Origin of the sequence: Gordonibacter sp. RACS_AR49, assembly GCF_030418435.1 — a bacterium.
Classification (GTDB): domain Bacteria; phylum Actinomycetota; class Coriobacteriia; order Coriobacteriales; family Eggerthellaceae; genus Gordonibacter; species Gordonibacter urolithinfaciens.
In genome coordinates this window covers 111,630-169,300 of sequence record NZ_JAIUDM010000006.1, presented here as the reverse complement: position 1 = coordinate 169,300, position 57,671 = coordinate 111,630, and the positions used below count along the sequence as shown (strand labels likewise).

General features: G+C 67.3%; 47 protein-coding genes and 1 pseudogene (2 of these 48 cut by a window edge). 35 read left to right on the top strand and 13 right to left on the bottom strand.

The window, feature by feature from the left end:
- From LB310_RS11220 to LB310_RS11210, 3 genes and pseudogenes are all read left to right on the top strand, one after another.
- Window positions 1-96: pseudogene (locus tag LB310_RS11220) on the top strand (hypothetical protein); its annotated part reaches 224 nt to the left of the window's first position; the annotation flags it as partial.
- A 100-nt stretch (window positions 97-196) separates the two neighbouring features.
- A complete protein-coding gene (gene arsS, locus LB310_RS11215) occupies window positions 197-2,209 on the top strand; it encodes an arsenosugar biosynthesis radical SAM (seleno)protein ArsS (RefSeq protein WP_301155075.1) in 2,013 nt (670 codons plus the stop codon).
- Window positions 2,210-2,422: 213 nt separating this feature from the next.
- Complete coding sequence (locus tag LB310_RS11210) at window positions 2,423-3,937, top strand: hypothetical protein (protein ID WP_278805823.1); 1,515 nt, start codon at window positions 2,423-2,425, stop codon at window positions 3,935-3,937.
- A gap of 84 nt (window positions 3,938-4,021) precedes the next feature.
- On the opposite strand, the gene asnB is transcribed toward LB310_RS11210, so the two are convergent.
- On the bottom strand, window positions 4,022-6,004 hold the full coding sequence (asnB, locus tag LB310_RS11205; protein WP_278805822.1) for an asparagine synthase (glutamine-hydrolyzing): 1,983 nt from the start codon (window positions 6,002-6,004) through the stop codon (window positions 4,022-4,024).
- Window positions 6,005-6,295: 291 nt separating this feature from the next.
- Window positions 6,296-8,119 carry an amidohydrolase family protein gene (locus LB310_RS11200; protein ID WP_278805821.1) on the bottom strand — a complete coding sequence of 608 codons (1,824 nt, stop codon included), beginning with the start codon at window positions 8,117-8,119 and terminating at the stop codon, window positions 6,296-6,298.
- 343 nt (window positions 8,120-8,462) lie between these two features.
- On the opposite strand from LB310_RS11200, the gene LB310_RS11195 reads away from it, so the two are divergent.
- The 4 genes from LB310_RS11195 (at window position 8,463) to LB310_RS11180 (ending at window position 12,480) form a co-directional block, all read left to right on the top strand.
- Window positions 8,463-9,845 (top strand): sodium-dependent transporter, encoded by a 1,383-nt coding sequence (locus LB310_RS11195; RefSeq protein WP_278805820.1) that lies wholly within the window; start codon window positions 8,463-8,465, stop codon window positions 9,843-9,845.
- 251 nt (window positions 9,846-10,096) lie between these two features.
- Window positions 10,097-10,447 carry a hypothetical protein gene (locus LB310_RS11190; protein WP_278805819.1) on the top strand — a complete coding sequence of 117 codons (351 nt, stop codon included), beginning with the start codon at window positions 10,097-10,099 and terminating at the stop codon, window positions 10,445-10,447.
- Between the two features lie 6 nt (window positions 10,448-10,453).
- Window positions 10,454-11,488 carry a hypothetical protein gene (locus LB310_RS11185; protein WP_278805818.1) on the top strand — a complete coding sequence of 345 codons (1,035 nt, stop codon included), beginning with the start codon at window positions 10,454-10,456 and terminating at the stop codon, window positions 11,486-11,488.
- A complete protein-coding gene (locus tag LB310_RS11180) occupies window positions 11,485-12,480 on the top strand; it encodes a peptidase U32 family protein (RefSeq protein WP_278805817.1) in 996 nt (331 codons plus the stop codon). The genes LB310_RS11185 and LB310_RS11180 overlap by 4 nt, the downstream gene beginning before the upstream one ends.
- An 84-nt stretch (window positions 12,481-12,564) precedes the next feature.
- Here LB310_RS11180 and LB310_RS11175 read toward each other — a convergent pair whose 3' ends face one another.
- Complete coding sequence (locus LB310_RS11175) at window positions 12,565-12,879, bottom strand: helix-turn-helix domain-containing protein (protein WP_278805816.1); 315 nt, start codon at window positions 12,877-12,879, stop codon at window positions 12,565-12,567.
- A 180-nt stretch (window positions 12,880-13,059) separates the two neighbouring features.
- On the opposite strand from LB310_RS11175, the gene ychF reads away from it, so the two are divergent.
- Window positions 13,060-14,124: a redox-regulated ATPase YchF gene (gene ychF / locus LB310_RS11170; RefSeq protein ID WP_087192300.1), complete on the top strand. Its 1,065-nt coding sequence runs from the start codon at window positions 13,060-13,062 to the stop codon at window positions 14,122-14,124.
- Window positions 14,125-14,193: 69 nt separating this feature from the next.
- Here ychF and LB310_RS11165 read toward each other — a convergent pair whose 3' ends face one another.
- A complete protein-coding gene (locus LB310_RS11165) occupies window positions 14,194-16,029 on the bottom strand; it encodes an oleate hydratase (RefSeq protein WP_301155074.1) in 1,836 nt (611 codons plus the stop codon).
- A 204-nt stretch (window positions 16,030-16,233) separates the two neighbouring features.
- Between LB310_RS11165 and LB310_RS11160 the strand changes: the two genes are divergently transcribed.
- Window positions 16,234-16,725, top strand: coding sequence for a hypothetical protein (locus LB310_RS11160; RefSeq protein WP_278805814.1), 492 nt, complete (start codon window positions 16,234-16,236; stop codon window positions 16,723-16,725).
- A 119-nt stretch (window positions 16,726-16,844) separates the two neighbouring features.
- Here LB310_RS11160 and LB310_RS11155 read toward each other — a convergent pair whose 3' ends face one another.
- On the bottom strand, window positions 16,845-17,771 hold the full coding sequence (locus LB310_RS11155) for an alpha/beta fold hydrolase (protein WP_278805813.1): 927 nt from the start codon (window positions 17,769-17,771) through the stop codon (window positions 16,845-16,847).
- 272 nt (window positions 17,772-18,043) lie between these two features.
- On the opposite strand from LB310_RS11155, the gene LB310_RS11150 reads away from it, so the two are divergent.
- From LB310_RS11150 to LB310_RS11125, 6 genes are all read left to right on the top strand, one after another.
- Window positions 18,044-19,165 carry an aldo/keto reductase gene (locus LB310_RS11150; protein WP_157005667.1) on the top strand — a complete coding sequence of 374 codons (1,122 nt, stop codon included), beginning with the start codon at window positions 18,044-18,046 and terminating at the stop codon, window positions 19,163-19,165.
- Window positions 19,166-19,725: 560 nt separating this feature from the next.
- The gene (locus LB310_RS11145; RefSeq protein ID WP_301155073.1) at window positions 19,726-20,589 is read left to right on the top strand and encodes an ExsB family transcriptional regulator; all 864 of its coding nucleotides are present in this window, start codon (window positions 19,726-19,728) and stop codon (window positions 20,587-20,589) included.
- Window positions 20,589-21,371 (top strand): nickel pincer cofactor biosynthesis protein LarB, encoded by a 783-nt coding sequence (larB, locus tag LB310_RS11140; protein WP_278806437.1) that lies wholly within the window; start codon window positions 20,589-20,591, stop codon window positions 21,369-21,371. The genes LB310_RS11145 and larB overlap by 1 nt, the downstream gene beginning before the upstream one ends.
- Window positions 21,372-21,376: 5 nt before the next feature.
- Entirely contained in the window at window positions 21,377-21,931 is a 555-nt protein-coding gene (gene larC, locus LB310_RS11135) for a nickel insertion protein (RefSeq protein WP_301155072.1), read from the top strand.
- A complete protein-coding gene (locus LB310_RS11130; RefSeq protein WP_301155071.1) occupies window positions 21,924-22,619 on the top strand; it encodes a GNAT family N-acetyltransferase in 696 nt (231 codons plus the stop codon). The genes larC and LB310_RS11130 overlap by 8 nt, the downstream gene beginning before the upstream one ends.
- A 69-nt stretch (window positions 22,620-22,688) precedes the next feature.
- On the top strand, window positions 22,689-23,999 hold the full coding sequence (locus LB310_RS11125) for an amidohydrolase family protein (protein WP_301155070.1): 1,311 nt from the start codon (window positions 22,689-22,691) through the stop codon (window positions 23,997-23,999).
- On the opposite strand, the gene LB310_RS11120 is transcribed toward LB310_RS11125, so the two are convergent.
- From LB310_RS11120 to LB310_RS11110, 3 genes are all read right to left on the bottom strand, one after another.
- A complete protein-coding gene (locus tag LB310_RS11120) occupies window positions 23,996-25,807 on the bottom strand; it encodes a VWA domain-containing protein (RefSeq protein WP_301155069.1) in 1,812 nt (603 codons plus the stop codon). The genes LB310_RS11125 and LB310_RS11120 overlap by 4 nt on opposite strands.
- A gap of 155 nt (window positions 25,808-25,962) precedes the next feature.
- Window positions 25,963-26,850 (bottom strand): hypothetical protein, encoded by an 888-nt coding sequence (locus tag LB310_RS11115; RefSeq protein WP_301155068.1) that lies wholly within the window; start codon window positions 26,848-26,850, stop codon window positions 25,963-25,965.
- Entirely contained in the window at window positions 26,837-27,346 is a 510-nt protein-coding gene (locus tag LB310_RS11110) for an RNA polymerase sigma factor (RefSeq protein WP_301155067.1), read from the bottom strand. The genes LB310_RS11115 and LB310_RS11110 overlap by 14 nt, the downstream gene beginning before the upstream one ends.
- Window positions 27,347-27,994: 648 nt before the next feature.
- On the opposite strand from LB310_RS11110, the gene LB310_RS11105 reads away from it, so the two are divergent.
- Window positions 27,995-29,974, top strand: a complete 1,980-nt coding sequence (locus tag LB310_RS11105) for a RecQ family ATP-dependent DNA helicase (RefSeq protein ID WP_301155066.1) — start codon at window positions 27,995-27,997, stop codon at window positions 29,972-29,974.
- 56 nt (window positions 29,975-30,030) lie between these two features.
- On the opposite strand, the gene LB310_RS11100 is transcribed toward LB310_RS11105, so the two are convergent.
- From LB310_RS11100 to LB310_RS11085, 4 genes are all read right to left on the bottom strand, one after another.
- Window positions 30,031-31,095 carry a DUF4097 family beta strand repeat-containing protein gene (locus LB310_RS11100; RefSeq protein WP_278806443.1) on the bottom strand — a complete coding sequence of 355 codons (1,065 nt, stop codon included), beginning with the start codon at window positions 31,093-31,095 and terminating at the stop codon, window positions 30,031-30,033.
- Window positions 31,079-31,918: a DUF1700 domain-containing protein gene (locus tag LB310_RS11095; protein WP_278806445.1), complete on the bottom strand. Its 840-nt coding sequence runs from the start codon at window positions 31,916-31,918 to the stop codon at window positions 31,079-31,081. Before LB310_RS11095 ends, LB310_RS11100 begins: the two co-directional genes overlap by 17 nt.
- Window positions 31,915-32,229, bottom strand: a complete 315-nt coding sequence (locus LB310_RS11090; RefSeq protein ID WP_087191045.1) for a PadR family transcriptional regulator — start codon at window positions 32,227-32,229, stop codon at window positions 31,915-31,917. Before LB310_RS11090 ends, LB310_RS11095 begins: the two co-directional genes overlap by 4 nt.
- A gap of 322 nt (window positions 32,230-32,551) precedes the next feature.
- Window positions 32,552-34,093, bottom strand: coding sequence for an MFS transporter (locus tag LB310_RS11085; RefSeq protein ID WP_301155065.1), 1,542 nt, complete (start codon window positions 34,091-34,093; stop codon window positions 32,552-32,554).
- 289 nt (window positions 34,094-34,382) lie between these two features.
- On the opposite strand from LB310_RS11085, the gene gatC reads away from it, so the two are divergent.
- The 5 genes from gatC (at window position 34,383) to LB310_RS11060 (ending at window position 39,932) form a co-directional block, all read left to right on the top strand.
- A complete protein-coding gene (gene gatC, locus LB310_RS11080) occupies window positions 34,383-34,694 on the top strand; it encodes an Asp-tRNA(Asn)/Glu-tRNA(Gln) amidotransferase subunit GatC (protein ID WP_041239741.1) in 312 nt (103 codons plus the stop codon).
- Window positions 34,694-36,199, top strand: coding sequence for an Asp-tRNA(Asn)/Glu-tRNA(Gln) amidotransferase subunit GatA (gene gatA / locus LB310_RS11075; protein ID WP_157005756.1), 1,506 nt, complete (start codon window positions 34,694-34,696; stop codon window positions 36,197-36,199). The genes gatC and gatA overlap by 1 nt, the downstream gene beginning before the upstream one ends.
- Window positions 36,200-36,201: 2 nt before the next feature.
- A complete protein-coding gene (gene gatB, locus LB310_RS11070; protein WP_278806453.1) occupies window positions 36,202-37,779 on the top strand; it encodes an Asp-tRNA(Asn)/Glu-tRNA(Gln) amidotransferase subunit GatB in 1,578 nt (525 codons plus the stop codon).
- A 167-nt stretch (window positions 37,780-37,946) separates the two neighbouring features.
- Window positions 37,947-39,461 carry a sodium:alanine symporter family protein gene (locus LB310_RS11065; RefSeq protein ID WP_227115501.1) on the top strand — a complete coding sequence of 505 codons (1,515 nt, stop codon included), beginning with the start codon at window positions 37,947-37,949 and terminating at the stop codon, window positions 39,459-39,461.
- 186 nt (window positions 39,462-39,647) lie between these two features.
- A complete protein-coding gene (locus tag LB310_RS11060) occupies window positions 39,648-39,932 on the top strand; it encodes a holotricin-3 (protein WP_278806456.1) in 285 nt (94 codons plus the stop codon).
- Window positions 39,933-40,072: 140 nt separating this feature from the next.
- Here LB310_RS11060 and LB310_RS11055 read toward each other — a convergent pair whose 3' ends face one another.
- Window positions 40,073-43,528, bottom strand: coding sequence for a hypothetical protein (locus tag LB310_RS11055; RefSeq protein ID WP_278806457.1), 3,456 nt, complete (start codon window positions 43,526-43,528; stop codon window positions 40,073-40,075).
- A 290-nt stretch (window positions 43,529-43,818) separates the two neighbouring features.
- Here LB310_RS11055 and LB310_RS11050 point away from each other — a divergent pair, with 290 nt between their 5' ends.
- From LB310_RS11050 to LB310_RS10985, 14 genes are all read left to right on the top strand, one after another.
- The gene (locus LB310_RS11050) at window positions 43,819-44,736 is read left to right on the top strand and encodes a DUF2797 domain-containing protein (RefSeq protein WP_096228134.1); all 918 of its coding nucleotides are present in this window, start codon (window positions 43,819-43,821) and stop codon (window positions 44,734-44,736) included.
- Between the two features lie 339 nt (window positions 44,737-45,075).
- Window positions 45,076-46,821, top strand: a complete 1,746-nt coding sequence (gene hisZ / locus LB310_RS11045; RefSeq protein WP_278806460.1) for an ATP phosphoribosyltransferase regulatory subunit — start codon at window positions 45,076-45,078, stop codon at window positions 46,819-46,821.
- An 11-nt stretch (window positions 46,822-46,832) separates the two neighbouring features.
- On the top strand, window positions 46,833-48,203 hold the full coding sequence (gene hisD, locus LB310_RS11040) for a histidinol dehydrogenase (protein ID WP_278806461.1): 1,371 nt from the start codon (window positions 46,833-46,835) through the stop codon (window positions 48,201-48,203).
- Complete coding sequence (gene hisC, locus LB310_RS11035) at window positions 48,196-49,287, top strand: histidinol-phosphate transaminase (RefSeq protein WP_087191061.1); 1,092 nt, start codon at window positions 48,196-48,198, stop codon at window positions 49,285-49,287. The genes hisD and hisC overlap by 8 nt, the downstream gene beginning before the upstream one ends.
- A gap of 35 nt (window positions 49,288-49,322) precedes the next feature.
- Window positions 49,323-49,916, top strand: a complete 594-nt coding sequence (gene hisB / locus LB310_RS11030; RefSeq protein WP_278806464.1) for an imidazoleglycerol-phosphate dehydratase HisB — start codon at window positions 49,323-49,325, stop codon at window positions 49,914-49,916.
- Window positions 49,913-50,713: an imidazole glycerol phosphate synthase subunit HisH gene (gene hisH / locus LB310_RS11025; protein ID WP_278806467.1), complete on the top strand. Its 801-nt coding sequence runs from the start codon at window positions 49,913-49,915 to the stop codon at window positions 50,711-50,713. The genes hisB and hisH overlap by 4 nt, the downstream gene beginning before the upstream one ends.
- Window positions 50,714-50,718: 5 nt before the next feature.
- The gene (gene hisA / locus LB310_RS11020) at window positions 50,719-51,507 is read left to right on the top strand and encodes a 1-(5-phosphoribosyl)-5-[(5-phosphoribosylamino)methylideneamino]imidazole-4-carboxamide isomerase (protein ID WP_278806470.1); all 789 of its coding nucleotides are present in this window, start codon (window positions 50,719-50,721) and stop codon (window positions 51,505-51,507) included.
- Complete coding sequence (hisF, locus tag LB310_RS11015; RefSeq protein ID WP_278806473.1) at window positions 51,501-52,265, top strand: imidazole glycerol phosphate synthase subunit HisF; 765 nt, start codon at window positions 51,501-51,503, stop codon at window positions 52,263-52,265. Before hisA ends, hisF begins: the two co-directional genes overlap by 7 nt.
- Window positions 52,266-52,407: 142 nt before the next feature.
- Window positions 52,408-53,403, top strand: coding sequence for a YhcG family protein (locus LB310_RS11010; RefSeq protein ID WP_278806476.1), 996 nt, complete (start codon window positions 52,408-52,410; stop codon window positions 53,401-53,403).
- Window positions 53,404-53,456: 53 nt separating this feature from the next.
- A complete protein-coding gene (gene hisI, locus LB310_RS11005; RefSeq protein ID WP_087191031.1) occupies window positions 53,457-53,774 on the top strand; it encodes a phosphoribosyl-AMP cyclohydrolase in 318 nt (105 codons plus the stop codon).
- A 252-nt stretch (window positions 53,775-54,026) separates the two neighbouring features.
- Window positions 54,027-54,689, top strand: a complete 663-nt coding sequence (gene fsa / locus LB310_RS11000) for a fructose-6-phosphate aldolase (protein ID WP_087191030.1) — start codon at window positions 54,027-54,029, stop codon at window positions 54,687-54,689.
- Complete coding sequence (gene rho, locus LB310_RS10995; RefSeq protein WP_123673622.1) at window positions 54,686-56,383, top strand: transcription termination factor Rho; 1,698 nt, start codon at window positions 54,686-54,688, stop codon at window positions 56,381-56,383. The genes fsa and rho overlap by 4 nt, the downstream gene beginning before the upstream one ends.
- Window positions 56,384-56,398: 15 nt before the next feature.
- The gene (gene sppA / locus LB310_RS10990) at window positions 56,399-57,469 is read left to right on the top strand and encodes a signal peptide peptidase SppA (RefSeq protein WP_227115506.1); all 1,071 of its coding nucleotides are present in this window, start codon (window positions 56,399-56,401) and stop codon (window positions 57,467-57,469) included.
- Window positions 57,450-57,671: the start of a methionine--tRNA ligase gene (locus LB310_RS10985; RefSeq protein ID WP_227115507.1), read on the top strand. 1,833 nt of this gene lie beyond the right edge of the window; 222 of the gene's 2,055 nt are visible here — the first part of the coding sequence; the start codon lies at window positions 57,450-57,452; the stop codon falls past the right edge of the window. Before sppA ends, LB310_RS10985 begins: the two co-directional genes overlap by 20 nt.

The following is a 57,671-nucleotide window of genomic DNA, read 5'->3' as shown; positions in this document are numbered from 1 at the left end:
TTCCGGAACCTGTACGAAAGCCGTGACGGCAGCTTGTGCGTGTTCGAGGACGAGCACGGCCATCTGGTGGCGGTGGACGCCTCGAAGCTTGCCTAGCGGAGCGCCTCCCTCTTTCGCCAACTTATTGCTGGCATTACGCGATTATTGGATATAATCCTATATTAACGAGAACCGCAGCGAGAAAGGATGCGCATCCATGTCGTCATGCTCCGTGCCCGGCCAGGTGCGCCGGGTGTTCAAGGACGCGGGCCGGGTCTGCCCGGTCGACTACCGCCTGGCCTCCGACGCCTTCGCCGGCGATCCCGAGGTTGCGTGCGACGTGCTGTACGTGGTGGGCGGCCTGTACGGCAACCCGTTTGCGCTCGATGCGGTGGACCGCCTGGTGGCAGCCGAGCAGGGCGACGTGCGCGTCGTGCTGAACGGCGACATGCACTGGTTCGACAAGACGGCCGAGAACTTCGCCGCCTTGGAGCGGCGGGCATCGCGCTACCTGCCGCTCGTGGGCAACGTGGAGGCCGAGCTGCGCCGCCAGGTGGACGTGGGCGTGGGGTGCGGATGCGCCTACCCGGACTGCACGGGCGACGACGCGGTGAGCCGCTCGAACCGCATCCACCGAAAGCTGTCCGAGGCCGTGGACGCCCATCCCGAGCTCAAGGAGCTGCTGGCGGGCCGGCCCGCCACGTGCACGGTGGGCGTGGCGGGCCGCAAAGTGGCCGTCACGCACGGCGACGAGCAGCTGATCGGCGGCTGGGCCTGCTCGCGCGAGTCGCTGCAGGACGTGCTACGGCAAGACGAGCTCGACCGGTGGATGGCCGCCAACGACGTGGACGTGCTGGCCTGCACGCACACGTGCGCGCCCGCGGCGCTCTCGCTTGCGCGCGGGCTCGTGGTGAACAACGGGGCGGCCGGCCTGCCGAACTTCTTCGGCCAGCACTTCGGGCTGGCTGTGCGCGTGGCGGCCGCTCCGCACCCGGATGCGCTGTTCGGCGCCGAGCGCGACGGCCTCTATGTGGAGGCCGTGCCGCTGCGCTATGACCACGACGCCTACCTGGCCTGGTTCGACGAGCTGTGGCCGGCGGCCAGCCCGGCCGCCGTTTCGTACCGCGGCCGCATTGTCGACGGCGCGGACGACCGGTTGGATGACGCGTTGCTTGGCGGCTTCAGCCGCGGCCCCTCCGCCCGCACCGACGCCCCGCCGCTTCGGGCGCATGCGACGAAGGGCGACGTGGAGCTGGCGCTGGCCGGGCTCGTGTACTTCGAGGACGTCGTGGACGACGCCTCCTGCCTGCGCACGGCGGGCGAGCCGTCCACGATCCAGGTCAACGTCACGGCCCGCTGCAACCTGGCCTGCGCCCACTGCCACGTGGAGTCGGGCCCGCACCGTACCCAGGCCATGGACCGCGCCGTGCTCGAGGCCGTGCTGGCCGTGGCCGCGCGCCCCGGAATCGACACGGTTGACGTGACGGGCGGCGCGCCCGAGATGCACCCCGACTTCGCCTGGTTCGTCGAACGCGCAGCAAGCATGGCGCACGTCATGGTGCGCACAAACCTCGTCATCCTGCGCGACCCGGCGTACCGGCCGCTCATGGACCTCTACGCCCGGCTGGGCGTAGAGGTGGTGGACTCGCTGCCCAACGTACACGACGCGCAGGCCGAGCAGCAGCGTGGCGGCGGCACGTTCGACCCGAGCATCGAGGTGCTGCGCGAGCTGAACGGCCGCGGCTACGGTCGCGATGGCCGGCACGTTCTGGACCTGGTGTTCAACCCCCAGTGGCCCGTTCTGCCGCCCGACCAGGCCGAGCTGGAGGCCGTCTACCGCCGTCGGCTGGCCGCGCTGGGCGTGTCGTTCGACCACCTGTTCGCCGTCGCGAACAACCCCATCGGGCGCTACGGTGCGCATCTCATCGACGCCGGCGCGTTCGACGGCTACCTGAACCTGCTCATGGACAGCTTCAACCAACAGGCGTGCGACGGGATGATGTGCCGCCGCCAGCTGTCCGTGGGCTGGGACGGGCGCGTGTACGACTGCGACTTCAACCAGGCGCTCGGTCTGCCTGTCCGCCGCGAGGACGGCGGTGACCGCACGGTCTTCGACTACGCGGCCGACCCTGCGCTGCCCCTCGCGCGTCCCATCCGCTTCCGCAACCACTGTTATACCTGCACGGCCGGCAGCGGCTCGAGCTGCGGCGGCACCATCGTGCAGGAATAGCCCCGACGTCGCAGGGCTGCCCGGTCCGCCTGCCGCCTCGTGGCCTGCACGCCGCGCCGGCCCCGGGTCCCTTCCGGGGATGCGCGCAGCGTCTCCGCTCGATCAGCACGCCGCGCCCCCGCACGATCATCTTTTTAGTTGACATGCCATATTAGTAGATATAATCTATTACTGGCATCAATCAAGTTAATCAGAACGTGAGGGGACGACCGCATGGATTCGACAACCGGGATCTTCTTCTGGGGGTTTCTCATCGTGTACGGCATCGTGATGTTCCTGCTCTCGCCGAAGACCGTCTCGCTGGGCGGGTTCTTCAAGGGCGAGGACAAGCTGGGCCGCGCCGCCAATCCGTGGATGATCACCGCCTCCATCTTCATCGCGTGGATCTTTGCGAAGTCGGTCACGAACGCCGCCAACATGGGTGCGAACTTCGGCATCGTGGGCGGCATCGGCTACGCCATGTACTGGCTGTGCATCCCGCTGACCGGCTGGGCACTGTACCGCCTGCGCCGCAAGTTCAAGGCCACGGGCATGATCAGCTTCCTCACCGAGCACTATGGCATCGCCGCTGCATTCTGCTTCTCGGCTGCTATTTTGGTGCGCCTGTTCAACGAGGTGTGGTCGAACACGTCGGTCGTGGGCGCGTACTACGGCGCGTCCGGCTCGGCGCCGTTCATCATCGCGGCACTGCTGTTCACGGCCATCACCGTGGGCTACTGCTGCTGGGGCGGCATGCGCGGGTCCATCATCACCGACGTGGCGCAGGCCATTCTCTTCGCCGTGCTGCTCGTGGCCGTGCTCGCGTGGGTGGTTCCGCAGCACAGCCTGGCCGACTTCGCGACGTCCGGCACCTGGACGCTCGGCGGCGGCGTGGACTTCATCATCGGCGCGGGCCTGCAGTGCCTTTCGTACGGCTTCCATGACGCCGTGCTCACCGACCGCGGCTTCATCTGCGAGGAGAAGAAGATGCTCAAGAGCTTCACCGTGGCCGGCCTTCTGGGCTTCGTGGCCATCGTGCTGTTCTCGCTCATCGGCGTGCACGCCTACCTCGACGGCATGAGCATCGCCGGCTCCAGCGCGCCGGTCGTGGTGGCGCAGAGTTTGGGCATCATGGCGTTCTTCATGATGGCTGTTATCATGATAGCCACGGCCGGCTCCACGCTGGACTCCACGTTCAGCTCTCTGGCGAAGCTCACGGCACGCGACCTGCCGGGCATCCTGGGGCATACGCCCAAGATGAACCCGCGCATCATCGGCATTATCTTCATGATTGTCTTCGGCATCGTGGGCAACCTGCCCATGATCATGGGCGCCGACATCATCACGGCCACCACCATCTCGGGCACCATGATCATGGGCCTCGGCCCTATCTTCCTGCTGCACGGCGTGGTGAAGCCGACGAAGGTTGGCTTCCAGCTGGCGTTCTGGGTTGGCATGGTGCTGGGCATCGTGGACACGGTGGCGCCAGCTGCGCTTGGGTTCATGGATATCGGCGGCGGCTCGTACGCGAACTTCCTCGGTGTGAACCTCTGGGGTGCCGTGGCGTGCTGGGCAGCGTACCTCATCCCCGGCCTCGTGGCACAAGCCGCCGAGAAACGAGCCGGCATCGAGCCCACCTGGAAGGGTCTGTCGCGGGAAGACCTCGCCCGCCTCGACGCGGACGCGAAGCGCCGCGAACAACAGGGCCTCGACCTCGACCCCGAGGACTTGGCGACTACGGGAGCGTAAACTTCCCTCATCCTCGGTTTTCACTCGTAGGGGCGGCCTAGTGGCCGCCCCTACGAGTCTTCCGTTCCGCCTCTCGTTTTTTGTTTACGCCGCCGGCTTCTCCGGCGCTTTCTGGTCCACGAAGTAGATCTTGTACCACATGAGGAACATGTAGACGATCCATATCTTACGGGAGCGGTCGGCGCCGGCCTTGTGTTCGTCCAGCACGCGCACCAGCTCGTCGGTGTTGAAGAACTTGCTTGCGATGTCGCCGGTGAACCACTCCTTGATCTCGTTGTAGTAGCGATCCTGGCGCAGCCAGTTCACCATGGGCACGGGAAAGCCCAGCTTCTCCTTCTGCGCCCAGTCCTTGGGGATGGCGCGCTCGGCGGCCTCGCGCAGCGTGAGCTTCGTCTGCTCGCCGTTCGCCTTGAGGCGGGTGGGGATGGTGGCCGACACGTCGAACACCTGCTTGTCGAGGAACGGCACGCGGCTCTCCAGCGAATGGGCCATCGACATCTTGTCGGTCTTGAGCAGGATGTCGCCCACGAGCCAGAAGAACAGGTCGACGTACTGCATGCGCGTGGTGTCGTCGAGGCCCGCGACCTCGGCGTATGCCGGCGCGATGAGCTCCTGCGGGGACGGCACGCGCGCCCCGGCGTCGGTGCGCTTGCCCGCGCGCAGACGCTCGCGCTCGGCGGGCGAGAATGCCACGCCGTTGGCGTTGGTGTAGTACCAGTCCTCCGGCGTCTCGCTCGCGCGCTCAAGGTAGTTCGCGCCGCGCACGCCGAGCGCGCGGGCCGCCTTCGACGCGCCTTTGAGCAGGCCCTTCGGTGCCCACGACAGCTTCTGGTTGGCGAACGGCGTCTGGTAGATGCGGTAGCCGCCGAAGAACTCGTCGGCGCCCTCGCCGGAGAGCACGGCCTTCACCTGCTCGGCGGCGATCTGGTCGACGAAGTAGAGAGCCACGGCGCTCGGGTCGGCGGACGGCTCGTCCATGTGCCACTGCACGCGGGGCAGGCTCGCCCAGTACTCCTCCTCGCCGATGTGCTTGGAGCTGTTCTCGATGTGCAGCTCGTCGGCCAGCTCACGCGCCCAGGATATCTCGTCGCGCTCGCCCTCGTACTCGGCGAAGCCCACGGTGAACGTCTTGATGGCGGGGTTCTCCTTGGCCAGGCACGCGGCCATGTAGCTGGAATCGATGCCGCTCGAAAGGAACGATCCCACCTCCACGTCGGCCACATTGTGGTAGCGCACGCTCTCGCGCATGGCGGCGTCGATGGCCTCCACGGTGTCCTCGCGACTGCGGCCCTCGTCGAAGTTGTACTCCGGCCGCCAGTAGCGGCGCATCTCGGTCGTGCCGTCCGCGCGCACGGTCATGCAGTGGGCGGGAGGCAGCTTGAAGATGCCCTTGAAGAAGGTCTCGTCAAGGGCCGAGAACTGGAAGCACAGATACTGCTCGAGCGCTTCCTCGTTGAGTTCGCGCTGGTAGGCGGGGTGCTCGAGGATGCACTTGATCTCCGAGGCGAAAATGAGCTGCGGGCCAGAAGCTCCCTGCTGCACCGTGTAGTAGAACGGCTTGATGCCGAAGAAGTCGCGCGCGCAGAAGAGCTCGCGGGACTTCCGGTTCCAGATGGCGAACGCGAACATGCCGCGCAGCCGGTCGAGCACCGCCTCGCCCCAGGCCAGGTAGCCCGTGAGCAGCACCTCGGTGTCGGAGCTCGTCTGGAACGCCCAGCCCTCGGCCTCGAGCTCCGCGCGCAGGTCGCGGTAGTTGTAGATCTCGCCGTTGAACACGATGGCGAAGTCGCCCTTGGCGGCCGCCGCCTCGGGGCTCGCGCAGGGCGTGCCGTCCGGCATGAGCGCGGGGGAGGTGACGGCGGAATCGTGCTCGCCGGTGGCGCGCACCATGGGCTGGTTGCCGCCCTCGAGGTCGATGAGCGAGAGCCTCCGGTGCCCCAGCGCTATGCCGTTGTCAAGGTACTGCCCCTCGCCGTCGGGCCCGCGGTGGGCCATCACGTCGCACATGGCCTTCAGGGTGGGCAGATCGGCCTCGGTGGCCCCGGTGAATCCGCAGATTCCGCACATGGTAGATGGTACTCCTCGCGTCGTGATCGTTGTTTTCCGCGCCCTCGGAGGTCTGCGGAAATGCGTAGATATCTACGCAAAAACCAGCACGTAGATATCTACGTTAGCTTCGCCCATGATAGAGGAAAACCCACCGGCGCCCAAGCGTCTCAACCAAGACCGCAGATTTGGTTTTGCGGCGTGCGGCGAAAAACGAGGCGCTGCGATGCGCGGGTCGCAGCGCCTCGTGCGAGGAAGGCTGGCGGGGTATCCCGCCCTATCTGCCGCTCCCGTTTCGTCCAGCTCTTCCGTTTACGACTGCTGCTTGGCGGCCTCTTCGGCGTCGAATACCTTCTCGCCGCGCAGGTACGTGGCGAGCACCTTCGTGTTCTTGATGTCGAGCGGTTTCGCCTCGAGGACGTTCTGATCCACCACGATGAAGTCGGCCGCCTTGCCCTCCTCGAGGCTGCCCGTCTCGCCGTCGAGGGACAGCGCCCAGGCGGCGTCGGCGGTGAAGCTGCGGATCATCCGCTTGATGTCCACGCGCTCCTCGGGCCACAGCAGGTAGGCGGGGTCGTCCATGTCGGTGATGTCGGGCACGTCGTAGGGCTTGCCGTCCACGAGGTTGCGCGTCACGCCGAACTGCATCGCATAGAAGGGGTTGGGGTTCGAGGTCACCGGGAAGTCGGAGGCGGAGACGAGCGTCACGCCCGCGTCTGCGAACGACTTCATCGGGTACATCTTCTCGGCCCGCTCGCCGAGCGCGGGGCTTTCCTTCGACTCCCAGTACTGCGGCTCCTTGAAGTGCCAGTAGGGGTCGGCCACGGCCGTCACCTCCAGCTCGGCGAAGCGCGGGACGTCGTCCTCCTTCACGAGCTGCAGGTGGGTGATGGCGTTGCGCTCGTCGTCGTCCGGCACGGTCTGCTCGGCGTACTCGATGGCGTCGAGCCCCATCGTCACGGCCTCGTCGCCGATGGCGTGGATATGCGCGAGCATCCCCGCGCGGTTGATGGCCGCGGCGGCCTGGTTGAGGGGGTCCTGCTCCCAGCCGGTCTCGCCGTAGTTGGACGGGTTGTTCGCGTAGGGCTCGGATAGCAGGGCCGACTCGTTGTCCATCACGCCGTCGACGAATATCTTGCCGGCGATCACTTTGAGCGCGTCGCTGTCGTACTTCTTCTTCAGCTCCTCGAGCTTGGCCAGATCCTCGTCGGTCTGCCAGCTGGTGACGATGCCCGCGCCGCGCACGCGCATGGTGAGCCCGTCGCGGTCCGCGAGCGCCTGGTAGCCCTCGTAGGGCACGGGAAAGAAACCGTTGCCGGGCGGCGTAAAGATGGACGTGTAGCCCAACGCGTTGAGGCCCTGCAGAAACGTCGCCAGCCCATCGGCCACGTTCTCCTGATTGACGGGGTATTTTGAGGTCATCGACATGGCGGAGTCGGCCAGCGTGCCCCATAGGCTGCCGTCCTCGTTCTTGTAGATCTCGCCGCCGGGCGTGGAGGGCGTGTCGGGCGTGATGCCGAGGAGCTCGAACGCCTTCGAGTTCAGCCACGCGCCGTGTCCGTCGAACGAGTACACGAGCAGCGGCTTGTCGGGGCTGATCTCGTCGAGGCGCTCCTTCTTGGGCCCGCGCTCCAGCTCTTCGCCGGGGTAGAGGCTGGCCATGTAGCCGAAGCCGAGGTACGTGTCCTTCTCGGGGTGAGCGTCGACGTATTCCTTGATGGCGGCCAGCTCGTCGTCGGCGGTGGGGAGGCCGATGAGGCTGAAGTCGAAGAAGTCGGGCGACCCCGAATGGATGTGGCCCTCGATGAGGCCCGGCAGCACGAATCTGCCCTGGAGGTCCACCACGCTCTGGGCGGTGTCCTTGTAACGCTGCCCGTCGGACGACGAGCCGACGAAGGCGATCTTCCCATCGCGGACGGCCAGCGCTTCGGCCATGCGGTCCTGGCCGTCGACCGTGTAGATGACGGCGTTCTCGTAATAGGCGTTCACGGGCTCGTCCGCGTTCGACGCGGCGTTCGGCGCGGAGGCGTCCGTGCCCGCGCTCGAGCAGCCGAACAGGCCGAGCCCGGCCGTGGCGGCGAGCACGGCGCTTCCCGCCAGGAACGTGCGGCGGGACAGGCAAACAGGATGGTTCATGGGTGGGATCCTCTCGTTTCGACGGCAGAGCGAGCTCCATAATGCAGCGCAGAGCATCGCGATCGGCTCGCGACCAACAACCGCCAACGAACGGTGCCCGGCGCGCATCCCGCCCGTAACGACGCGCGACCGGACGCGCTGCGGGTCGGGCTGCGCGACCCTGGTCGCCCATGAGCGCGCTTCTGCGAAAACGTGGTCGCCAAGCGGGGTTTTCCCGCTATAATGATGCATTTGGATCGCGCCGCAGAGGGTGGATGTTCGGCGGCGCCCGTATCCGGCCTCCCGCGGACGCGTCCGCGCCGGGGGTTCCCTTGCATTGATCGATCGACAACGGAGGTTATCGATGTCTTCTACCGGCACGCCCGCGCGCTCGTCTTGGTCGGGCAAATGGGCGTTCATCCTGGCCGCCGCGGCTTCCGCCGTGGGGCTGGGGAACATGTGGCGCTTTCCCTACCTCGCCGCCAAGTACGGTGGCGGCACGTTCCTGCTCACGTACCTGGTGCTCGTGTTCACGTTCGGCGTGTCGCTGCTGCTGCTGGAGACGGCGCTTGGGCGCACGACCGGGCAGTCGGCCATCGGCGCGTTCAAGCAGTTCGGCAAGAAGTACGCGTTCATCGGCATTCTGGCCTCGGCCGTGCCGTTTATCATCACGCCGTACTACTGCATCATCGGCGGCTGGGTGACGAAGTACGCGGCGGCCTACCTCATCAACGGGCCGGAGGCGCTGGCCGACGGCGGGAACTTCTTCTCGGGCTTCATCACCAGCAACACGGAGAGCTTCCTGTGGATGCTGCTGTTCATGGCCATCGTGTTCATCGTGGTATCGCTGGGTGTGAAAGGCGGCATCGAGAAGGCGAACCTCATCATGATGCCGGCGCTCATCGTCATGGCGGTGGCCATTGCGGCCTACACGCTCATGCAGCCGGGGGCGGCCGAGGGGGCGCTGTACTACCTGGTGCCCGACTTCAGCAAGTTCTCGCCGGAGTTAGTCATCGGCGCGCTTGGGCAGATGTTCTATAGCCTGTCGTTGGCCATGGGCATCATGATCACGTACGGTTCGTATCTGGACCGTAAGTCCAGCCTTACGCAGAGCGTCACGCGCATCGGTTTCTTCGACGTGGGCGTGTCGTTTCTTGCGGGCCTCATGATCGTACCTGCTGCGTTTGTGGCTATGGGCTCGGGCGACGCCGTCGCGGGTGCGGCAGGGCCGTCTCTCATGTTCATCACGCTGCCGGGAGTGTTCGCCGGCATGGGTGATGCGGCCGTGGTTGTGGGCTTCGTGTTCTTCTTGCTGGTATTGTTCGCGGCGCTGACCAGCGCCATCTCGCTTACCGAGACGTGCGTGTCCATCATCCAAGACGGTGCGGGCTGGTCGCGCAAGAAGGCGCTCGGCACGGTGATCGGCGTGGTTGTGGTGGCGGGTATCTTCGTGAACTTGGGCTACAACGGCCTGTCGTTCATCGAGCCACTGGGCGCTGGCACGACACTTTTGGACTTCTTCGACTTCTTCTCGAACTCGGTGCTCATGCCCATCGTGGCGCTGCTCACGTGCGTGTTCATCGGCTGGATCGTGAAGCCGGGGCTCATCGTGAAGGAAGTGAAGCTTTCAAGTTCGTTCAAAGCCGAGAAGGTGTGGACGGTTATGATCAAGTTCGTGGCGCCGGTGCTGGTGGTGGTGATCCTCGTGGCTTACGTGGCCGCGCAGTTCGGACTGTTCAGCATGTAGCCTGTTCGGTAACCATACGAGCGCTTCGCGGGGCGCCCTCGGCAACGGGGGTGCCTCGTTCTTTTTCGGGGTGCTTACGGGGCGGGTACGGGCGGGAAAGGGACGCCCGGCGCGGCGCCTTTCGCGCGAGGTGCGCGCTACCATGTTGGGAACGCGGCGCCACCGGCCCATCCTCCGCCGGGAGGCGTCGCGACGGCGGTCCGTGGGGCCGCCTTTTTCAGCCGCGCATTCTACGACGAAAGGGGTCTGCCATGATGGAAGACACGATCGACGAGTTGAAGGGCCAGCCGCGCGACGAGGGCTACGGCAAGGGCGAGAGCTACGGGCACGGCGAGGGCGGCCGCGAGGGCGAGGGCTACGGCGCGGGCGAGAACGGCCGCGAGGGCCGCCGCCGCGGCGAGGGCTATGGCGAGGGATACGGCTCCGGCGAAGGCGGGCATGCCGGCGAGCGCTACGCCGAAGGCTCCGGCAAGGCCGACGAGCAGTACGGCAAGGGCGAGGGGTATGGCGAAGGCTCCGAGAAGGGCGAGCGGTACGCCTCGGGCGAGCGCTACGGCGAAGGCGAGCGGTACGGCCAGGGCGTCGCCGAGAACGAGCAGTAGCCGGCAATGCAATCGATACCCGCGTGCAGCGTGGCCGACGTGGCCGCGGCGGCCCGTGCGCACGGCATGACGCTTTCCACGATGGTGGAGCGTACCATGCAGGCGGCGGGCCGCCGCTCGGTGAGGCGGCTCTACATCGGCTCGAACTTCTGCAGCCAGTACTTCCTGCGCCAGCCCGACCAGGTGTGGCGCGAGGCGTTCTCGCTTTGCCGCCGCGAGGGCATACCGGCCACGCTCGTGGTGCCGGTGTTCTCCCAGAAGGACCTGGCCGAGGCGCGCCGCCGCATCGACGAGCTGGTGGGAGCGAACCGCGGCGTCGTCGACGAGATAACGGTGAACGACGTGGGCATGGTGGCGTACTGCCTCGACCGGTACGGGCTGCCGCTGAACGCGGGGCGCCTGTTCTCTAAGGAGCCGCGCGACCCGCGCTACGCGGAGCTCTTCGAGGAGAAGCATGCGGTGGGCGTTCCCGCGCTCGTCACCGAGCTGTTCCGCCAAGGCGAGCTGCAGGGGCTCGAGCTCGACCCCACGCATGCGGCGCTCGACCTGTCCGAGCTGCGCGGCTACATGCCGCATCTCGAGGTGGGCGTGCACATGCCCTACTGTTATATGTCCACGGGCTCGATTTGCGAGCTGGCCGGCATCGGCCGCCCCGTGCGCGAGAAGTTCCGACCGAATGCGCCATGCAAGCTCGAATGTGCGCGTTGCGCCATCGGCTACGGGCTGCCGTACGGCGTGCGGCTGCTGAAGTTCGGCCGCGCCGTGTACTTCCCGAACCACGGCTGCACCGTGTGCGAGGGAGAGGACTTCCGCATGATCGTGTCGCCGTTCGACGTGCTGGTGCCGCGCCGCGATGCGAGGGTTGAGCACGGCCCTGGGGTAGTGCGCTTCCAAGCGAAGGAAGGGCAGGGATGCGAGCGCGCGGCCGCCGCCGAGGTCCCGGCGGCGGAACTCGGTCCGGGCCAAGGTCCGGCCGCTGTGCCCGATCGGGGCGGGACGACGGCCCGCGTGTCCCTCGCGGCGGCCGGGAGCGCGCGATGAACCCGCTCGTGCCGGTGAACGACCGGGCATACCTTGGGCGCTACGCCGAGGCGGGGGGCGAGGAGTTCTACGTGGGCTTTCACGATGCAGCCTGGCACGAGCGCTTCGGTGACGTGGCGGACCTCAACCGTATGACGGGCTTCCAGCACCAGGCGAACCCCTACGGCTTCGACGAGGTGCTCGATATCGTGGACGAGGTGCGTGTCCTGGGCAAGAAGCTCTACGTCACGTTCAACGCGAACGTCTACACCAAAGAGCAGCTGGACTTCCTGTACGGCTACTTCGAGAGGCTGCACGCGGCCGGCGCGGCGGGCGTCATCGTGTCGGTGCCGGAGGCTGTGGAGCCGGCGGCCGACAGTGGCCTGGCGGTGGTGGCGTCCACCATGTGCGGCGTGTACAACGCCGACATCGCGCGCTTCTACCGCGAGCTTGGCTGCACGCGCGTCATCGTGCCGCGCGACATGGGACTGGCCGAGATCGAGGCGCTGGCGGAAGCCGTGCCCGATGTGGAGCTGGAGGTATTCCTCATGCGAAACGGCTGCATCTTCGCAGACGGCTACTGCCTGGGCCGTCACTTCCAGAACCGCAACGCGCTCTGCTGGGATGTGCGCCACGCCGACCGGGAGTTCTACACCGTGGGGCGCGGCAGAAGCCTGTCGGGCGCTGCACGCGAGAACAACGAGGCCTACGGGCGGTTCCACCGCACTGCCTGCGGCCTGTGTGCCATATACCGTTTGGAGCGTGCCGGCGTGGCCGCGGCGAAAATCGTCGGTCGCTCGGACGACTCGGCCTGCATCCTGCGCGACATCGAGGCCGTCGTGCGCAACGTGGAGATCGCGCGCGCGTGCGTCGACGAACAGGAGTACCTTGCGCGTATGGATGTGCCGTCCGAGCGCGCCGCCGCCTGCACGGACGGGCTGTCGTGCTACTACCCGGAGGTGAGGTTTCCCCGCACGGTCGCGCCGCGTGTCCCTCGGCGCGCGGCGGGGTAGGGCCGGCGGTGCCGATCCTCGCGCTTCCAACGCGGGCGTGCGGGGCCGCTTGCGCCGGCAGGCGCACCGATGTGAGCTTCTTCGTCAGCGTGCGTTTTGCCGTGGATGGGCGCACGCTGCCTGCCTTGCCCTTTTGAAACAGAGCGCCTCCTCGTAGGCTTCGGCCAAAAGGTCGCCAGGGTTCAGGTCGAGCGCCTCCGCTATCCTCATCGCCATGGTGACGGAGGTGGCGCTCTTGCCGCATTCGATACGGCAGAGGTGCGTGTGGCTCATCCCCACCATGAGGGCGAACTTCCTGATCGAGAGTCGCTCGCTCATCCTGTGCCGCGACACGACTAGGCCGAGCGCCTGTTTGAAGGCCACCGTGTCTCCCAGATAGCTGCTCGTTTCGATTGCCATGGAGAACAGTATAAACCTCGGGCCGTTATCCGGACCGCATTCTTGCCGTATATGCGGGATTATGCGAGGACGGGCTGCGCGGTGCCTGTTTTGAGTGATGGTGCGCGGTGTGCTCGTGCGGAGACGGGCGTTTTGCTATCATGGGACGATACGTTTGCATCGATCGTCAAAGGAAGTTCCATGTCGCTTTCCATCGGTATCGTCGGCCTGCCGAACGTCGGCAAGTCCACGCTGTTCACGGCCCTCACCAACAAGGGCGGCCTCGCGGCCAACTACCCGTTCGCCACCATCGAGCCCAACGTGGGGATCGTGCCGGTGCCCGACGTGCGGTTGGACGCGCTGGCCGAGATCGACCACCCGGCGCGCATCGTGCCGGCCACGGTGGAGTTCGTGGACATTGCGGGCCTGGTGGCGGGCGCGAGCCAGGGCGAGGGCCTGGGCAACCAGTTCCTCGCGAACATCCGCGAGACGGATGCCATCTGCGAGGTCGTGCGTTTCTTCGGCGACCCGGACGTCGTGCATGTGGCGGGCAAGGTGGATCCGCTTTCCGACGTGGACACCATCAAGACCGAGCTCATCCTGGCCGACATGGCCACGCTGGAGAAGGCGCTGCCGCGTCTTGAGAAGGAGGCCAAGCGCGACAAGGCCGGCGCTGCCAAGGTGGCCGCCGCGCAGAAGGTGTTCGAGGGCTTGAACGAGGGGCATCGCGCCCGCACGCTCGACCTCACCGACGACGAGCGCGCCGCGCTGCACGATCTGCACCTGCTTACCATGAAGCCGATGCTCTACATCGCCAACGTCGACGAGGACCAACTGGATGCCGACCTGCCCGAGATCGACGGCTGCGCGCCGGTGCCCATCTCCGCCAAGGTGGAGGCCGACCTGGCCGAGTTGGACCCGGCCGAGGCGCGCGAGTACCTGGAAGCCATGGGCCTCGAGGAGAGCGGCTTGGCCCGCCTCGTGCGCGAGGCGTACAAGCTGCTGGGGCTGCAGAGCTACTTCACCAGCGGCGAGACCGAGACGCGCGCCTGGACCATCCCCATCGGCGCGAAGGCCCCGCAGGCTGCCGGCGTCATCCACACCGACTTCGAGCGCGGCTTCATCAAGGCCGAGACGGCCGCCTTCGAGGACTACGTGGGGCTGGGCGGAGAGAAAGGCTGCCGCGATGCCGGCAAGCTGCGCCAGGAGGGCAAGGAGTACGTGGTGCAGGACGGCGACGTCATGCACTTCAAGTTCAACGTGTAGCGCGCCTTTCGGCGTCCTGCTTGGCTGCATGCCCCCTTCGAGCAGGGGGCATGCAGCTTTTCGGAGCATTTAGTGCATGCCGGGGTACACGGCTCCGGTGGCGGGCGCGGGCGCGTCGGCGTCGTCGGACGGGATCACGCCGAACTCGGCCAGCAGCCCGTAGAGGTCGGTGCCCTTGAGCTTCTCGATCCCCTCGTGCAGGGCGAGCTTCTCGAGGGGGTTCATGTCCATGTCGGTCACGGGTTTGCCGTCCCTGATGAGCGTGGTGGCGTTCAGCAGGTCGCGGATGTCGAACGCGCTGCCCCACACCTCGGGCACGCCGCGGTCGACGTTGCACAGCGTGTAGACGGCCTCCATGCCGGTGCGCATGGAGTACTCGGTGGTGAAGATGGTGTCGCGCGGCGTTTCGGCGAACTGCCCGATGAACGCGAAGTTCACCGCGCCTTCGGGCACGACGTCGGGACGGTCGCCGGCGGCGCGCGGCATGAAGAACGCCGTGACGTAGGGCATCATGCACGGAACCGTGTTGGCGCTGTTCTCGGCGAGATCCTCGATCTGCGATTCGGGAACGCCCAGGTGGTACAGCCATTCCATGCAGATCTCCTTGCCGGTGCATTCGCGCAGGGTCTTTTTCACGTAGTTGCCGGGCACGTCGGTGAACAGGCCGTACAACCAGCCGCACAGCTCGTTGCCGGGCTGGGCGCGGAACTGGGGCTGCCGGTTGAACGTCCAGCTCAAAAGCCAATTCGAGTCTTTGGCGGTCACGATGCCGCCGGTCACGACGCCGCCTGAGAACGGATCGCGGCGGCAGATCCTCTCGATGTAGGGGACGATCTTCTCGTCGAGGGTTGTGACGGTAGCGCTCATCCAATTGGACTTCTCCGGATCGCCGATGAACTTTTCAGGGCGTCCGAACGACGGGTCCTGTCGGGCGATGCGCCGCCACAGGTCGAATCCGGTTCCCTGTTCGAGCGCGGTGTTGAACTGCGCCGGCTCGTCTTGCGATCCGAAGGACGAGTTGGCGACGCAGCTGCCGTTGGTGATGAACAGGAGGTCGTTCTCGGAGAGGTGGAAGGCCTTGGGCGCGCCCTCGCATATCGTCTGCACCTCGGTGGCCACTTTGCGCTCCTCGGTGTTGGAGAACGTGACGTCGACGACCTCGGTGTTCAAGTGGAACTGCACGCCTTGGCCCTTCAGGTAGTTCACCGTGGGCAAGATGAGGGATTCGAACTGGTTGTACTGGGTGAAGCGCAGCGCGCTGAAGTCGGGCAAGCCGCCGACGTGGTGCACGAAACGCTGGATGTAGCGCTTCATCTCGAGCGCGCTGTGCCAGTTCTCGAACCCGAACATGGTGCGCCAGTACAGCCAAAAGTTGGAATCGAGCACGTCGTCGGAGAAGTAGTCGGTGATGGCCTTGTCGTCGAGCTGCTCCTCGGGCGTGAAGAACAGGTTCATGATCTCCATGCACGCCTTGTCGGACAAGCCGAACTTGTTGTCGAGGCCGGCGTCTTCGCCTTGGTTGACCGTCGCGCGGCACAGGGAGTAGTTGGGATCGCGCTTGTTCAGCTGGTAGTAGTAATCGAGGATGCTCATGTTCTCGTCCTCGATGGAGGGGATGGATCGGAACAGGTCCCACATCACTTCGAAGTGGTTGTCCATCTCGCGTCCGCCGCGCATGGTGAACCCGATCTGAGGATACTCCCATCCGTCGCAGGCGCCGCCCGGTACGGCGTCGCGCTCGAATATATGCACGCGCGAGCCGTCCATCTGGGCGTCTCGTATCAGATAGCATGCGGCCGTCAAGCCCGCCAATCCGGTACCGACGATGTAGGCCGATTTATCCTCGATGCCTTCCGGTTTTGCCGGGCGGGCGAACGCTTCGTAGTTTCCGCTGGAATAGTACACGGGCTCTCCAATCTCTCGACGTGATGGTACGGCCCCATTGTGATGCGGGGCGCCTGCGGGCGAGTGGGCCGTACCGAGCTGATGACGTGCCGTTGGGGGGAGGTCATGAGGGGGCGTTGCCTCGAATGGGCGACGCTCGCACCGGTTGTTTGGGTATACTTTGATCGTGTACGGGCGGGCTGGACGAGATGGGAGGGCGTGCGTATGGACGAGTTCGTCAAGGCGCTGGTGAGCGACGGCAGGAGCCCGGAGCTGCCGGAGGAGCACGACTGGTTTGGGAAGCTTGTCGGTTCTTGGAGGTTGGACTACCTCGATCGCAACCTGTCCTCTTCGGTCGAAGGGGAGTGGATCTTCGAGCGGGTGCTCGAGGGCATGGGTATCCAGGATGTGATCATCCTGCCTGCGCGCGACGTGCAGACGGAGACGCCGCACCCCCTCACCGAGTACGGCACCTCGCTGCGCGTCTACAATCCGGGCACGCATGCATGGGACGTCGCCTACGGCTATGCGGGCAAGATGTTCCGGCTCGAGGCGCGGCGTGAAGATGACATGATCGTTCTCACGAACCTCGATGACGAGCGGCATAAATGGGTGTTCGTCTCCATCGAGGACGACCGCTTCCATTGGCAGAACGTCAACGTGCAAGACGACGGCAGCTGGCACGTGAACGCCGACATCTACGCCGAGCGCGTCTAGGGGGCGTGACAGGGGGACGGGGATAATGTCACGCTCCGCGACGCGCCACGACCGAGAGAAGCGAGAGGGGGCGTGACATTATCCCCGTCCCCCTGTCACGCCCCCGTTCGCCAAGTCGCCTACAGGTGCATCATCAGCCAGCTGATGAGGTCTTCCTCGACCTCGAACTTGAGGTCGTCGTAGTTGTGGATCTCGTGGCGGTAGCCGGTGTAGAGCTTCGTCGTCACCTCGTGGCCCGTGTCGGCGAGCCAGTTCGCGCATTGGTAGACGCCCTCGCCGTAGTTGCCCACGGGGTCCTGGTCGCCGGCGATGCAGAGGACGGGCAGGCCGGCGGGCACCTTCTTGGCCCACTCGGCGCCCTCGATGACCAGCATCATGTCGATGAAGTCGCGCAGGCTCACGTTGTGCGTGGGGTGCGTGAACGCGTCGAAGGGGTCCTCCGCGTGGTCCTTTTGCACGTAGGGGTCGTGGCAGATCCACTCGTTGCCCAGCGAGGCGCCTTCCTCGCAGCGCCCGAACATCCAGCCCATCAGCTCGCCCACGAAGGCCGGGTCGCTCTCGTGGCCCTTGCCGGCGGCGATAGCCTCGTCCAGCTTCGTGCGCACTTCATGCGTGTTCTTGAAGATGCCGGTAGTGCCGCAGTAGACGGCGCCGGCCAGCTCGTCGCCGTACTTCGCGCTGAAGTCGCGCGCGATCATCGAGCCCATGGAGTGGCCGAACAGGAAGTAGGGCAGGTCGGGGTACTTCTCGCACACGAGGTCCTTGAACCGCTTCTCGTCCTCCATCATGGTGTGCGGCCCCGCGTCGCCCCAGTCGCCCCAGGTGCCGTTCGCGATGGCGGTGGCGCCGTGACCTACGTGGTCGTCGGCCGCCACGATGAAGCCGGCGTCCATGAGCGCCACGATCAGGTGGAAGTAGCGGCGGGAATGCTCGCCGAAGCCGTGGACCAGCTGCACGATGCCCTCGGGCTCGCAGGCGGGGACGTAGATCCACCCCGTCACCTGGTCTCGGTCGTTCGACGATGGAAAGCTGATCTCGTGCAGCATGGCGGTTCCCTTCTCTCGCGTTCATGGAACGGTGCGCGTGGAGCGGCGGCCGCGGGTCGGCGACCTGCGTGCCGGCGTTTGCGAGCGGCCTTTCTGCCGGGCTCGCGTGGCAGACGTCAACGGGCACCCGCACCCATTATCGCAGACAGGAGCCTTCAGGACTCCGTGTTTTTCGCAACGCGCCTTGCGGCGGCACGCCGTTTTGCGATAATGGGCAGACGCGCCGGATCCAAGGCGCGACGAGGACGGCGTCGTGAGAAAGCGGGGGATCGATGGACGAGATCGGGAAGCTGGGCTTCGGGTTCATGCGGTTGCCGGAGGTGGAAGGCGCGGGCGGCTCCAAGGAGATAGACCTCGACACGCTAGCCGGCATGGTGGACACGTTCATGGACGGGGGCTTCACGTACTTCGACACGGCGCGCGGCTACCATGGCGGCCGCTCGGAGGCGGCGCTCAAGGCCGCGGTGGTCGACCGCTACCCGCGCGAGTCGTTCCAGGTGGCCACGAAGCTGCCGGCATGGATGGCGGAGGATGCATCTTCCGCGCGCGCGATGTTCGACACGTCGCTCGAACAGACGGGCGCGGGATACTTCGATTTCTTCCTGCTGCACAACCTGGGCGAGGACCGCACGCATCTGTTCGACGACTGGGGGCTTTGGGACTACCTGGCCGAGAAGAAGCGCGAAGGGCTCGTCCGCAACCTGGGCTTCTCCATCCACGACAAGGCCGACGCCCTGGAGGCGGTGCTCGACGCGCACCCCGAGGTCGATTTCGTGCAGCTGCAGGTGAACTACGCGGACTGGGAGAGCGAGACCGTGGAGTCGCGCAAGTGCTACGAGGCGGCACGCGCCCGCAACCTTCCCGTCGTTGTGATGGAGCCGGTGAAGGGCGGATCGCTGGTGAAGCTGCCTGACAATGCAGCCGCCGTGCTGCGCAACGCCGCGCCCGACGAGCCGCTCGCCGCCTGGGCGCTGCGCTTCGCCGCGTCGCTGCCCGGCGTGCTCACCGTGCTCTCGGGCATGTCCACGCCCGGGCAGGTGGAGGAGAACGTGCGCACCATGCGCGCCTTCCGCCCCGTCGGCGCCGAGGAGCGCGCGGCGCTCGACCATGTGCGCGCCATCCTGGACGGCATCCCCACGGTGCCGTGCACCGACTGCCGCTACTGCCTGAAGTCGTGCCCGCAAGGCGTGCGCATCCCCGCCGCGCTCGCGTCGCTCAACATCTTGGCGCTGTACGGCGACGAGTACCGCGCGCAGGAGAACTACGACTGGAACGCCTCGGCGGGCCCGGCGTCCTCGTGCATCGCGTGCGGCGTGTGCGAGGGCGTGTGCCCCCAGCGCATTGGCATCGTGCGCGAGCTTGCGAGGGCGGCGGGCCTGTTCGAGAAGAGGTGAGGCGCGTCGTGCCGGTTGGCTTCCCGTGCCGTCGGGGAGGTCGGGCACTGGCCCTGGCCAGCCGCAAAGGGCGTCGAATGCGTCTGGCTGTGGTGGGGTGCCGCGCGGCGCTGGTTTGAGGGGGATGGCCGGCCGCAGTCAGCGGGAGAGGACGGGCGCCTGCCATAGCCGACCGGAAGGGGGGCGGGCGTCGGATGCGTCTGTCGAAGGCCTGGCACTGGCCGCGGCCGGCTGGAAAAGGATGGGCGTCGGTCGCAGCCAGCGGGAGGAGGCTGTCGTGAAAATCGGCCTCTGCTGTCAAAAACGAGGCGGTATGGCAATCTTGGGACGCGTTTTTGCGTTCGGAAAACAGGCGGTGCGGATGAAATACCAGGTCGTTGGCGATCACCTCCCCCGCCACTTGTTGGTGCGATTGCCAAACCGCCTCGTTTTTGGCACGATGGGGCGGATGGCGTTACCGTGCGTCTTGCCGCGAGGCCATGCGGGACCGATATCCTGCTTGACTTGGAGCGTGCTCCAAATTGTATGGTGGATGGCATCTAATGGGAAGGAATGCATCGATGTTCGAACAGGATGAGGCCCCGCTCGTCGGGCCCGGCCAAAAGGCAGGCGCGGAAGCGCTCGACGCCTTCTTCGCGCGCACGCCGCGCCTGGCCGTGGCGTTCTCGGGCGGGTGCGACTCGTCGTACCTGGTGGCAGCGGCGCGCCAAGCCGGCGTGGATGTGCGCGCCTACCTCGTGCGCACGGCGTTCCAGCTGCCCTGCGAGATTGCCGACGCCGAGCGCCTGGTTTCCGAGTTGGGCTTGGAGCTGGTCATCATCGACGCCGACGTGCTGGCCGAGGACGCCATCTGCGCGAATCCTTCCGATCGCTGCTACCGGTGCAAGCGCTTCATCTTCTCCACGATATTGGAGCGCCTTGAGGAGGACGGCTTCGCCGGCACGCCCCTGGCCGACGGCACGAACGCGACGGACGACCCCGCGCGCCGCCCGGGCTTCCGCGCGCTGGCCGAGCTGGACGTGGTGTCGCCGCTGCGCCGCGCGGGCTTGGGCAAGGACGACGTGCGGTCGGCCTCGCGGGGGCTCGGGCTGTTCACGGCGGGCAAGCCCAGCTTCTCGTGCTTGGCCGTGCACGTGCCGGAAGGGGAGCGCATCACGGCGGCGTCGCTCAAGGCGGCGGCGCGCTCGCCCGAGGTGGTCTCGCGGCTCGTGACGCGCAACGCGGCCATCGGGGTTGACCTGGACACCGTGTACTCCGCCGACGGCGTGGTCGCCCATCTGGTGGAGGATGCGGAAGGCGGTCGAGGTACTGAAGGCGCAGCTGCGGTCGGAGGGCCCGTCGACGAGGAGGCGTCGAACGTCCTTGCGAGCGCCCTCCGTGGGACAGGAGCTTTCGGTGGGATGGAAAAGGAAGGAGCGCGCTGATGGAGGAACGCGAGATGCGCGCGTTGTTGGCGGCGGTGGCGGACGGGTCGGTCGACCCGGACGAGGCGGCGCTGCGCCTGAAGACGGCCCCGTTCACGGACCTGGGCTACGCGAAGGTGGACCACCAGCGCGGCGTGCGGCAGGGCGTGGCCGAGGTCGTGTACGGGGCGGGCAAGACGCCCGCTCAGATGGCGGGCATCGTGGCGAGTATGCGTGCGGCGGGGCAGGAGCGCGTGCTGGTCACGCGGCTCGCACCCGAGGCGGCCGACGAGCTGCGGGCGCTCTTGCAGGCGTCCGACCCGTTGGCGGCCGAAGCGTTCGCCTACCACGAGCTGCCGCGCCTCGGCCTGGTGGGCGGCCTGCCCGAGCCCGATGGCAACGGGCCTATCGTGATCGCGGCGGCCGGCACGAGCGACCTGCCCGTGGCCGAGGAGGCCGCGCTCACGGCCGAAGTGCTGGGCAACGTCGTCGTGCGCCTGTACGACGTAGGTGTGGCCGGCATCCACCGGCTGCTGGCGCATGCGGACGACATCGCGTCGGCGCAGGTGGTGGTGGCCGTGGCCGGCATGGAGGGGGCGCTCGCGTCCGTGGTGGGCGGCCTGGCGTCGTGCCCGGTCATCGCCGTGCCCACGTCCGTGGGCTACGGCGCCTCGTTCGGCGGCGTGGCCGCGCTTCTGGCCATGCTGAACTCGTGCGCCTCCGGCGTGTCCGTGGTGAACATCGACAACGGCTTCGGCGCCGGCTACCAGGCGTCGTCCATCAACCACCTGAAAGCGAAGTGAATGCCATGACCGTCCTTCATCTCGACCTTACCCATGACGCCACGCGCCGCTCCCTGCTCGCCGACCTGCGCGCACGGCTCGATGCCGCCGCGCGCGCCGCGCTCGATGCCGCCGTGGAAGCGGCGGGCGTGCCCGAGCGGCATCATCACGACTTGCCCGACGTGCTGGCCACGATCGACGGCCTGCAGGCGAGCAGCCGCGTGAAGGACGACATGCGAGCCGTGTACCGCATCCTGGCCCAAGCCGAGGCCTCGGTGCACGGGTGCGCGGTGGACGAGACGCACTTCCACGAGGTGGGCAACGGCGAGGCCGTGCGCAACGTGTGCGCCGTGTGCCTGGCCGTGGAGGCGCTCGCACCCGACCGCATCGCGGCCACGCCCGTGCAGGTGGGCAGCGGCACGGTGACGTGCGCCCATGGCGAGCTGCCCATTCCCGCACCGGCCACGGCCGCTATCCTGGATTCGGGCATCCCCGTGTGCGCCGAACGCCTGGACGGTGAACGCTGCACCCCAACGAGTGCCGCCCTCATCAAGCATTTCGTGGACGAGTTCGATGCCTGAGGACGACGCTTTGATGCCTTCCGAACCTATTGATACGCCCGTTCGGGCCGCAGGGGCCGAGATGCGGGCAGCAAGGAGCCCGTGCGCCAAGACGCGGGGCGTTGACGGGCGGGGCGGCAAGGTCATCCTCGAAACCGAGCGCCTCGTGCTGCGCGAGATGACGCCCGGCGACTTCGCTGCGCTCTGCCGCACGTTGCAGGATGCAGAGGCCATGTATGCCTATGAGGGCGTCTTCTCGGATACCGAGGTGCGAGAGTGGCTCGACCGCCAGCTGTCGCGCTATAGAAGCGACGGCTTCGGTTTGTGGGCGGTCGAGTTGAGCGGGACGGGCGAACTCATCGGCCAGTGTGGGCTGACTTGGCAGGAATTCGACGGCGGGCGGGTCATGGAGGTGGGCTATCTCTTCGAGCGTGCGTTCTGGCACCATGGCTATGCCACCGAGGCGGCTCGCGTCTGCCGCGATTACGCGTTCGACGTGCTGGGGGCCGAGGAAGTGTTCTCGATCATCCGCGACACGAATGCGGCTTCGTTGGCGGTCGCTCGCCGCAACGGCATGAAGCAGCGAGGCTCCCTCGTCAAGCACTATCGCGGTGTGCGCATGCCCCACCTCGTGTTCTCGGCGACACGTGTCGCGCGAGATGGGGTCCAACCCGCTGACGGCGAGCGCAGGACGCGCGACTGCGGCTAGGGGCGTATACTGGGTGTGGCGGAACGACGGGAGAACAGCGCGAAAGGCGCTGCGGAAGGCGGGATGGAAATGGCGTACGTTCTCACGCATGCGACGGTGCTCGACGGCACGGAGCAGATGGAGCCCCAGCCCAACATGACGGTGGTGGTGGACGACGGCGGGCGCATCGACCGCGTGGGGCCGGCCGCTTCCACGGTAGGGCCGCTCGGCGCGCGCGAGATCGACCTCGGTGGCGCGTACCTCATGCCGGGCCTGATCAACGCGCATGTGCACCTGTGCGGCTCGGGCAAGCCCATGAGCGCGGGAGGTGCGGGGGACCTCATCGACAAGGTGGTGGGGAACCCCCTTGGCATGTGGGCGCTCCGCCGCATGATACGCGGCCATGCCCAGGCGCAGCTGGCCAGCGGCGTGACCACCGTGCGCAGCGTGGGCGACCCCGGCTTCGCCGACGTGGACGTGCGCGACGCCGTGAACGCGGGGAAGTATCCCGGCCCGCGCCTGCTCACGTCCGGCGTGGGCGTCACGGTGCCGGGCGGGCACGGGGCGGGGCTGTTCGCGCACAGCGCGAAGACGCCCGAGGAGGCGCGCGAGATCGTGCGCGCGTGCTTCGCCCGCAAGTGCGACCTGGTGAAGCTGTTCATCACGGGCGGCGTGTTCGACGCCGAGGTGGAGGGCGAGCCGGGCGTGCTGCGCATGTCGCCCGAAGTGGCGCGCGCCGCCGTGGACGAGGCGCACAAGCTGGGCATGCCGGCGGCCGCGCACATCGAGAGCGCCGAGGGCGTGCGCGTGGGCCTGGAGGCCGGCGTGGACACCATCGAGCACGGCGCGGAGCTGGACGACGAGCTGATCGCGCTCTTCAAAAAGAACGGCGTGGGCCGCGCCTCGTCGCTCACCTGCACCGTCTCGCCGGCGCTGCCCTTCGTGGAGCTGGCACCCGAGAAGACGAAGTCCACCGAGGTGCAGAAGGTGAACGGCCGCATCGTGTACGAGGGCATCGTGCGCGCCGCGCAGCAGGCGCTCGCGGCCGGCATCCCCGTGGGCCTGGGCACCGACTCGTCGTGCCCCTACATCACGCACTACGACCTATGGCGCGAGGTGGTGTACTTCGAGCGCCTCGTGGGGGCGTCGCGCCAGATGGCGCTGCACACGGCCACGCTCGGCAACGCGCGCATCCTGGGGCTGGGAGAGGAGACGGGATCGGTCGAGGAGGGCAAGGCCGCCGACCTCATCGTAACCAAGGCGAACCCGCTTGAGAACCTGGAGGCCCTGCGCGACGTGTCGATGGTGATGGTTCGCGGCAAGCTCGACGAGCACCCCCGCGTGAAGCGCATCCCCGAGCTGGACGCCGAGCTCGACGGGTTCCTGCCGAAGGCCTGCTAGCGATTGAGCCGGCCTCCGTCTGCGTACGAGGAGGCCGCGGGTTCGCGCGAACGGAGGGCGAGCGTTTCCAGCAGGCGGGCGAACTCGGCGCACTCCTCGCTGCCGGCGGCATCCACCAGGTCGCGGGCCGATTGGAGCGTCGCCGTGCCCGCGTGGGGCGAATGGCGCAGCACCATGGCGCACTCGGCGACGGCGGCGGCCAGGCGCCAGTCGCTGCTCGGCTCGTCGGTCTGGTCGGCGCGCCCGACGACGCGCGCCTGGCTTTGCGTGACGTCCTCGCCGGCGGGGCGGTAGCGCACGGAGCAGGTGAGCCACTCGCTGCCGTCGGTGCAGATGGCAAGGCCGCCGCCCCCGTCGCCGCCCGACGCGCCCTCCTCGGCGTCTCCCGCCCCTGCGGCGTCGCCGTCCGAGCGGCCGTACTTCAGATGCGGGACGGCCACCTCGAACGGCGAATCGACCGGCACCACCTCGTAGGCCACGGTGAACGCGTGCCCCGCGCCCACCTCGCCGGCGTCCGCCGCATCGTCCAGGAAGTCCTCGTCGGCCAGCGCACGGTTCTCGTAGCCGATAAGCCGGTAGCCTTTGACCTGGACGGGGTTGAATTCCACCTGCAGCTTCACGTCGTCGGCCAGCGGGGTGAAGTTCGCCAGCAGGTTGCGGCCCAGCACGCGCCGGGCCTCTTCGGCGCAGTCGATGTAGTGGTAGGAGCCGTCGCCGTGGTCGGCCAGCACCTCCATCTTGGCGTCCTGGTAGTTGCCCGTGCCGAACCCGAGCACCGACAGGTACACGCCTTGTCCGCGGCGCTCGTCCACGAAGTCGTGCAGCTCGTCCTCCGAGGTCATGCCCACATTCAAGTCGCCGTCGGAGGCCATGACGATGCGGTTCGCGCCGCCTTCGACGAAGTTCCGCTCGGCCACGTCGTAGGCTGTGCGCAGGCCGGCCTCGCCGTTCGTGGAACCCTCGGCCCGCAGGCTGCCCACTGCGCGCAGGATGCGCTGCCGGTCGGCGCCGCTCGCGCCTTCCAGCACCACGCGCTCCTCGCCGCTGTACGTGACCAGGGACACGCGGTCGTTCTCGCCCAGGCCTTGCACGAGCGTGGCGAACGCCTCCTGTAGAAGCGGAAGCTTGTCGGGGTCGGCCATTGAGCCGGACACGTCGACGAGGAACACGAGGTTCGAGCCGGTCTCGGGAGCAGGCTCGGCCGGAGCGGTGGCGAAACCCATGACCAGGAGCTTCGTGTCGGGGTTCCATGGGCAGTCGGCCATCTCGGCAGAGATGCCGAACAGGTCGTCGCCCTCGGGCGGTGCGTAGCGGTAATCGAAGTAGTTCAGCAGCTCCTCGGTGCGCACGGCGCCTGGGGGGATGTCGGCGGGCCACGCCCCGTCGCGCACCATGCGGCGCAGGTTGGCGTAGGAGGCCGTGTCCACATCGGCGGAGAACGTGGAGAGCGGCCGTGCGGCCGTGGACACGAAGCCGGTCTCCTCCACGCGTGCGTACCCCTCGCCGGCATAGGGGTCTGCAGGCAGGTTGCCGTCGGGCCCGGGAGGGCAGCCGGCGGATGCGCCTCCCGCGTTCGTGCCGGCCGCGCCCGGGGCTTCCGATGCGGATCCGTCCCGGGCTGCACCGACGGCGTGGAGCTCTTCGCCTGGCGCCGCATGGAGGCTGGCCGGGAGCGTGCACCACCACCAGGCGCCTGCCGCCAGCACCGCCGCAAGCGCGAAGGCTCCTGCGGCGAGCAGGCGGGCATGCGGGTGGCGCGGGGCGGGGGAGCGGTGCTCGTTCGCGCGGGCGGGCATAGAGGCATTCATGGGCATTCCTTCTCTCGCTTGCTGCCCTTAACACGATCGAGGATGCCGGTTTGTCGGGGAGATTCCGCGCGATGGGCCGCACCGCTCGGAGGGGCGTGGCGCGGACCGTCGCGCATGCGTCCGCTGCGTGCGGTTCCCGTGTGCGGAATCCCGCGCTACGCGGCTTCGTCGGCCCAGTAGCAGGCGGCGTCGCCCGGATAGCGCACGGCGTAGGGATGCGCGTCGCTCGCCGAGGCGAAAACCGTGCAGGCTACATCATGGCCGCCGGTACCGTCGGAGGCGGTCGCCTGCTCGATCTCGGCGCCCACCAGGGCCGGGTCGGCGACGAGCGGGTGTCCCGCGTCGTCGACCGCAATGCGCAGGGCCTGACCGGAGGCGAGCGTGACGAACGGGTAGCGCGCGTCGGCATCGCTGCCGCCGCTGGAGGAGCCCTCGCTGGCCGAACCGTCGGAGGACGGCGCATCCGCAGAGCCGCCGTACGGGGGCGCGCCCGCGGAACCGTCGTTTCGGCCCGCCTCGGGTGCGCCGTCCTTGGCGCCGCCGGACGGCGAGCCGAGGTCCTCGGAAGCCATGCCGTCCGAGATGCTGGCAAGCTCCCCTGACGACGAGGCGGCCCCGCTGTCCGCTGTCTGCAGGCTGCCGTTCAGCTGCGCGGCGACCAGCCCGTGATAGGCGAAAGCGCCCACACCGGCCAGCAGCACCAGGCACGCCGCCGGAAGCAGCATCTTTTTTGCACGCTGGCGCCGGGTGCTGCGCCCCGTGCCGGTCTGCGCAACCGGGTCGCGCCCCTTCGGGCCGGTTGCGGCCGTATGCTCGCCGCAGGTTGCGAGCAGGGCGGCGAGCATGCGCTCCTCGGCTGCAACGGACGGGCCCATGCGGTCGAAGGCGCGTGCGATCGCCGCGTCGAGCCCCGGCTCGCAGAAGGGGGGGTCCGCCGCCTGGCGCGCATCGAGCGCGTTGGGAGCGATAGGCGGCGCGAAGGCCTGCTCGTTCTCGAGGGGGTCGTCGACGGCGAATAAGTCCTTGCGGTCACGGTCGTTCACGGCGCTCACCTCCCAACATGGTCTTAAGCAGCGCGCGGGCCTCGCTCAGGTGGCTGCGCACCGTCGAGGCGGGCGTGCCGGTGATGAGCGCGATGTCGGCGGTGCGGTACCCTTCGTAGTAGTACAGGTACACGCACGTCTTGTACTTCGGGGGAAGGGCGAGCACCGCCTCGAGCGTCTCGTCGCCATCGGCGCCCGTCCGGTCGTCGGGCACGTCGTCCGGCAGCTCGGCTGCGCATCGCCGCGCCGCGCTTCTTAGCATGTCGCGGCAGTGGTTCTGGGCGCACACGATGAGCCACGCCTTCTCGTGCTCGGCATCGTTGAAACGCCGCGGCTTGCAAAGCAACTTCGCGAACACGGTCTGCACCGCATCCTCCGCATCGGCCGCGTTGCCGAGATAGGCGTAGCACAGGCGGTAGACCGTCTTCGCATGGCGGCGGAACACCGCGGCTATGTCGTCGTTCTTCGGCAGGTTCTCCCTTTCTGCCCCTAACACGATCGCAGGGGCGGAAATGTCGGGAAACCGGCATACTTTTTTGTGCGCGATTGCCTTGTTCCCCGCTACGGACAGTGTAGCGGATGCGTAGGTGATGGAGGGAAGCGGCTCGGGCCGTGTCAGGTCCCACTCGCCAACCGTCGAAATGCCGTTCGAATCTTGCGCGGCAACCGTCGGGACCTTGCAGGGATCAAGCAGATTGCCGGCTCAAATTCTAAACGAGATACCACCTGTTCAAACAGCAAAAATTGAAGACGCTTCACCATGTGAAACCAGTGCGGAACGTGCTAGAATGCCTCGCGTCAGCGGTGTCCGCTTCCAGCGGGTGACTCCTTAGAGATAAGGAGGATCCCCATGGATAGTTTCAACCTGATCGCAGGACTTTGTTCCATCTTGTCATTTCTTCTGGCAGCCTACGACTGGTCGCAGCGAAAACGGAAAGCGAGGGGCAGGGCGAAACAAGCATCAAAAAGGCGGTCGAGCTAGCACTCTGACCGCCTAACCTAGTCCCGCGTCACCCGCCCGGACTCACAACCCCGCGCATTATACACACCGCAGCGTCCGGTGCAAGCCCGATTTTCGGGGGCGTTGCGGTATCATGATGGCGAGACGAGCGAGGGCGCAAATGCCCAGAGAGGGAAGGGCCCGATGGTTGAGGCGGCGGCCGCGAAGGCGGCATTGCGGGAGCATTTCGGCTACGAGGAGTTCCGTCCGGGGCAGCAGGGCGTGGTGGAGGCCATCCTTGCCGGCCGCGACGCGCTGGCGGTCATGCCCACGGGCGCCGGCAAGTCGGTGTGCTACCAGGTGCCCGGCATCGTGATGGAGGGCCTCGCGCTCGTGGTGAGCCCGCTCGTGTCGCTTATGGGCGACCAGGTGCGCGCGCTCCTCGACGCGGGCGTGCGCGGCGCCTACCTCAACTCCACGCTCACGCCCGGCCAGCAGGCCACCGTGCTGCGCCGCGCGCTGGCGGGCGCGTACCAGATCATGTACGTGGCCCCGGAGCGGCTGGCCGACCCGCGCTTCCTCGAGTTCGCGCGCGAGGCCGCCATCCCGCTCGTCGCCGTGGACGAGGCACACTGCGTGTCGCAGTGGGGCCAGGACTTCCGCCCGTCGTACCTGGCCATCGGCGACTTCATAGAGCAGCTGCCCGCGCGCCCCGTCGTGGCGGCGTTCACGGCCACGGCCACCGAGCGCGTGCGGCGCGACATCGTGCGCCTTCTGGATCTGCGCGACCCTTACGGGGTGGTCACCGGGTTCGACCGCCCGAACCTCTACTTCGGCGTGGAGCGCTTGGAGCCCAAGCGCAAGCTCGCCTGGATTGGAAGCTACGCGCTCGCGCATCCGGGCGACTCGGGGATCGTGTACTGCTCCACCCGCAAGGACACCGACAAGGTGCATGCCGCGCTCGTCGCCGCAGGCGTGCGCGCGACGCGCTATCACGCGGGCATGCCAGCGGCGGAGCGCGCCGAGAGCCAGCGCGCGTTCATCGCCGACGACGCGCCGGTCATGGTGGCCACGAACGCCTTCGGCATGGGCATCGACAAGTCCAACGTGCGCTACGTGATCCACCACAACATGCCCGGCAGCATCGAGGCGTACTACCAGGAGGCCGGCCGCGCCGGGCGCGACGGCGAGCCGTCCACGTGCATGCTCCTATGGAGCGACGGCGACGTGTCCACCTGCCGGTTCTTCATCGAGCAGGAGTCGGGCAACGAGGAGCTCTCGCCGGAGGAGGCCGACGCCGTGCGCGCCTCGCGCCGCCGCCTGCTCGAGGCCATGGTGGGCTACTGCCACACCACGGGCTGCCTGCGCCGCTACATCCTGAACTACTTCGGCGAAGACGCCGCCCCTGCGGCACCCGGCCAAGCCCCCAGCGTGCGCGAGGCGTACATCGCGTTCGGCGAGGCCGCGCCGGACGACGGCACCGCGCCGACCGGCGGCGCTTCCGCGTCCGTCGCCGGGTGCAACAACTGCTCCAATTGCGAGGGAACGTTCGACGCCGTGGACGTGACCGACCTGGCGCGCGCCGTCATGCGCTGCGTGCAGGAGCTGCGCGGGCGCTTCGGCAAGGGGCTCGTGGTGGACGTGCTGCGCGGCTCGAAGAGCGCGAAGGTGCTCGATATGCACTTGGACGAGTCGGCCAGCTACCACACGGTGGATGCCTCTGCCGCGCAGGTCAAGGAGGTCGTCGAGCTTTTGGCCGCCGGCGGCTACCTTGCGATTACCGAAGGCACCTACCCTACGGTGGGACTTGGCCCGCGTGCCCGCGAGGCGGCGGAGGACGGGTTCTCCCTCTCCATGAAGAAGGTCGTGCGCAAGGCCGAACGCATGCGGGGCGTCGAAGCGGGCGCCGGCCGTGCGTTCGGCGCCTCGGGCACGGTGGCCGCGTCGGGCGAGGCCGACCCGGAGCTGTTCGAGCGCCTGCGCACGCTGCGCAAGCGCCTGGCGGACGAGGCCGGAGTGCCGCCCTACATCGTGTTCTCGGACGCCACCCTGCGGGACATGTGCGCGAAGCGCCCCGCCACCGAGGACGCGTTCCTGGACGTCTCCGGCGTGGGCGCCACGAAGCTCGCCCGCTACGGCGAGGCGTTCCTCGCCGAGCTCGCCGCCTATGAAAGTGCAGGATAGCCCGCCCGGACGCCTTCGCGCCGGGCGGGCTGACGGCCACCGTCCTACGGGCCCTCCTACAGGGCAGCAGGAGCTGCCGGTGCTGCCGGTGCTGCCGGTGCGGCAGGTGCCCCGGGTGCCGACGGGCTGCTGCCGTCTGACGGGACGCCGTCGTTGCCGCGCCTTGCGGAATCGGGAGCCGCTTCCGCGTTGAAGTCGAGGTCGATGCTGCCGCTCGTGGTGCGTACGACGATGCGCTTGCCGACGCCGATCATGCCGCTGGGGGCGTCCACGCGGCCGCTCGTAGAGGAGACCGCGATGTCGTAGTCGGTCGCAGGGTTCGCGAACATGACGTCCACCCTGCCGCTTGTCGTCTCTATCATGGTCTCGTTCGCGTCCAGCCCGGCTCCGCCGATGCTTCCGCTTGATCCGCGGATATCCAGCGTGGTCGCGCGTACATCGCTCAAGTCCTGGCGCCCGCTCGCGGTGCCCGTCTCCACCGTGGCGGCCTCGACGTCGCCCAGGGAGAGCGAGCCGCTCGACGTGCGGGCCGAGAAGCCCTCGGCATCCACGCCCACCACGCCGATGCTGCCGCTCGACGTTTTCAGGCTCATGGTGCCGGCGCTCGTGCGCAGCACCGTCAGGCTGCCGCTGCTCGCCGTGAGCGACACGGCTTCCAGGCCGTCGAGGTCCGCCACGTCGATGCTTCCGCTGCCCGTCTCCACGGTGAGGGAGCCCGTATAGCTGCGCGGCACCTTCACCACGGTGGCATGGTCCTGGAACTCCACCTTCATGATCATGAGGCCCGTGAGCGACGTGCCGTGGCCGGTTATCTCCAGTACGCCCCCTTCGTCGACGACGTCCACGGTCTTCTCGCTGCTGGTCCAGCACGTCACCTCGAAGGCGTCGCCGTCGGTCTGCTCGAAGCGCACGTCCCCGCCGGCGTCCCTCACCACGATGGCGGTGTGGGGCGCCTCTGCCTCGGGTTCCAGGATCCTCGTGTCCGACACCCAGTCGCGCGTGGTGTTGGACAGGTTCTCGAAGCGGAAGTCCGCCGCGGCGAACGCCCCGAGGGCGAGCGCCGACCCGCCAACCAGTAAAACGGTGGCGACGATCAGGACTGCTTTACGCGCGGTGGTCATGGCTCTGCGCTCCTTCCGGGGCCGGGTTCCCCGCCGCAGGCGCGTTCGGCGCGGTCGGGAAGGGGATGGTGCCCTGCGCGGTGGCAGGGGGGTACGCGTCGGGGCAGGGGGACGCGGCATAGGCGGCGCCGGGATAGGGCGCCCCGTACGGCGGGGCGGGCGGGGCGCCGGCGGCAACCGGTACGGCCGGCGAGCCCGGTGCGGGAGCGTACGGCAGCGCCGCCTGGCCGGACCCACGCACCTTCTTCACGAACAGCCCCTTGATCCAACGGGCGAACGAGTGGGTGAGCTGCACGAGCCCCTTGCTGGCGGCAAGGACGCCGAACAGGGCGAACAGCCCCGTCCCCGCGGCGGCCAGCCCGCAGCCCAGAAGCCAGGCGGCCGTGAGCGGGTAGCCGGTGGCAAGGCACCACACCAAACCCACGATGCCGATGGGGCCGCACAGCAGCAGCGTGGCGACGGTCGCCCACAGCGCCACGACGACCATCCAGATGGACAGGTACACCATCAAGGCCGCCATGACCAGTGCCAACGCCACGGGCACCCAGATGGGCGAGAACACCACGAGCAGCACCACGTTGAGCGTGCGGCTGCCGGTGTTCGCCTTCGCGATGGCCTTCGGGATGACCGGCGTCTCGGCGATGATCTGGGCGGCGATGGCCCCCACCGGCCCGAGCGCCGCCACGGCGTCGGCCTCGCTCATGCCGTCCTCCATGCGGTCGTCGATCATCTCCAGGTAGAAGGCGATCGACTGCTCCACCTCGTATGACGGCAGCTTGCCGAGCGCGCGCCGCAGCGCGTCGGAGAACTCGGTCTTGTTCATTTTCTGGCACCTCGTTTCACGTAATCGTAGATGGAGACGACGTCGTCCCGCTCGCGCAGGAACTCGTCGATATGGCGCACGCCTGCCTCGGTGATGCGGTAGTACTTGCGCAACCGCCCGCTGTGCTCGACGGAGTACGTGGTGAGCAGCCCCGCTGCTTCCAATCGTTTGAGCAGGGGGTAGAGCGTCGATTCGGTCAGGTTCAGGATCGCGGGCACGTCCTTGACGATCTGGTAGCCGTACGAATCCTGCCGGTTGATCGAGGCGAGCACGCAGACTTCGAGGAACCCTCGCTTCATCTGTGCGTCCATTGCATACCTCCTTTCGCCCGATACTATATAACGCATAGTATCGGGCGTCAACGGGTATTTGAAAAAACGAGCGACGAAACAATCACCGCAGTGAACAACCGCAGTGAACAACCGCAGTGAACAACCGCAGTGAACAACCGCAGTGAACAATCGCAGGGAACAAACGAACGAATGCTTCACGTGAAACATTCGTTCGTTTCACCGAGTAGGGTAGTTCGCGGTGCGCGCGGTCTTAAATCTTCCGCGCATCAAAAATTGAGCGATGAAAAAAGACCGATGCGCGAGCAGCGAGCGAATAAAAATTACCTTGTAACTAATTAAATTAGTCCTGTGCGAGCGCTTCCGGTTCTTTCTCCTTTGCCGATTCGGGAAATCTCCGTGATTCGGCTACCGCCTCCTCGCCATCCTCCTTGGTTTCCCGCTCCCGTATGAACAGCGCTACGGTGGCAAGCACCAGCAGCGCCAACAGGCCGGAGAAGCCCAGCGCCAGGTGGTAGCCAAGTTCTGGGGCGGCGGCGGGGGAGCACTGCTTGATGAGCAGCACCATAACGGCGGTGGCGAGTGCGGCGGCTATCTGGCGCGACATGATCATGGACGCGCTGCCGTCGGTGGTGATGCCCTCTCGGCGCAGCTCGCCCAGGCCCCAGGCCGTGGTGGTGGGGATGAGCGTGGTCAGCCCCACGCAGCGCAGCGTTTGGAGCAGCGCCGCTATCCAGAGAGGTGCCGAAGCGGGCACGAGCGCGAGAGGCACCGCGCCCGCCACGAGGAATGCCGCGCCGAAGAGCCCCACGCGCCGCGGCCCGAACCAGTCGGACGCCACGCCTGCCAGCGGCTCGAACACGAGCGCCGCCAGCGCGCCGGGCAAAAGCACGAGCCCGGCCTCAAGCGTGGTGTGCCCGCCCGCCTCGATAACGAACAGCGGGATGATGAGCGTCATCCCCAAAAAGCACCCGTACAAAAACAGCTGCGTGACGAAGCTCACGCGGTACGTGCGGTACGCGAAGATACCCAGGTTCATGAGCGGGTGCGCCACGCGGCGCTGCCGCTGAATGAACAGCACCAAGCACACGGCGCCCACCGCCGCGGGCACCCAAACGAAGGGGCTCGCGGGCTCGTAGTTCGCCGCGTCGGTGAACCCCGCCAGCAACCCTCCGAAGCCCGCCGCCGCCAGCACGAGCGAGCGCACCTCCAAGCGCGCGGCCGGCTGCCGGGCCTCGCGCCCGCGCACGATGGCAAACGTGGCCACCAGCAGCAGCGCGGACGCGGCCGACAGCACCAGAAACAGAAAGCGCCAGCCCACCGCCCCGATGAGCATGCCGCCCACCGTGGGTCCGATATTGGGCGCGAACCCCAGCGCGATGCCGGCAATGCCCATGGCCGTGCCGTGGCGGTTCTCGGGAAAGCGCGTCATGGCGATGGTCTGCACGAGCGGCATGAGAATGCCCGTAGCCACCGCCTCCAGCACACGCCCCACGATGAGCATAGGGAAATTCAGCGCGAGGAAATCGCACAGCGACCCCGCCAGATAGAGCGAGAACGCACCCAACAAGAGCGTACGCACGGAAAACTTTCGCTGCAAGTAGGACGCGAGTGGCACGGCCACCCCCATAGAGAAGATGTAGGCCGTGGTGAGCCACTGACCCCACCCGATATCAGTTCCCAGATCGGCCAGCACCTCGGCGGCCATGGTGTTGAGCGCCGTCTGCGTGAGGCTGCCGAGCGACGTTCCCACGCATACGATGGCGAACAGCAGGTAGGTGGTGCGCGGTATCTTACCGGGCAAGGACATGCTGCTGGGCGTGGGAGCCCCGGCGGCGGGCGTGGGCGGCGCAGCTGGTGCGGCGGGCGAGGGGTTTACGGACACGATGCGGTCTCCTACGCTGCGCGCCTGGCTGCGGCGCGCGCTCGAACGCCCCCCAGTTTACCACGATTAGAAACTTAAGTTACCTTGCATAGATGATGAGCGCGCACGTCGGGAATCAGCGGCTTGCCGTGCCGGTGCAGCGACGCCGGTGTTTCCTTGCGTCGCCGCACCCGCAGCGAGCCTTCCTTTGCTATCATGGGCGACGTTATGTTTTCACCTGTTCCACCTTCGGTTCCACCGGTGCCTGCCGCGGGCCGATGCGTGAAAACGAGAAGGGAAGAGCCACCCCATGACCCAACATGTAACCGAACATGATGTGCGCGACATCGCGGAGTACACGCGCATCGGCCTCACGGACGAGGAGGTGTCGCAGATGACGGTCGACCTGAACGCCATCATCGACAGCCTCGCGCCCATCACCGAGTACGACCTGGAGGGCGTGGAGCCCACGTTCCACCCCATCGGCAGCCTGTCGAACGTCATGCGCGACGATGTGGAGGCGCCCTCCTTCACGCAGGAGGAGGCGCTCGAGAACGCGCCCAAGCAGCAGGACGGCTGCTTCCTCATCCCGTCCATTCTGGGAGAAGGGGGCGATCGCTGATGGGCGCCGCATCCGCTTCCGCGTTCGGCGCGATGGGCGCCCGCGAGATCCGCGCGGGACTCGCCGCCAAGGACTTCAGCGCCCGCGAGGTCGCCGAAGGCTCGCTCGCGCGCATCGAAGCTGCGAACAAAGATCTCAACGCCTTCCTCGAGACCACCGGGCAGCTGGCGCTCGATGCCGCCGCGCGCATCGACGCGGCCGTGGCCGCCGGCACGCTGGACGAGCTCGGTCCGCTGGCCGGCGCGCCCGTGGCGTTCAAGGACAATATGAACCTGGCGGGCACCCATACCACGTGCTCGTCGAAGATGTTGGAGAACTACGTGTCTCCCTTCACGGCTACGTGCGTGGAGCGCGCCATAGCAGCCGGGGGCATCCCGCTCGGCAAGCTCAACATGGACGAGTTCGCGTTCGGCTCCTCCACGGAGACGAGCGCCTTCGGCCCCACGAAGAACCCGTGGGACGTCACGTGCGTGCCCGGCGGCTCGTCGGGCGGCAGCGCGGCGGCCGTGGCCGCGGGCCTGGCCACGGTCACGCTCGGCTCGGACACGGGCGGCTCCATCCGCCAGCCCGGCAGCTTCTGCGGCACGGTGGCCGTGAAGCCCACGTACGGCGTGGTGTCGCGTTTTGGCGTGGTGGCCTTCGGCAGCTCGCTCGACCAGGTGGGCCCGTTCGCGCGCTCGGTGGAGGACGCGGCGCTCGCCATGAACGCCATCGCCGGACGCGACGTGCGCGACTGCACGAGCCAGGACGTCGGCACCGACTTCACGGCGAACCTCGCCGAGGGCGTGCGCGGCATGCGCATCGGCGTGGTGCCCGCCTTCATGGAAGCCAAGGGCCTCACGCCCGAGGTCAAGGCCAAGGTGGAGGAGGCGGCGGAGCACTTGCGCGCCCTGGGCGCAGAGCTCGTGGAGGTGGAGCTGCCCAACGCCCAGGCCGCCATGAGCGCCTACTACGTGCTGGGCCCCTGCGAGGCTTTCAGCAACCTGGCCCGCTTCGACTCCGTGCGCTACGGCTACTGCGATCCGGGCCATAAGGATCTGGGCAGCCAGTACGAGGCCAGCCGCGCCATCGGCTTCGGCCCCGAGACGCGCCGCCGCGTCATGCTGGGCAGCTATCTGCTGTCCGCCGGCGTGTACGACACGTACTACTACCCGGCCCAGCAGGTGCGCACGCTCATCACGCAGGATTACGCGCGCGCCTACGAGCAGGTGGACTGCATCCTGGCGCCCGTGTCGCCGCGCACGTCGTTCAAGTTCGGCGAGGTGAGCGATCCCACGGACATGTACCTGTCCGACATGTTCACCATCTCCATCAACATCGCGGGCAACGGCGGCATGAGCCTGCCGGCGGGCCTGGGAGCGGACACGCACCTGCCGGTGGGCGTGCAGCTGATCTCGCCGGCGTTCAAGGACGAGAACATGTTCCGCGCGGCCGCGGCGCTCGAGACGGTGTACGGCCCCGCCCCCGTGGCGCCCGCCTACGCCGATGGAAAGGCAGGTGAGTAGCCATGCGGAAGCTCGAAGAGGTGCTGCAGGATTGGGAGGCCGTCATCGGCCTCGAGATCCACGCCGAGCTGACCACGCTCGACACCAAGATGTTCTGCGGCTGCAAACTGGAGTTCGGTGCCGAGCCGAACACGCACACGTGCCCCGTGTGCCTGGGCATGCCCGGCGCGCTTCCCGTGCCGAACCGCGCGGCCATCGAGTCCATCGTGCTGGCGGGCCTGGCCACGAACTGCGACATCGAGAAGCACTCGATGTTCTACCGCAAAACGTACATGTACCCCGACATGTCGAAGAACTACCAGACCACGCAGGGCCCCGTGGCGTTCTGCATGCGCGGCCACCTCGACCTCGACGTGGACGGCGCGGCCGCGAAGGAGCGCATCGACCTGGACGGGCTCGCCGTGGGCGAGAGCCGCGGCAACGTGACACGCACGGCGGACGGCTACACCGCCCACGTGGGCATCACGCGCATCCACATGGAGGAGGACGCGGGCAAGATGGTGCACGTCGGCGGCGGCGAGGGCCGCATCGCCGGGGCCACGCACTCGCTGGTCGACTACAACCGCGCCGGCACGCCGCTCACCGAGCTGGTCACCGAGCCCGATCTGCGCACGCCCGAGGAGGCGCGCCTGTTCATGCAGAAGCTGCGCCAGATCTACCTGGCGCTGGGCATCTCCGACTGCTCGATGGAGGAGGGCAGCATGCGCTGCGACGGCAACGTGTCGCTGCGCCGCCGCGGCGCCAAGGAGTTCGGCGTGAAGACCGAGCTCAAGAACATGAACAGCTTCAAGAACCTCCACGACGGCCTGGCCTACGAGATCTGCCGCCAGGCGGAAGTGCTCGAGGAGGGCGGCCAGATCTTCCAGGAGACGCGGCACTGGGACCCCTCCAAGAAGCGCACCATCGTGATGCGCGTGAAGGAGACGGCCGACGACTACCGCCTGTTCCCGGACCCGGACCTCGCGCCCTACGACCTGACCGACGAGTGGATCGACTCGGTGCGCGCCAAGCTCCCCGAGCTGCCCGACCAGAAGGCGGCCCGCTTCGAGGATGCGTTCGGGCTCTCTGCGTACGACGCGCGCCACCTCGTGGAGCATCGCGAGACGGCCGACTTCTTCGAGGCGTGCATGGAGCTTGCCGGCGATGACGCGGCCAAGCTGGCCAAGCCGGTGGCGAACCTCGTGATCAACGACGTCACCGCCTATCTGAACGCCGCAGACGGCGTGAAGCTCGCCGACACGGCGCTCTCGCCCGCGCGCGCGGTGGCGCTCGTGAAGCTTGTGGCTGCCGACGCCATCTCGTCCAAGCAGGGCAAGGAGGTGTTCGCCGCCATCCTCGAGGAGGACAAGGACCCGGAGGCCATCGTGGCCGAGCGCGGCATGGAGCAGGTGTCGGACACCGGCGCCATCGAGGCCGTCGTGGACGCGGTGCTGGCCGCGAACCCCGACAAGGTGGCCCAGTACCAAGGCGGCAAGACCGGCCTCATCGGCTTTTTCGTGGGCCAGTGCATGAAGGAGATGCGCGGCCAGGGCAATCCGAAGGTCATCAACGAGCTGCTCGTGCGTCAGCTTAACAGCTGACGCACGCGCTCGACGCTGCGAGGCGCCGAGGTACCCCGCCTTAGCGGGATCCCGAAGACTCGCGTACCAAAGTACGCTTCGCCATCGCGATCCCGCGAATACGGGTTACCTCGGCGCCTCTCGCTGATGTTACGAACGACCTGTGGGTCGAGGGGAAGGGGATTCCAATGGACTTCAACGAATGGCTCGTCGGGTTCACCGGGGAGTTGAGCGGGTTTTTGTACACGTACATCCTGCTGTTGCTGCTCGTGGTGGTGGGCGTGTACTTCACCATCCGCACGAAGGCAGTGCAGCTGCGCTATCTCAAGGACATGTTCTCGCAGCTGACCGAGAAGAAGCACGTTCAGGGCGAGCGGTCCATCTCGTCGTTCCAGGCGCTCATGGTGTCCACGGCCTCGCGCGTGGGCACGGGCAACATCGCCGGCGTGGCCACGGCCATTGCAACCGGCGGTCCGGGTGCCGTGTTCTGGATGGGGCTCATGGCCATCATCGGCGCGGCGTCGGCGTTCGTGGAGTCCACGCTCGCGCAGATCTGGAAGGTGCGCGGCAAGGAGGGCGAGTTCCGCGGCGGTCCGGCCTATTACATCGAGCAGGCGCTCGGGAAGCGCTGGCTGGGCGTTTTGTTCGCCGTGCTGCTCATCCTGTGCTTCGCGTTCGGGTTCAACGGGCTGCAGGCCTTCAACGCCACGTCGTCGCTCGAGTACTACATCCCCGACTACGCAACGAACGGCACGGCCATCGCCTGCGGTATCGTGCTGGCGGTGATGACGGCGTTCGTCATCTTCGGCGGGGCGAAGCGCATCAGCGTCATCACCTCCATCATCGTGCCCATCATGGCCGTCGGCTACATCGGCATCGCGGTATGGACCACCATCGCCAATATCGGCGAGCTGCCGAAGGTGTTCGGCATGGTGCTTGCCTCGGCGTTCGACTTCCAGGCGATCTTCGGCGGCTTCGCGGGCTCCGTCGTGATGCTGGGCATCAAGCGCGGCCTGTACTCCAACGAGGCCGGCATGGGCTCCGCGCCGAACGCGGCCGCCACGGCGAGCGTGTCGCACCCCTGCAAGCAGGGCCTCGTGCAGAGCCTGTCCGTGTACATCGACACGTTGCTCATCTGCACGTGCTCGGCCATGATGGTGCTCGTGTTCTACGTGCAGGACCCCGAGGCCGCCGCCGCGCTCAACGGCATGCCGCTCGTGCAGATGGCGGTGAACAACTCGGTGGGAGAGGTCGGCATCCACTTCATCACGTTCGCCATCTTCGCCTTCGCGTTCTCCAGCCTCATCGGCAACTACTTCTACGCCGAGAACAACCTGCGCTTCATCAAGGGCAACAGCAGGGCGCTCTTGTTCGTGTTCCGGATCGTGTGCCTGGGTGTCATCTTCTACGGCGCGGTGAACAGCTTCGACCTTGCGTGGAACCTCGCCGACATCTTCATGGGCTTCATGGCCATGGTGAACCTTGTGGCCATCCTGCTTCTGGGGAAGTGGGCGCTCAAGGTGCTCGACGACTACACGGCGCAGCGCAAGGCCGGCAAGGACCCGGTGTTCGTGGCTGACCGCATCCCCGGGCTGCCGAAGACCGAGTGCTGGCACACCGAGACGGTGGAGGATTTCGGCAAGCCCCCGGTGCAGGAGTACCTCGACGAGCAGATAGAGGTGGAGTACGCGGGGCTGAACTGACGGCGGCGCGCGTGTCCGGCACCGGTTGCGTTCAGCGGCGGACGCGGGCGGCGGCAGGCGCGCAAGCGGCGACCTAGCGTTCCGGTAACGGAACGCCAACGCCCGGCGCTCGATGCGCCGACGTGGTAGGATGGCAGGAAACGCGGAAGAGCGCCGGGCGGTGTGCGCTCGAGGGAAGGGGACGGCATGGCAGACGAGAACCGACGCGCGGGCGACTGGCAGCGCAAGGACCTGCGGCAGAACGCGAACGACCTGGTGGAGGACCCCAACCCGAAGAAGTGGCACCAGCAGACGTTCTGGATCGTGTTCTTCCTGCTCGTCTTCTGGCCGGTGGGCATCGTGCTGGCGTGGCGGAGCGGTTGGCACTTGGTGGCCAAGGTGCTCGCAAGCGTGTACGTGGTCGTGGCCGTGTACTTCTCCTATAACATGTTCCTCACCGTGCAGGCGATGCAGGCTGCCGGCATGGCGTAGCGCCGCATTCGCTCCGCATGCAGGCGGGCTCAAGGATTTGTTCGCTGGGGTTCGCTCGCTGCTCTGGCTAAAGCGAGCTTTGCGTGAGCGAAGGCGGGATCCGGCGTGCCGGATCCCGCCTTTCTGGGTTTCGGCGCGTCCTAGACCATCCCCCTTCTCTCGTACTTCGTCTCCGAGGTGCACCAGGGCCAGACGTCATGGAGGTAGCCCCAGCCATAGCCCACCCAGTACACGCTTTCATGCCGTGCGGCTGTTACGCCGCGCAGTACCCGGGATGCTTTGATGTCGTACACGTCTACCGAAACGGTGCGCACGTGGCGAACGGCTAGCTGGTCGCTCACCTTGTTGTAGCTCGCATCGCTTACCACCACATGGGCGGGCGGCGCTTCCTTGCTCTTCCACTGCACGAGCGGTTTCGGACGCCCCTTGGGGGAGTCGCCGGTATGGGTGTTTTCGGTGCGGACCGCTAGCATGGTGAAGCCTAGCGCGCGCAGTTCGCTGAAGATGTTGCTTGCGTCGCTCATGTCCAGCCCGTAGTCGTGAAGGGGCTTTTGGCTGTACTTGATCTTTCGAACCTGGGACAGGTTCGCTTCCATCTGCTGCCATTGAGCCAGATTGAGCTCGCCGGTGAACGAGTACATCAGAACATCGTCGCGCTCCACGCTCTTCCCGAACGAGGCGTTTCCGAAGTATGCATCGTCGTACATGCGGCCAGAAAGCGGGCCGGTGTGGTTGTCGAGCGAATACACATGCTCGTTGATCAAGCAGCGTATTTTTTTGTTCGCAAGCGGCTCGGTGGCTTGGCGCAGCGGGGACTTCTGGAACTTTTCCTTATAGGTCATAGAGTCTTGGTCCCATACGCGCTCCCGTTGCCCAACAAGCTTCTTCAGCACCTGATCGGCCTGTTTCCTGAGGTCTTCTTTGGCGAGCGTGGCGTTGAGCTTCTCGGCGTCGGTGCCGGTGCCCTCGATTGTCGAAAGGTAGGCCATGGACGACAGGTAGCCGTACAGGTACGAGGTGATCATGCAGCCCAGGTACACGTCTTTGATCTCGAAGGTTTCCGGATCCCAGTTGTAGTACGTTTCGATCCAGTTATAGTAGTCGCTCACCACGTCTTTGGTGCCGGTTCCCGTGATCATGCTGCCCAGGTTCACCGTATCGGCGTACACGGTGGTGTTGAGCAGCCCGTTTTTGGCGTCGATGGCCTGCTTGAAGCTCGTCAGCGTCTTCTGGTTCTCTTCCGTCAACTCTTCGAACGTCGCCGCATCAAAGCCGCCGTTCGCCAGCTCTTCCTCTGTCATGGTGCCGATGGTGGCCGTGTACAGGGTTCCGTAGCTGTTCAGGTGGTCCATGAGCCACTTCACCTGGTACCAGTCCGACTCGAAGCCGCCGCGCTTGTCGATGGCGCGCAGCTGGATAGCCAGGTTGTCAACGCTGGTTTCCATGCGCGTGAGCTGGCCCTTCATCTGATTCAGCTCGTCAAGCACGTCCTTGATGTCGTATTGGGGGCCGGTTTCCAGCAGCGCGGCGATGATACCCAGGATCTGCGAGATGCCCTGGCCGATGTTGGATGGGTCGGACGAGCAGAAGTAGCTGATAGCCGAAACCAGCTTCTCCAGCACCTCGAACACCGTTTTCGCGGTGCGCATGTCATCCTCTTGGCTGTAAAGCGCCGTTCCGCCCACGATGCTGGCCAGCGATTCGTCGGAGAGGTTGACGGCGCAAGGTCCCTGGGCGATGCCCAGCTTGTTGAGCACCACGCCGTCGGCCAGGTCGACCTCGTGACCGCACATGAGCTGCGTCATCTCTTCGAGGAACTGCTCGTTGGCCTGCTCTTTGGCAAGGCCGCTCTCAGTGTAGGCGCCGTACCAGCTTTTCACCGTTTCGGCGTCGATGCCGAAATCGAAGTCGAAGCCGTTCTCGCGCACGTCGGTGAACACCACGGCTCCGGTATTGCCTTCCAGGATGCCGGCGTCTCCGGTTTCGCCGAGGCCGTAATCCGGGGGAAGGGTGGGGGCCTGGCCCGGCAGGGTGATCTGGGAGTTGCCGGTCCGGTTGAAATCGGTGATCTTCACGCTGCCGTCCAGCGCGCTGAACTCAACCGTGTTGTGCACGGTCAAGGAGCCATCCTGGTTTTCCGTGACGCTTTTAGCCTTCACGGTGCCGTACGGAACGGCTGCTGCGGTACCGGCGGTGGAGACGGCGTCTTCGGTGGCCTCGTCTCCGTCGTAGTAAGAGGGGTGCGCGATGGCGACAGGTGCCTCCCCTTCAAGGGCGATTGGATCGACGGCAAGCTGGTCGTCGGCATCGAGGGCGGCGGACAGCGCCTTGAACTGGTTGAGCGGCGTGTCGGCGGTTGCCGCTACGGCAAGGGTGCCGCGCGTCGCGTCGTTCGCGTCGACGGCGAACGACGTTGCGGACAAAGACGGGTCGGCGAAGGAGAAGTGCCCAGCCTGCGCGTCGGAAGAGAATCGCCCGTTTTCGAGCGAGACGGGGAAGGTGAACGTGTCGTCCTCGTAGAAGCCTTCGGCAACGTGGAACGTGACGAGGGCTTCCTCGGCGGCCAGCGTGGCTTCGCCGCTTGCGGCGGCGTTGGAGAACGATCCCGGGCCGAAGACCATGACTCCTCGTGCGCCCGGTGCGCCAAGGTCGCCCCCAAGGGTGACGGCAAGGGCCGACCCTTCGGTGCCGTCGAGCATCGTCGCAGTGCCGACATGCTCCACGGCAGTGACGGACAAGCCCTGGAAATCACCGTCGAGCGAGATGGCGTCGAGCGGCAGCTCGTCGGCGAAGGGTAGGTCGGACACCAGGTTGATCCGGGCGCGTTTCGCGTTTGCCGAGGCTGCTGCTCCGCCGATCACTTCCACGTTCGCCTGGGAGAACGCGGCTTCCTGGTCGGTGGACCCCACCGTGAGCATGGCGGCTACGGTGGCGCCCGGCGCGGTGCAGGCTGCAGAACCTTCGAGCGTGAACGAGGTCACCGCGGCCTGCTCGCCCTCCTCGTCGGCGTGGGCTTCGCGCGGCACCAGGGGCGTCAGGCCCGCTACGAGCACGACGCCCATGAGCGCACCCATGGTCCCCTTTGCCCGGCGGCTGCGCGCCTGCTTGCGCGAGAACGTGGCGGCCGCCAGCGCGATGAAGCCCGCAGCCGCTGCGGCCGCCAGCGCGATGCCGACGGCGTTCCCCTTGTCGCCCGTGGGCGCAAGCCGCTTGAACAGGGAAGGTTCAAACAACACGTTCAGCTTCAGCTCTATCGTTTCGCCGGCTGCCAACGTGTCGGCCTCGCGAGCCGTGGCATCGCCGTCGCGAGCCAGTTTCACGCCCTGCGGCAGTTGGGCTTCCAGTCGCACCTTGTTCCAAGCGATGGGCGTGTCGTTCGTAACGGAGAATGCGACGACGGCCTGATCTCCGGGTTCGTATGCGTCCTTGTCGAAAGAGCCGACGATCTTCGGGATGGGAGGGTTGTCGGCCCCTGCTTCCTCGGCTTGCGCATGCGCGGGAAGGATGCAGGCGGCAGCGATCAGGAGCGCGGCTATCGCCAGGAGGCGGACCGCTGCGAAGGGGGTCTTGGTACGGGATAGCGCTTGGCGTGCCATGGTGCCTCGTTTCTGCGGGAGGGGACGGGTTGTTCCCCGGCTTGCACACGACGATGCCAGTATAGAGCGGTGCTCCCCGAGGGGGATACGGCCCTTCGAAGGCGGTCGCGCCCCCTGCGAAACCGGCTGCGCGGCAATCGCCGGCGGCTGGCGGTATCCGCCGCGTGCCGTTGGCTTCTGTGCGGATTCCGGCCCTTTCGCCGCATTCCCCCGCCGCTAATGCTCCTCGTGCGCTATCATTCTCCTCGAAACCTGACGGGATGCATAGCAGTTAACGCGAGGTCACTTATATGGACAACATCGAAACCGGCCGTGCGGCCGTGCTGGCTGGGCACGGCTGCGACGAGGACGGACCCTACCTGCTGGTGAACGACCGCGTGCGCAACGTGCAGGTGCGCGTGGGCGTGCGGGGACGCACGTTCTCGCTGCGACGCCTGCCGGTGCGCCGCTGCGTGGGGCGCCACGACCTGGAGACCCACGCCAAGATGCCGTGCCCGCTGGACGTGGAGCTGCCGCCCGAGTCCAAGGTCACGGTGTGCCCGGCCTGCCAGGAGGCAACCGGGTTCAACCCCTCGTTCTACAACACGGACTTCGTCTCCCCGCAGCAGCGCGCCTACAACGCGGAACCGCATATCGCCTATCTGGCGTACTTCTCGCCGGCGCATGTGAAGGCGGGCATCACGGGCGCATCGCGCGGCGTCCGCCGCCTGCTGGAGCAGGGGGCGCGGGCCGGGCGCATCGTCGGGCGGTTCGACGACGCCTACGCGGCGCGCGAGCTGGAGGCGGCGCTCTGCGCGCAGCCCGGCATCGCCGAGACCATGCGCGCGTCCAAGAAGGCCGACCTGCTGGCGAACGAGCGCTTCGACGCCGCCGAGGCCGTCTCCGTGCTCGACCGCGAGACCGCGCGCCTCGCGCAGGTGGAGGCCGTGGTGCGCGCCGGGTTCGCGCCCGAGCCGGTACAGGACTTCTCGCCCTACTACTTCGGCGGGCCCTCGCCCTCATGCGACGACCTCCAGCAGCCGGATGGCGCGCGCGACGTGTGCGGCGGCCGCTGCATCGGCATGGTGGGCAGCGCCATCGTGTTCGAGCAGGGCGGCGCGAGCTTCGTCGTGTGCCTGAAAGACTGGGAGTCGCACGAGGTGGAGCTCGTGGAGAACGAAGTGCTGTGCACCTACGATTTCGCTCCCCAGCAGATGTCGCTGCTGTAGGGGAGCAGGGCCGCGCCCTCGATGGGTGGTGGCCGCACGCCGTTCGTCCATGCTCTTTTGTTCGGTGATTCTCGCTGCGGGCTTGATTTCCTATTGCTTTATCACTCTACTGTGCTAAAGTATAGCGACGCGATGCAGAACGGCCCGCTTGCTGCCGCAGGCGCATGGGTCGGTGGTATCATCGGGTCGAATCGCCGCGATGAAGGCCGCAGCGACGGATGCGGAACCGCTTCTCGCCCCCGAGCCTGCCCGGCGCTCGGCCGGCGAAGCCGAAGAGGTGGAGCCCGGCATCCTGGCTGCGTCGTATTGGAGAACCGCGAGGGAAAGAAGCGCGAACCTATGAATTATGTGACACCGGCAGGATTCCGCGATGTGCTCACGGACGAGGCGCAGCAGCGCGAGCGCATCACGCGCGCCGTGCAGGAGCGTTTCGCGGCGCGCGGGTACCTGCCCATCGAGACGCCCACGCTCGAGGTCATGGACGTCATGCGGGCGGGTGGCCGTCTGGCCGGGTCCCCGTTTCGCTTCTTCGACGCGCGCGGCGACCTTTTGGCCATGCGCCCCGACGTCACCTTGCAGGTTGCGCGCATGACGGCAACGCGCCTGGCGGGCCAGCCGGGACCGTTCAGGTTCCGCTACCTGCAGCGCGTGTTCCGCGAGGCCGAGGCGGAGATGCAGGCGAAGGCGCGCGAGCTCACGCAGATGGGCATCGAGTGCATCGGGGAGGAGGGCCCCGAGGCCGACGCCGAGGTCGTGGGACTGCTCGCCGAGGCGCTCGACGTGGCGGGCGCGCGCGGCTACACGCTGGCGCTGGCCACGGTGGGCGTGCTGCGGGCGCTGCTCGAGGCGAGCGGGGCGCCCGCATGGTGGAAGGAGCAGGTGCTCGACGCCTACCATGCGTCGAACTTCGTGGAGCTCGACCGCCTGACGGCGCCTGCGGGCGCCGGTCCCGCTCCGGATGCGGAACCGGGTGCGCGCGCTTCGGTGCCGCCCGTGTTCGCGGCCGCCATCCGCGCGCTGCCGCGCATCCGCGGCGGGCGCGCTGCCATCGACGAGGTGCGCGCGCTCGTGGCGCCGCTCGGCTGCGAGGACGGCCTCGACGCGTTCGCCCGCACGTACGACCTGCTGGAGGAGGCGGGCCTGGGCGAGCGCATCCTCGTGGACTTCTCGGTCATGAGCTCGTTCGACTACTACACGGGCCTCGTGTTCGAGGCGTACGCCCCGGGGCTCGGCACCCCGCTCGGCAGCGGCGGCCGCTACGACAACATGATAGCCGCCTACGGCGAGAGCCGCCCCGCCGCCGGCTTCGCGTTCTTCTTGGAACAAGCCATGGCTGCCGCCGCCACGGTTCCGGTGGGCTGCGAGAACGCGCCCAGCGTACCTGCGGCTCCCAACCCCTGCCCGTTGCGCATCGCGGTGCCCAAGGGCTCGCTCAACGGCGACACCATCGCGGCGCTCGCCGCGGCGGGGCTCGACGTCGCGGGGCTCGCGAACCCCGGCCGCCAGCTCATCATCAAGAACCCGGGCGTGGAGTACGTCATCGTGCGGCCCACCGACGCGCCGACGTTCGTGGCGCTGGGTGCGGCGGACTGCGGCATCTGCGGCAAGGACTCGCTCCTGGAAGCCGATTCGGACGTCGTGGAGTTGGTGGACCTAGCATTCGGCGCATGCCGCTTCGTGGTGGCCGAGCCGGCCGCCGCGGCGGGGGCGGCCGACGAGCGCTACCGTGAGCTCGGTTCCATCCGCGTGGCCACGAAGTACCCCGGCATCACGGCCGCCCACTTCGCCCGCCAGGGCAGGGAGGTGGAGATCGTGAAGCTGCACGGCAACATCGAACTGGCGCCGCTCACCGGCATGGCCGAGCGCATCGTGGACATAACGGCCACCGGTACCACGCTCGCCGAGAACGACCTCGTGGTGGTTGAAGAGGTGCTGTCATCGACCGCTCGGTTCTTCGCGAACGCATGCGCGTTCCGCACCGATGAGCGTATCGTACAATTGACCCAGGCGCTCGCGCAGGCCGTCCAGGCCGCCCCGCAGGCGCAGGACGACCCTGCCCCGCAGGTGCCGACGAAGCAAGGATAAGGAGCAGCCCCATGCGTCGTGTGATACTCGAACCCGGTGAGGTTTTCTCGAACAAGCACCTCAAGCGCACCGGCGCGTTCAACGCCGCCGCGCTCACGGCGGCCACCGCCATCATCGAGGACGTGCGCGAGCGGGGCGACGCCGCCCTGCGCGACTACACGGAGCGCTTCGACGGCGTGCGCCTGGAGGATTTCCGCGTGCCGCAGCTGGCCGTCGACGAGGCCGCAGCCTACGTGGACGACGACACAGCGCGCGCGCTGCGCCAGGCCGCAAGCCAGATCCGCGACTTTCACGAGCGCCAGCGCCAGCAGAGCTGGTTCACCGTGCGCGAGGACGGCGCGCTCGTGGGCTCGAAGGTGGAGCCGCTGGAATCCGTGGGCATCTACGTGCCGGGCGGACGCGCGCTCTACCCCTCCACCGTGCTCATGAACGCCCTGCCCGCCGCCGTGGCCGGCGTGCCGCGCATCGTGTGCGTGACGCCGCCCGCGAAGTCGGGCGAGCTCGACCCGGCCATCCTCTACGCCTGCCGCCTGGCCGGCGTCACGGAGGTCTACGCGGTGGGCGGCGCACAGGCCGTGGCCGCGCTCGCCTACGGCACGGAGTCCATCGAGCCGGTGGCGAAGATCACCGGCCCCGGCAACGCCTACGTGGCGGCCGCGAAGAAGGTCGTGTCGGGCGACGTCGGGATAGACATGATCGCGGGCCCATCCGAGGTGTGCGTGGTGGCCGACGCCACGGCCGACCCGGCGCTCGTGGCCATCGACCTCATGGCCCAGGCCGAGCACGACCCGTTGGCAGCGTGCTACCTGGTGACGTTCGACGAGGCCTACGCCGACGGGGTGGAGCGCGCCGTGGAGCGCCACCTGGAATCGTCCACGCGTGCCGAGATCACCGCGGCGTCGCTGGCCGACCAGGGGCTCGTCGTGGTGTGCCGCGACATCCCGCAGGCGCTCGCGGCCGTGAACGTCATCGCGCCGGAACACCTGGAGCTGCATCTCGACCACGCCTTCGACCTTCTGGGCGCCATCCGCAACGCGGGCGCCATCTTCCTGGGCGCGTGGACGCCCGAGGCCGTGGGTGACTACGTGGCCGGGCCGAACCATACGCTGCCCACCGGCGGCACGGCCCGCTATGCCTCGCCGCTCTCGGTGGACGAATTCGTGAAGAAGTCGAGCGTCATCCAGTACTCGCCGGCCGCGCTCGCCCGTGATGCCGACGCCGTCACCACCATCGCGCGTCACGAGGGCCTGTGGGCCCACGCCATGAGCGTGGAGATGCGCCAGAACCTGCTGCGCACGGGCAACGTGTTCGGCGAGGAGGGCGGCCCCATGGGCGCGGCCTCGGGTGCCGGCGCCGTGGGAAGCGGGGGCGCCGATGCGTAGCGTGTGCTGCTCGGCCCCGCAGCTCGCAGGGCTCGAGCCCTACGATCCGAAGTACCTGCCCGCCGAGGCTGTCCTCTCGGCGAACGAGAACCCGCATGACGTGGAGCAGGAGGTGCGCCACGAGATCATGCGCGAGGTGAAGCGCGTGGCCCTGAACCGCTATCCGGACCCGTTGGCCAACGACCTGCGCGACATGATCGCCGAGGCGAACGGGCTCGACCGCGACCAGGTGCTCGTGGGCAACGGCGGCGACGAGCTGCTGTTCAACCTGGCGCTCGCGTGGGGAGGTCCGGGGCGCACGTTCCTCAACCTGCCGCCCACGTTCTCGGTGTACGACGCCAACGCGCGCCTCACGAACACGACGGTGGCGAACGTGCCGCGGCGCGCCGACTTCTCCATCGACGAGGAGGCCGTGCTCGCGCGCGTCGCCGAGGGCGGCATCGATTATCTCGTGGTCACGAGCCCGAACAACCCCACGGGCGAGCTGGCAAGCGAAACGTTTGTCTGCCGGCTGCTCGACGCCACCGACGCGCTCGTCATGGTGGACGAGGCGTACTTCGAGTTCTCGCGCCAGACGATGCGCCCCTACCTGGCACAGCACAAGAACCTCGTGATCCTGCGCACGTTCTCGAAGGCGTTCTCCCTGGCCGGCGTGCGCATGGGCTACCTTCTGGGCGATGCCGAGGTCATCCGCGAGTTCGTCAAGGTGCGCCAGCCGTATTCGGTGGACGCCGTTTCGCAGGCCATCGCGCGCGTCGTGTACGCGAACCGTGCGAAGTTCGAGCCGGGCATCCGCGCCATCATCGAGGAGCGCGCCCGCGTCGTCGACGGACTCAAGCGCATACCCGGCGTGAAGCCGTACCCGTCGGACGCGAACTACGTGCTGTTCCGCCTGGAGAACGCCGGCACTGTTTGGGAGATGCTCTACGGCCGCGGCGTGCTCGTACGCGATTTCTCGCGCGCGCCGGGCCTCGAGGACTGCCTGCGCGTGAGCATCGGCTCGCCCGGGGAGAACGATGCGTTTTTGCGCGCCCTGCGCGATGCCGTGATGGGGAAGTGCGACTTGAGGGTTCCGTCGGCCTGACGGCTGGACCAGCGAGCTTAGAGAAAGAGACGAACATGAACCAACGAACCGCCACCGTCGAGCGCACGACGAACGAGACGGACATCCGCATCGCCGTGAACCTCGACGGCGCGGGCGCCGTCGAGGTCGAGACAGGCGTTCCGTTCTTCGACCACATGCTCACGGCGTTCGGGCGGCACAGCCTGATAGACCTGGCCGTGCACGCGAAGGGCGACATCGAGGTGGACGCGCACCACACGGTTGAGGATACGGGCATCGTGCTGGGCCAGGCAGTCGACCGCGCGCTCGGCGACAAGCGCGGGATCGCGCGGTTCGGCTCGCTCGCGCTGCCGATGGACGAGGCGCTCGTGCTGGCGGCCGTGGACCTCTCCGGTCGCGGCCAGCTGCACTGGGCCGTGGACGTGTCCCCTGTCATGCTGGGCACGTTCGACGCGTCGCTCGCCAAGGAGTTCTTCATCGCCTTCGCGGCGAACGCTGGTCTCACGCTGCACGTGCGCAGCCTTGCGGGCGAGAACGCGCATCACCTGGTGGAGGCGTCGTTCAAGGCCGCCGCGCGCGCTCTGCGCCAGGCTGTCGAGCGCGACCCGCGCATCGGCGATGCGCTTCCCTCCACGAAGGGCGCGCTGTGACGGCCCCGCGCATCGCGGTCGTCGACTACCGCAAGGGCAACTTGAAGAGCGTCGAGCGCGGCATCGACGCGGCGGGCGGCGACGCGTTCGTCGCGTCCGACCCCGCGGCCATCGCCCGCGCCGACGCCGTCGTGCTGCCGGGCGTGGGCGCGTTCGCCGACGCGGCTGCCACGATGGAGGAACTCGGGCAGATCCGCGTCGTCCGCGAGCGCATCGCCGCCGGCGTGCCGTTCCTCGGCATCTGCCTGGGGATGCACCTCATGTTCGAGGAGGGCGTCGAAGGCGCCCCGCAGGAGGATGACGAGGCCTCCACCCACAACGCCCGCGGCCTCGCCGTGCTGCCCGGCGTTGTGGCGAAGATGCCCAAGCAGGACGAGCAAGGCCTCTTCTACAAGGTGCCCCATGTGGGTTGGAACACGGTGCACTTGCGATGCACGCAGCAGACGGACGGGGCGGCGCCCGCCAAGCGAGTTCCGCATGAGCCGAACGGTCCAGTGGACCGTTCGTGCGAGTCAGGACTGCCGAGCGACTGGGCGTTGCCCCGCCCGTTTGCGGACGGTTCCGAAACCTGCCCCTTGTTCGACGGCATCCCATCGGGCACCTACTTCTACTTCACGCACGGCTTCGTGGCGCCGTCGGGCCCGTTCGTCGTCGGGGAGACGACGCACAGCGTGACGTTCCCGAGCGCCGTCCAGTACGGCGACGTCGCGTTCGGCGTGCAGTTCCATCCCGAGAAGAGCTCGGACGCCGGCGCGCGTCTGCTGCGCAATTTCGTGTCCATCGTGAAAGGGGCGTGAGCGCCGTGTACCTGCTTCCGGCCATCGACATCCTGGGCGGCAAGGCCGTCCGCCTCGCCAAGGGCGATTACGACCGCGTGACCGTGTACCACGACGACCCCGCCGCCCAGGCGCAGCTGTTCGAGGAGCAGGGCGCGACGTGGCTGCATGTGGTGGACCTCGACGGCGCGCGGTCAGGGAGCCCCGAGAACATCGCCACCATCGAGCGCATCATGCGCAAGACCCTGCTCAAGGTGGAGGTGGGCGGGGGCGTGCGCTCGCTCGACACCATCGCGCGCCTGGCCGACGCGGGCGTGTCGCGCGTGGTGCTGGGCACGTCGCTCGTGGCCGATCCCGCCTTCGCCGAGGCCGCCATCGCGCAGTATGGGAGGCTCTTGTGCGCGGGCATCGACGCGAAGGGCGGCGAGGTGGCCGTGGCCGGCTGGCGCGAAGGCGCGGGCGTGACGGCCGAGGAGCTGGCGCGCGACGTGGCGGCGCTCGGCTTCAGACATCTCGTGTACACCGACATCGCGCGCGACGGCATGCAGACCGGCGTCGACCCGGCCGCCTACGTGCGCATGGCCGAGGCGTTCGGCCATCCGGTGATCGCGTCGGGCGGCGTGGCCGGGGTGGACGACCTCGTGCGCCTGGGCGAGGTTGCCGGCAGCATCGAGGGAGTCATCGCGGGGCGCGCCGTGTACGAGGGCGCGCTGTCGGTGGCCGACGGCGTGCGCGCCTGCGCCGAGGCCATGCGCCGCGCCGAGGCCGCCGCCATCGCGTCCGACCCGTGCGGGATGGGCGGTGCGCGATGCTAGCGAAGCGCGTGATCCCCTGCATGGACGTGAAGGACGGGCGCGTGGTGAAGGGCGTCAACTTCGTGAACCTGCGCGATGCGGGCGATCCCATCGAGCTCGCGCAGCGCTACGACGAGGAGCGCGCCGACGAGGTGATCTTCCTCGACATCACGGCCACGAGCGACGACCGCGCCACCACCGTCGACCTCGCCAGCCGCGCGAGCGAGCAGCTCCACCTGCCGTACTGCGTGGGCGGGGGTTTCCGCAGCGTGGCCGACATTCGCACGATGATCGCGGCCGGCGCCGACAAGGTGTCGGTGAACTCGGCCGCGGTGGCGGATCCGTCGCTCATCACGAGCGCCGCCGCGGCGTTCGGCTCGCAGGCCATCCTCTGCGCCATCGACGCGAAGCACGTCGCGGGCGCGGGAGACAAGTGGGAGGTCTACGTGTACGGAGGGCGCAAGGCTACGGGCATCGACGCCGTGGAGTGGGCGCAGGAGGCGGCGCGGCGCGGGGCAGGGGAGATCCTGCTCACCAGCATGGACCGCGACGGCAGCCGCGACGGCTTCGACTGCGCGCTCACCCGCGCCGTGGCGCGCGCCGTGGACATCCCGGTCATCGCCTCGGGCGGGGTGGGGAAGCTCGAGCACTTCGCCCAGGGCGTCATCGAGGGCGAGGCCGACGCCGTGCTGGCCGCGAGCGTCTTCCACTTCGGCGAGCTCACCGTGCGCCAGGTGAAAGAGCACATGCGCGCCCAGGGAATTCCGGTGAGATTGTAGCGCATTCCACTTGAAATAAGAACAAGTGTTTGCTACACTGCTTTTTGGTTGGCAAGCCGCCTAACCCAAGCCCGGCGTTCTGGCTGTGGCTCTCGGGACAGCCTGCTGAATACTCGAATCAGGGGAAAGAGGAGGCTGCGCCATGCTCGCCAACAACGATGACTACTTGAACGCTCTCGGTCGGATCAAGAGCGAGATAGCCGAGGCGCAGAACCGCGCCGTCCAAAGCGCCAACGCGGAGGTGATCCGGCTGTATTGGCGCGTGGGGCGCTTGATAGACGAACGGTCTCTGTGGGGAAGCAAGTATCTTGAAAGCCTTTCGCAGGATATACGCACCGCGTTCCCGGGCATCAAGGGGTTTTCCGTGAGAAGCATGAAGTACATGGTCAAATTCGCGCGCGAAGTAGATGGCCAATTGTGCAGCAGCTGCTGCACAATTCCTTGGGGGCACATTATGTTTCTTCTCGACAAAACGGATCCGGGCACTGAGCGCGAGTGGTACGTGCAAGCAACCATCGAAAACGGGTGGAGTCGTGCGGTGCTGTCCCATCAGGTTGAAACCAAGCTGTACGAACGTCAGGCTCTGGCTGGAAAAGTGAGCAATTTCGAGCGGACGCTTCCGGCACCTGAAAGCGAGCTCGCCCAGCAGGCGCTCAAAGACCCCTACATCTTCGACTTCATCACGGCGAGGCAGGGGGCGGTCGAGCACGAGGTGGAAGACCGCATGATGGAGAACATCACCCGGCTCCTGCTCGAGCTCGGCACAGGGTTCGCATTCGTCGGGAGGCAGTACCACCTTTCGGTTGGAGAGCAGGACTTTTACATCGATCTGCTCTTTTACAACATCAGATTGCGGAGCTACGTGGTCGTGGAATTGAAGAACGCCGCGTTCAAACCCGAGTTCGCCGGCAAGCTGAACTTCTATCTCTCGGCGGTGGACGACCTGCTGCGCACCGAGTATGACAACCACAGCATCGGGCTTCTTCTGTGCAAGACGAAGGACAACGTGGTGGCCGAGTACGCGCTGCGCGACATCGGCAAGCCGATGGGCGTGAGCGAGTACCGGCTCGCCGAGGTGCTGCCGGAGGGGTTCGCCGAGTTGCTGCCGTCGACGGAGGATATCGAGAAGCGGATGTGAGAAGGCGATTGTGCAACAGCTGTTGCACAATTTGCGAGCGAGGAGAAAGAATCATGGACGTCCCCGAACTGACTTACAACACCGACGGGCTGATCCCCTGCATCGTGCAGGACGCGGACACGCGCGAGGTACTCATGATGGCGTGGATGAACGAGGAGTCGCTCGCGCTCACGATGGAGTGCGGCGAGACGGTGTTCTGGAGCCGCAGCAGGCGTGAGCTGTGGCACAAGGGAGCTACCAGCGGAAACACCCAGAAGCTTGTGGAGCTGCGCTATGACTGCGACGCCGACACGCTGCTTGCGCTCGTTCGTCCGGCGGGTCCCGCCTGCCACACGGGGGAGAGGAGCTGCTTCTTCCGCACGATGGGCTAGGCCCGCCTCGCGCCGAGGGGCTTTCCCGCACCGCCTTGCTTGATGACGAAGCGTGCCCCAACCTCCATCGCAATTCCACGATATGCGGCCTGATGTGCTTGAACGATCGCGGATCATGCGCTAACATGATCGAAGTTCTGAATATCCCACCGTTGGAAAGCCATCTAACATCCAATATTCCACTTCAGGCATGCACGCGTGCGCTTGCGCGCGTTTCCAAGCAGATATACCCATAAGCATAAGGAGGACTAGGTGAAATTCTTTCTGGACACCGCCGATCTCGCGGAGATCGAGGAGGCGGCCAGCTGGGGCGTGCTCGCGGGCGTGACCACGAACCCGACGCTCTACGCGCGCACGGGCGGCAAGCTCGCCGATTTCCACAATCACATCAAGCGCATCTGCGAGATCGTGGACGGCCCCGTGTCCGCCGAGAGCGTGGCCATGACGCGCGACGAGATGATCCGCGACGGTCGCGAGCTCGCTGCGCTCGCCGACAACGTGGTGGTGAAGCTGCCCACGATGATCGAGGGCCTGGCCGCCACGAAGCAGCTGGCCGCCGAGGGCATCCCGGTGAACATGACGCTGTGCTTCACCGTGCCGCAGGCCATCATGGCCGCCCGCGCCGGCGCCCGCTACATCAGCCCGTTCGTGGGCCGCTTCGACGACATCTCCGAGAATGGCCTCGCGCAGCTCGAGGACGTGGTGGCCGCCGTGAACAACTACGACTTCGGCCACGATGTGGAGATCATCGCCGCGTCCGTGCGCAGTGCGAACCACGTGGCGCAGGCGGCCCTCATGGGCGCCGACATCGCCACCGTGCCCTTCGCCGCGCTCAAGAAGTGCGTGCAGCATCCGCTGACCGACCGAGGCCTCGAGGCGTTCCTCAAGGACTGGGAGAAAGTGCAGAACGCATGAGCGAGAACGAATCAGCAACCGTGGCGCCCGAGGCGCCCGCCCCGGCAGCCAAGCCCACGCGCCGCCGTTCCACGAGCGTGAACGCCGGAGCTGCCGCCGCGAAGGCGCCGGCCGCCAAGGCTGCGGAGCCGCAGGCCGAGGCCGCAGCCCCCGCACCGCGCGCGGCCAAGACACCGCGCAAGTCCGTGAAGGCCGGCGGCCAGGCCACGTCCCAGCAGGGCTCCGGCACCGCCAAGCGCCCGGGCCAGAACTCCAGCGGCAACAAGGGCGGCCAAGGCCAGAACCAGGGCAACCGTCCGAAGCAGAACAACAACCAGCGCCAGAACGCCTCGGGGGGCAAGCAGGGCAACAATAACAACCGCCGCCAGCGCCGCCCGCACGACAACAACCGCGGCCCGCGCGAGGTGCAGCCCAGCGTGTCGCGCGACGATCTGGCAAAGCTCAAGGTGGCCGAGCTGCGCGAGAAGGCCGCCGAGCTGGGAGTGGACGCCACCGGCCTCAAGAAGGCCGAGCTCGTGGAGGCCGTGTTCGGAGCCAGCGTGAAGGCCGAGGGCTTCATCGAGGTGTCCGGCATCTTGGATATCCTGGCCGACGGCTACGGCTTCTTGCGCACGCAGGGCTACCTGCCCAGCGAGACAGACTGCTACGTGGGCCTCTCCACCATCCGCCGCAACGGCCTGCGCAAGGGCGATATGGTGTCCGGCCAGACGCGCCCGGCGCGCGAGAACGAGAAGTACGCCGCCATCCAGAAGGTCACGGCCATCAACGGAACGCCCATCGAGGAGTGCGGCAACCGCGTGCGCTTCGGCGACCTCACGCCGGTCTACCCCGACGAGTGCTTCCATATGGAGCACGGCAAGAACACCGTCACAGCCCGCGTCATCGACCTCGTGAGCCCCATCGGCAAGGGCCAGCGCGGCCTGATCGTCAGCCCGCCGAAGGCCGGCAAGACCACGGTGCTGAAGAACATCGCGGCCGCCATCACCGCGAACAACCCCGACGTGCACCTCATGTGCCTGCTCGTGGACGAGCGCCCCGAGGAAGTCACCGACATGGAACGCTCCATCAAGGGCGAGGTCGTGTCCTCCACGTTCGATATGCCCACAGAGAACCATATCGCCGTGTCCGAGCTGGTCATCGAGCGCGCCAAGCGCCTCGTGGAGTGCGGCAAGGACGTCGTCGTTCTGCTGGACTCGCTCACGCGCCTCGCGCGCGCCTACAACCTGGCGCAGCCGGCATCGGGCCGCATCCTCTCCGGCGGCGTGGATTCCACGGCGCTCTATCCGCCCAAGCGCTTCCTGGGCGCCGCCCGCAACATCGAGGGGGGCGGCAGCCTCACCATCCTGGCCTCGGCGCTCATCGACACCGGCTCCAAGATGGACGAGGTCATCTTCGAGGAGTTCAAGGGCACGGGCAACATGGAGCTCAAGCTCGACCGCAACCTGGCCGACCGCCGCATCTTCCCGGCCATCGACCCTGTCGCCTCGGGCACCCGCAAGGAGGAGCTGCTGCTCGACCCGCAGGAGGCGCCGCTCATCTGGGCCGTGCGCCGCATCCTGTCGAACACGAACAGCACCGAGCGCGCCATGGACATGCTCATCAAGTCGCTCAAGCAGACCGAGACCAACCAGGAGTTCCTGCTGCGCACGGCCAAGAAGGCCCAGCACACCAAGGGCGACGCCATCGAGATATAGCAACGGAGGACCACTATGCCCCAGGACAACAACTGGCAGCAGCAGGTGTGGCAGCAGCCCGCCGCCCCACAGGGCGCCCCGGCTCCCCAGCCGCAAGGCTTCCCGCCGTACTACCAGCCCGAGCCGCCGAAGAAGAGCCGCGGCTGGATCGTGGCGCTCGTGGCGGTGCTGTGCGTGTTCGGCGTCATAGCGCTGGGAATGTGGTCGTGCACGTCGGCCGTGTCCTCGTCGTTCGGCACGCTGGGCGCGCTGGGGTCCACGGCGGCCACGTCGGACGTGGACTACCTGACCTCGGACGCGGTGGGCGTCATCGACATCGACGGCACCATCCAGTACGATGGCACGACGTGCAGTCCCGAGGGCTTGAAGGCGCAGCTCGACGTGGCCGCGGAGAACAAGCACATCAAGGCCGTGGTCCTGCGCGTGAACTCCGGCGGTGGCACGGCGACGGCCGGCGAGGAGATGGCCGCCTACGTGCGCGAGTTCTCCGAGGATTCCGGCAAGCCCGTCGTGGTTTCGAGCGCGTCCATGAACGCGAGCGCCGCCTACGAGATCTCGAGCCAGGCCGACTACATCTACACGGCCAAGACCACGGCCATCGGCGCCATCGGCACGGCGCTGCAGGTCACGGACTTGTCGGGCCTGCTCGACAAGCTGGGCATCTCCATCGAGAACGTCACGTCGTCCGACTCCAAGGACTCCAGCTACGGCACGCGCCCGCTGACCGAGGAGGAGCGCGCCTATTACCAGAACATGGTGAACCAAATCAACGAGACGTTCATCCAGACGGTCGCCGAGGGCCGCGACATGACGGTCGAGGAGGTGCGCGCGCTGGCCACCGGCCTCACGTTCACCGGTATGGAGGCTGTGGAGAACGGCTTGGCCGACGAGATAGGCACGCGCGAGGACGCCGTGGCCAAGGCAGCCGAGCTGGCCGGCTCGTCCACGGCCAAGACCGTGATGCTCGACAATCCGAGCTCGAGCCTGTCCGAACTGCTGAACCTGATGTCGGAGAGCCGCCTTTCGGCCGACGACCTGGCCCAGGCCTTGAAGGAGCTGGAAAACGATGGCAGCCTTGCCCGATAACGCACCAACTTTGAGCGCCGCTCCCGCCGAGGAGCGCGTCGTGTGGCCGAAGCGCGCCGTGGTCACGGCGGGCATGCCCTATGGCAACAAGCCGTTGCACTTCGGGCATATCGCCGGCGTGTTCGTGCCCGCCGACGCTTTCGCGCGCTTCCTGCGCGACCGCATAGGGCCCGAGAACGTGCGCTTCATCAGCGGCACGGAC

Bases quoted from the DNA above. Each gene is read 5' to 3' on its own strand.
- arsS (WP_301155075.1), top strand. From the start codon at position 197: ATGTCGTCATGCTCCGTGCCCGGCCAGGTGCGCCGGGTGTTCAAGGAC.
- larB (WP_278806437.1), top strand. From the start codon at position 20,589: ATGGAGGAACGCGAGATGCGCGCGTTGTTGGCGGCGGTGGCGGACGGG.
- LB310_RS11100 (WP_278806443.1), bottom strand. From the start codon at position 31,095: ATGACCACCGCGCGTAAAGCAGTCCTGATCGTCGCCACCGTTTTACTG.
- LB310_RS11195 (WP_278805820.1), top strand. From the start codon at position 8,463: ATGTCTTCTACCGGCACGCCCGCGCGCTCGTCTTGGTCGGGCAAATGG.
- ychF (WP_087192300.1), top strand. From the start codon at position 13,060: ATGTCGCTTTCCATCGGTATCGTCGGCCTGCCGAACGTCGGCAAGTCC.
- gatA (WP_157005756.1), top strand. From the start codon at position 34,694: ATGGGCGCCGCATCCGCTTCCGCGTTCGGCGCGATGGGCGCCCGCGAG.
- LB310_RS11125 (WP_301155070.1), top strand. From the start codon at position 22,689: ATGGCGTACGTTCTCACGCATGCGACGGTGCTCGACGGCACGGAGCAG.
- LB310_RS11145 (WP_301155073.1), top strand. From the start codon at position 19,726: ATGTTCGAACAGGATGAGGCCCCGCTCGTCGGGCCCGGCCAAAAGGCA.
- LB310_RS11150 (WP_157005667.1), top strand. From the start codon at position 18,044: ATGGACGAGATCGGGAAGCTGGGCTTCGGGTTCATGCGGTTGCCGGAG.
- LB310_RS11200 (WP_278805821.1), bottom strand. From the start codon at position 8,119: ATGAACCATCCTGTTTGCCTGTCCCGCCGCACGTTCCTGGCGGGAAGC.
- sppA (WP_227115506.1), top strand. From the start codon at position 56,399: ATGCCCCAGGACAACAACTGGCAGCAGCAGGTGTGGCAGCAGCCCGCC.
- asnB (WP_278805822.1), bottom strand. From the start codon at position 6,004: ATGTGCGGAATCTGCGGATTCACCGGGGCCACCGAGGCCGATCTGCCC.
- LB310_RS11180 (WP_278805817.1), top strand. From the start codon at position 11,485: ATGAACCCGCTCGTGCCGGTGAACGACCGGGCATACCTTGGGCGCTAC.
- hisB (WP_278806464.1), top strand. From the start codon at position 49,323: ATGAACCAACGAACCGCCACCGTCGAGCGCACGACGAACGAGACGGAC.
- hisF (WP_278806473.1), top strand. From the start codon at position 51,501: ATGCTAGCGAAGCGCGTGATCCCCTGCATGGACGTGAAGGACGGGCGC.
- gatC (WP_041239741.1), top strand. From the start codon at position 34,383: ATGACCCAACATGTAACCGAACATGATGTGCGCGACATCGCGGAGTAC.
- hisI (WP_087191031.1), top strand. From the start codon at position 53,457: ATGGACGTCCCCGAACTGACTTACAACACCGACGGGCTGATCCCCTGC.
- LB310_RS11060 (WP_278806456.1), top strand. From the start codon at position 39,648: ATGGCAGACGAGAACCGACGCGCGGGCGACTGGCAGCGCAAGGACCTG.
- LB310_RS11065 (WP_227115501.1), top strand. From the start codon at position 37,947: ATGGACTTCAACGAATGGCTCGTCGGGTTCACCGGGGAGTTGAGCGGG.
- LB310_RS11160 (WP_278805814.1), top strand. From the start codon at position 16,234: ATGGACGAGTTCGTCAAGGCGCTGGTGAGCGACGGCAGGAGCCCGGAG.
- larC (WP_301155072.1), top strand. From the start codon at position 21,377: ATGACCGTCCTTCATCTCGACCTTACCCATGACGCCACGCGCCGCTCC.
- LB310_RS11105 (WP_301155066.1), top strand. From the start codon at position 27,995: ATGGTTGAGGCGGCGGCCGCGAAGGCGGCATTGCGGGAGCATTTCGGC.
- LB310_RS11210 (WP_278805823.1), top strand. From the start codon at position 2,423: ATGGATTCGACAACCGGGATCTTCTTCTGGGGGTTTCTCATCGTGTAC.
- LB310_RS11185 (WP_278805818.1), top strand. From the start codon at position 10,454: ATGCAATCGATACCCGCGTGCAGCGTGGCCGACGTGGCCGCGGCGGCC.
- LB310_RS11175 (WP_278805816.1), bottom strand. From the start codon at position 12,879: ATGGCAATCGAAACGAGCAGCTATCTGGGAGACACGGTGGCCTTCAAA.
- LB310_RS11190 (WP_278805819.1), top strand. From the start codon at position 10,097: ATGATGGAAGACACGATCGACGAGTTGAAGGGCCAGCCGCGCGACGAG.
- LB310_RS11130 (WP_301155071.1), top strand. From the start codon at position 21,924: ATGCCTGAGGACGACGCTTTGATGCCTTCCGAACCTATTGATACGCCC.
- gatB (WP_278806453.1), top strand. From the start codon at position 36,202: ATGCGGAAGCTCGAAGAGGTGCTGCAGGATTGGGAGGCCGTCATCGGC.
- hisD (WP_278806461.1), top strand. From the start codon at position 46,833: ATGCGTCGTGTGATACTCGAACCCGGTGAGGTTTTCTCGAACAAGCAC.
- LB310_RS11055 (WP_278806457.1), bottom strand. From the start codon at position 43,528: ATGGCACGCCAAGCGCTATCCCGTACCAAGACCCCCTTCGCAGCGGTC.
- LB310_RS11090 (WP_087191045.1), bottom strand. From the start codon at position 32,229: ATGGACGCACAGATGAAGCGAGGGTTCCTCGAAGTCTGCGTGCTCGCC.
- LB310_RS11050 (WP_096228134.1), top strand. From the start codon at position 43,819: ATGGACAACATCGAAACCGGCCGTGCGGCCGTGCTGGCTGGGCACGGC.
- LB310_RS11095 (WP_278806445.1), bottom strand. From the start codon at position 31,918: ATGAACAAGACCGAGTTCTCCGACGCGCTGCGGCGCGCGCTCGGCAAG.
- rho (WP_123673622.1), top strand. From the start codon at position 54,686: ATGAGCGAGAACGAATCAGCAACCGTGGCGCCCGAGGCGCCCGCCCCG.
- LB310_RS11010 (WP_278806476.1), top strand. From the start codon at position 52,408: ATGCTCGCCAACAACGATGACTACTTGAACGCTCTCGGTCGGATCAAG.
- LB310_RS11155 (WP_278805813.1), bottom strand. From the start codon at position 17,771: ATGCTGCACGAGATCAGCTTTCCATCGTCGAACGACCGAGACCAGGTG.
- LB310_RS11120 (WP_301155069.1), bottom strand. From the start codon at position 25,807: ATGAATGCCTCTATGCCCGCCCGCGCGAACGAGCACCGCTCCCCCGCC.
- hisC (WP_087191061.1), top strand. From the start codon at position 48,196: ATGCGTAGCGTGTGCTGCTCGGCCCCGCAGCTCGCAGGGCTCGAGCCC.
- hisZ (WP_278806460.1), top strand. From the start codon at position 45,076: ATGAATTATGTGACACCGGCAGGATTCCGCGATGTGCTCACGGACGAG.